This window comes from Anabaenopsis arnoldii (genome assembly GCF_028331025.1).
Lineage (GTDB): Bacteria > Cyanobacteriota > Cyanobacteriia > Cyanobacteriales > Nostocaceae > Anabaenopsis > Anabaenopsis arnoldii.
Genome location: NZ_JAQMUH010000196.1, coordinates 1 through 55,077, shown reverse-complemented (window position 1 = coordinate 55,077; position 55,077 = coordinate 1). Strand labels below are relative to the sequence as shown.

Annotated in this window: 50 protein-coding genes and 1 tRNA gene; 29 read left to right on the top strand and 22 right to left on the bottom strand. The window is 42.6% G+C overall.

The features are described from left to right. Nucleotides 1-523 precede the first annotated feature (523 nt). Nucleotides 524-1,699, top strand: a complete 1,176-nt coding sequence (locus PN457_RS18285) for an NAD(P)/FAD-dependent oxidoreductase (protein WP_271735031.1) — start codon at nucleotides 524-526, stop codon at nucleotides 1,697-1,699. A gap of 22 nt (nucleotides 1,700-1,721) precedes the next feature. Here the strand turns inward: PN457_RS18285 and PN457_RS18280 are convergent, their stop codons facing one another. The 4 genes from PN457_RS18280 to PN457_RS18265 form a co-directional block, all read right to left on the bottom strand. Continuing rightward, the gene (locus PN457_RS18280; protein WP_271735030.1) at nucleotides 1,722-3,038 is read right to left on the bottom strand and encodes a cytochrome P450; all 1,317 of its coding nucleotides are present in this window, start codon (nucleotides 3,036-3,038) and stop codon (nucleotides 1,722-1,724) included. Between the two features lie 97 nt (nucleotides 3,039-3,135). Beyond that, nucleotides 3,136-4,827 (bottom strand): dihydroxy-acid dehydratase, encoded by a 1,692-nt coding sequence (gene ilvD, locus PN457_RS18275; protein ID WP_271735029.1) that lies wholly within the window; start codon nucleotides 4,825-4,827, stop codon nucleotides 3,136-3,138. Between the two features lie 91 nt (nucleotides 4,828-4,918). Continuing rightward, the gene (locus PN457_RS18270) at nucleotides 4,919-5,539 is read right to left on the bottom strand and encodes a TenA family protein (RefSeq protein ID WP_271735028.1); all 621 of its coding nucleotides are present in this window, start codon (nucleotides 5,537-5,539) and stop codon (nucleotides 4,919-4,921) included. Between the two features lie 26 nt (nucleotides 5,540-5,565). After that, nucleotides 5,566-7,188: a cation:proton antiporter gene (locus tag PN457_RS18265; protein WP_271735036.1), complete on the bottom strand. Its 1,623-nt coding sequence runs from the start codon at nucleotides 7,186-7,188 to the stop codon at nucleotides 5,566-5,568. 449 nt (nucleotides 7,189-7,637) lie between these two features. On the opposite strand from PN457_RS18265, the gene PN457_RS18260 reads away from it, so the two are divergent. The 4 genes from PN457_RS18260 to PN457_RS18245 all read left to right on the top strand — a co-directional run bounded on the left by PN457_RS18260 (nucleotide 7,638) and on the right by PN457_RS18245 (nucleotide 12,958). Beyond that, a complete protein-coding gene (locus tag PN457_RS18260; protein WP_271735027.1) occupies nucleotides 7,638-8,504 on the top strand; it encodes a zinc metalloprotease HtpX in 867 nt (288 codons plus the stop codon). 228 nt (nucleotides 8,505-8,732) lie between these two features. After that, nucleotides 8,733-10,232 carry a polysaccharide biosynthesis/export family protein gene (locus PN457_RS18255; RefSeq protein ID WP_271735035.1) on the top strand — a complete coding sequence of 500 codons (1,500 nt, stop codon included), beginning with the start codon at nucleotides 8,733-8,735 and terminating at the stop codon, nucleotides 10,230-10,232. A gap of 102 nt (nucleotides 10,233-10,334) precedes the next feature. Then, a complete protein-coding gene (locus PN457_RS18250) occupies nucleotides 10,335-11,978 on the top strand; it encodes an alpha/beta hydrolase (protein ID WP_271735026.1) in 1,644 nt (547 codons plus the stop codon). A 143-nt stretch (nucleotides 11,979-12,121) separates the two neighbouring features. Beyond that, nucleotides 12,122-12,958, top strand: coding sequence for an SPFH domain-containing protein (locus PN457_RS18245; protein ID WP_271735025.1), 837 nt, complete (start codon nucleotides 12,122-12,124; stop codon nucleotides 12,956-12,958). Nucleotides 12,959-13,009: 51 nt separating this feature from the next. On the opposite strand, the gene folP is transcribed toward PN457_RS18245, so the two are convergent. Together folP and tpiA are read right to left on the bottom strand one after the other, a co-directional pair. Then, a complete protein-coding gene (gene folP, locus PN457_RS18240) occupies nucleotides 13,010-13,849 on the bottom strand; it encodes a dihydropteroate synthase (RefSeq protein ID WP_271735024.1) in 840 nt (279 codons plus the stop codon). Between the two features lie 91 nt (nucleotides 13,850-13,940). Next, nucleotides 13,941-14,666 carry a triose-phosphate isomerase gene (tpiA, locus tag PN457_RS18235; RefSeq protein WP_271735034.1) on the bottom strand — a complete coding sequence of 242 codons (726 nt, stop codon included), beginning with the start codon at nucleotides 14,664-14,666 and terminating at the stop codon, nucleotides 13,941-13,943. A gap of 197 nt (nucleotides 14,667-14,863) precedes the next feature. Between tpiA and PN457_RS18230 the strand changes: the two genes are divergently transcribed. Both PN457_RS18230 and PN457_RS18225 read left to right on the top strand, forming a co-directional pair. Next, nucleotides 14,864-16,324 (top strand): GTP-binding protein, encoded by a 1,461-nt coding sequence (locus PN457_RS18230; protein ID WP_271735023.1) that lies wholly within the window; start codon nucleotides 14,864-14,866, stop codon nucleotides 16,322-16,324. A gap of 58 nt (nucleotides 16,325-16,382) precedes the next feature. After that, nucleotides 16,383-16,832 (top strand): SRPBCC family protein, encoded by a 450-nt coding sequence (locus PN457_RS18225; RefSeq protein WP_271735022.1) that lies wholly within the window; start codon nucleotides 16,383-16,385, stop codon nucleotides 16,830-16,832. On the opposite strand, the gene PN457_RS18220 is transcribed toward PN457_RS18225, so the two are convergent. Next, nucleotides 16,829-17,650, bottom strand: a complete 822-nt coding sequence (locus tag PN457_RS18220) for a SirB1 family protein (protein WP_271735021.1) — start codon at nucleotides 17,648-17,650, stop codon at nucleotides 16,829-16,831. The genes PN457_RS18225 and PN457_RS18220 overlap by 4 nt on opposite strands. A 217-nt stretch (nucleotides 17,651-17,867) precedes the next feature. Here PN457_RS18220 and PN457_RS18215 point away from each other — a divergent pair, with 217 nt between their 5' ends. Both PN457_RS18215 and PN457_RS18210 read left to right on the top strand, forming a co-directional pair. Further along, on the top strand, nucleotides 17,868-19,340 hold the full coding sequence (locus PN457_RS18215; protein WP_271735020.1) for a TldD/PmbA family protein: 1,473 nt from the start codon (nucleotides 17,868-17,870) through the stop codon (nucleotides 19,338-19,340). Between the two features lie 119 nt (nucleotides 19,341-19,459). After that, nucleotides 19,460-20,800 (top strand): TldD/PmbA family protein, encoded by a 1,341-nt coding sequence (locus PN457_RS18210; protein ID WP_271735018.1) that lies wholly within the window; start codon nucleotides 19,460-19,462, stop codon nucleotides 20,798-20,800. A 93-nt stretch (nucleotides 20,801-20,893) separates the two neighbouring features. Here PN457_RS18210 and PN457_RS18205 read toward each other — a convergent pair whose 3' ends face one another. Genes PN457_RS18205 through PN457_RS18195 form a run of 3 tightly spaced genes read right to left on the bottom strand, consistent with a single transcriptional unit; the run spans nucleotide 20,894 to nucleotide 24,032 of the window. Continuing rightward, nucleotides 20,894-21,916, bottom strand: a complete 1,023-nt coding sequence (locus PN457_RS18205; protein ID WP_271735016.1) for an aspartate carbamoyltransferase catalytic subunit — start codon at nucleotides 21,914-21,916, stop codon at nucleotides 20,894-20,896. Between the two features lie 33 nt (nucleotides 21,917-21,949). Further along, on the bottom strand, nucleotides 21,950-22,996 hold the full coding sequence (locus PN457_RS18200) for a DUF1611 domain-containing protein (RefSeq protein ID WP_271735014.1): 1,047 nt from the start codon (nucleotides 22,994-22,996) through the stop codon (nucleotides 21,950-21,952). Continuing rightward, nucleotides 22,980-24,032, bottom strand: a complete 1,053-nt coding sequence (locus PN457_RS18195) for a dipeptide epimerase (protein ID WP_271735013.1) — start codon at nucleotides 24,030-24,032, stop codon at nucleotides 22,980-22,982. The genes PN457_RS18200 and PN457_RS18195 overlap by 17 nt, the downstream gene beginning before the upstream one ends. A gap of 206 nt (nucleotides 24,033-24,238) precedes the next feature. On the opposite strand from PN457_RS18195, the gene PN457_RS18190 reads away from it, so the two are divergent. The 5 genes from PN457_RS18190 to minE all read left to right on the top strand — a co-directional run bounded on the left by PN457_RS18190 (nucleotide 24,239) and on the right by minE (nucleotide 29,961). After that, nucleotides 24,239-25,459, top strand: coding sequence for an ISL3 family transposase (locus PN457_RS18190; protein WP_271735011.1), 1,221 nt, complete (start codon nucleotides 24,239-24,241; stop codon nucleotides 25,457-25,459). Between the two features lie 855 nt (nucleotides 25,460-26,314). Continuing rightward, nucleotides 26,315-27,640, top strand: coding sequence for a four-carbon acid sugar kinase family protein (locus PN457_RS18185; protein ID WP_271735010.1), 1,326 nt, complete (start codon nucleotides 26,315-26,317; stop codon nucleotides 27,638-27,640). Nucleotides 27,641-27,713: 73 nt separating this feature from the next. Further along, nucleotides 27,714-28,778: a septum site-determining protein MinC gene (gene minC / locus PN457_RS18180; protein WP_271735009.1), complete on the top strand. Its 1,065-nt coding sequence runs from the start codon at nucleotides 27,714-27,716 to the stop codon at nucleotides 28,776-28,778. 44 nt (nucleotides 28,779-28,822) lie between these two features. Further along, a complete protein-coding gene (gene minD, locus PN457_RS18175; RefSeq protein WP_271735008.1) occupies nucleotides 28,823-29,629 on the top strand; it encodes a septum site-determining protein MinD in 807 nt (268 codons plus the stop codon). Nucleotides 29,630-29,661: 32 nt separating this feature from the next. Next, nucleotides 29,662-29,961: a cell division topological specificity factor MinE gene (gene minE, locus PN457_RS18170; protein WP_271735033.1), complete on the top strand. Its 300-nt coding sequence runs from the start codon at nucleotides 29,662-29,664 to the stop codon at nucleotides 29,959-29,961. A gap of 112 nt (nucleotides 29,962-30,073) precedes the next feature. Here minE and PN457_RS18165 read toward each other — a convergent pair whose 3' ends face one another. Beyond that, on the bottom strand, nucleotides 30,074-31,348 hold the full coding sequence (locus PN457_RS18165) for a hypothetical protein (protein ID WP_271735007.1): 1,275 nt from the start codon (nucleotides 31,346-31,348) through the stop codon (nucleotides 30,074-30,076). 939 nt (nucleotides 31,349-32,287) lie between these two features. Between PN457_RS18165 and fmt the strand changes: the two genes are divergently transcribed. Continuing rightward, the gene (fmt, locus tag PN457_RS18160; RefSeq protein WP_271735006.1) at nucleotides 32,288-33,289 is read left to right on the top strand and encodes a methionyl-tRNA formyltransferase; all 1,002 of its coding nucleotides are present in this window, start codon (nucleotides 32,288-32,290) and stop codon (nucleotides 33,287-33,289) included. A gap of 3 nt (nucleotides 33,290-33,292) precedes the next feature. Here the strand turns inward: fmt and PN457_RS18155 are convergent, their stop codons facing one another. Further along, a complete protein-coding gene (locus PN457_RS18155) occupies nucleotides 33,293-33,658 on the bottom strand; it encodes a DUF6464 family protein (RefSeq protein WP_271735005.1) in 366 nt (121 codons plus the stop codon). Between the two features lie 411 nt (nucleotides 33,659-34,069). On the opposite strand from PN457_RS18155, the gene psaC reads away from it, so the two are divergent. The 4 genes from psaC (at nucleotide 34,070) to PN457_RS18135 (ending at nucleotide 37,739) form a co-directional block, all read left to right on the top strand. Further along, a complete protein-coding gene (gene psaC / locus PN457_RS18150; protein WP_271735004.1) occupies nucleotides 34,070-34,315 on the top strand; it encodes a photosystem I iron-sulfur center protein PsaC in 246 nt (81 codons plus the stop codon). Between the two features lie 220 nt (nucleotides 34,316-34,535). Then, entirely contained in the window at nucleotides 34,536-36,434 is a 1,899-nt protein-coding gene (gene glmS / locus PN457_RS18145) for a glutamine--fructose-6-phosphate transaminase (isomerizing) (RefSeq protein WP_271735003.1), read from the top strand. Between the two features lie 435 nt (nucleotides 36,435-36,869). Further along, the gene (locus PN457_RS18140; RefSeq protein ID WP_271735002.1) at nucleotides 36,870-37,127 is read left to right on the top strand and encodes a hypothetical protein; all 258 of its coding nucleotides are present in this window, start codon (nucleotides 36,870-36,872) and stop codon (nucleotides 37,125-37,127) included. A gap of 279 nt (nucleotides 37,128-37,406) precedes the next feature. Beyond that, nucleotides 37,407-37,739 (top strand): helix-turn-helix transcriptional regulator, encoded by a 333-nt coding sequence (locus tag PN457_RS18135; RefSeq protein ID WP_271735001.1) that lies wholly within the window; start codon nucleotides 37,407-37,409, stop codon nucleotides 37,737-37,739. A 253-nt stretch (nucleotides 37,740-37,992) separates the two neighbouring features. Here the strand turns inward: PN457_RS18135 and PN457_RS18130 are convergent, their stop codons facing one another. Continuing rightward, the gene (locus PN457_RS18130) at nucleotides 37,993-38,694 is read right to left on the bottom strand and encodes a polysaccharide deacetylase family protein (protein ID WP_271735000.1); all 702 of its coding nucleotides are present in this window, start codon (nucleotides 38,692-38,694) and stop codon (nucleotides 37,993-37,995) included. Between the two features lie 70 nt (nucleotides 38,695-38,764). On the opposite strand from PN457_RS18130, the gene PN457_RS18125 reads away from it, so the two are divergent. After that, entirely contained in the window at nucleotides 38,765-39,874 is a 1,110-nt protein-coding gene (locus PN457_RS18125; protein ID WP_271734999.1) for an acyltransferase family protein, read from the top strand. A 135-nt stretch (nucleotides 39,875-40,009) separates the two neighbouring features. Here PN457_RS18125 and PN457_RS18120 read toward each other — a convergent pair whose 3' ends face one another. Further along, nucleotides 40,010-41,401, bottom strand: a complete 1,392-nt coding sequence (locus tag PN457_RS18120) for a malic enzyme-like NAD(P)-binding protein (protein ID WP_271734998.1) — start codon at nucleotides 41,399-41,401, stop codon at nucleotides 40,010-40,012. Between the two features lie 148 nt (nucleotides 41,402-41,549). Next, complete coding sequence (locus PN457_RS18115; RefSeq protein WP_271734997.1) at nucleotides 41,550-41,924, bottom strand: c-type cytochrome; 375 nt, start codon at nucleotides 41,922-41,924, stop codon at nucleotides 41,550-41,552. 208 nt (nucleotides 41,925-42,132) lie between these two features. Here PN457_RS18115 and petG point away from each other — a divergent pair, with 208 nt between their 5' ends. Beyond that, nucleotides 42,133-42,246 (top strand): cytochrome b6-f complex subunit V, encoded by a 114-nt coding sequence (gene petG / locus PN457_RS18110; protein ID WP_200320785.1) that lies wholly within the window; start codon nucleotides 42,133-42,135, stop codon nucleotides 42,244-42,246. Nucleotides 42,247-42,339: 93 nt separating this feature from the next. Here the strand turns inward: petG and rsmD are convergent, their stop codons facing one another. After that, entirely contained in the window at nucleotides 42,340-42,900 is a 561-nt protein-coding gene (gene rsmD, locus PN457_RS18105) for a 16S rRNA (guanine(966)-N(2))-methyltransferase RsmD (protein ID WP_271734994.1), read from the bottom strand. Nucleotides 42,901-43,008: 108 nt separating this feature from the next. Continuing rightward, nucleotides 43,009-43,644: an imidazole glycerol phosphate synthase subunit HisH gene (gene hisH, locus PN457_RS18100; protein ID WP_271734992.1), complete on the bottom strand. Its 636-nt coding sequence runs from the start codon at nucleotides 43,642-43,644 to the stop codon at nucleotides 43,009-43,011. 58 nt (nucleotides 43,645-43,702) lie between these two features. Here hisH and PN457_RS18095 point away from each other — a divergent pair, with 58 nt between their 5' ends. From PN457_RS18095 to PN457_RS18080, 4 genes are all read left to right on the top strand, one after another. Further along, on the top strand, nucleotides 43,703-44,224 hold the full coding sequence (locus tag PN457_RS18095; RefSeq protein ID WP_271734991.1) for a C15 family peptidase: 522 nt from the start codon (nucleotides 43,703-43,705) through the stop codon (nucleotides 44,222-44,224). 31 nt (nucleotides 44,225-44,255) lie between these two features. Beyond that, a complete protein-coding gene (locus PN457_RS18090) occupies nucleotides 44,256-45,611 on the top strand; it encodes a DUF3370 domain-containing protein (protein WP_271734990.1) in 1,356 nt (451 codons plus the stop codon). A 137-nt stretch (nucleotides 45,612-45,748) separates the two neighbouring features. Continuing rightward, nucleotides 45,749-46,627 (top strand): bile acid:sodium symporter family protein, encoded by an 879-nt coding sequence (locus PN457_RS18085; RefSeq protein ID WP_271734988.1) that lies wholly within the window; start codon nucleotides 45,749-45,751, stop codon nucleotides 46,625-46,627. Next, nucleotides 46,627-47,574 (top strand): 50S ribosomal protein L11 methyltransferase, encoded by a 948-nt coding sequence (locus PN457_RS18080; protein ID WP_271734987.1) that lies wholly within the window; start codon nucleotides 46,627-46,629, stop codon nucleotides 47,572-47,574. The genes PN457_RS18085 and PN457_RS18080 overlap by 1 nt, the downstream gene beginning before the upstream one ends. 94 nt (nucleotides 47,575-47,668) lie before the next feature. Here PN457_RS18080 and PN457_RS18075 read toward each other — a convergent pair whose 3' ends face one another. From PN457_RS18075 to PN457_RS18065, 3 genes are all read right to left on the bottom strand, one after another. Further along, entirely contained in the window at nucleotides 47,669-48,664 is a 996-nt protein-coding gene (locus PN457_RS18075; protein WP_271734986.1) for a DnaJ C-terminal domain-containing protein, read from the bottom strand. Nucleotides 48,665-48,839: 175 nt separating this feature from the next. After that, a complete protein-coding gene (locus PN457_RS18070) occupies nucleotides 48,840-49,298 on the bottom strand; it encodes an AAA family ATPase (protein ID WP_271734985.1) in 459 nt (152 codons plus the stop codon). 80 nt (nucleotides 49,299-49,378) lie between these two features. Continuing rightward, complete coding sequence (locus tag PN457_RS18065; RefSeq protein ID WP_271734984.1) at nucleotides 49,379-50,668, bottom strand: glucose-1-phosphate adenylyltransferase; 1,290 nt, start codon at nucleotides 50,666-50,668, stop codon at nucleotides 49,379-49,381. A gap of 509 nt (nucleotides 50,669-51,177) precedes the next feature. On the opposite strand from PN457_RS18065, the gene PN457_RS18060 reads away from it, so the two are divergent. From PN457_RS18060 to PN457_RS18045, 4 genes are all read left to right on the top strand, one after another. Beyond that, nucleotides 51,178-52,623, top strand: a complete 1,446-nt coding sequence (locus PN457_RS18060) for a glycoside hydrolase family 13 protein (RefSeq protein WP_271734983.1) — start codon at nucleotides 51,178-51,180, stop codon at nucleotides 52,621-52,623. A 103-nt stretch (nucleotides 52,624-52,726) separates the two neighbouring features. After that, on the top strand, nucleotides 52,727-52,978 hold the full coding sequence (locus tag PN457_RS18055; RefSeq protein ID WP_271734981.1) for a DNA-directed RNA polymerase subunit omega: 252 nt from the start codon (nucleotides 52,727-52,729) through the stop codon (nucleotides 52,976-52,978). A gap of 77 nt (nucleotides 52,979-53,055) precedes the next feature. Then, nucleotides 53,056-53,421, top strand: coding sequence for a DUF1818 family protein (locus tag PN457_RS18050; protein WP_271734980.1), 366 nt, complete (start codon nucleotides 53,056-53,058; stop codon nucleotides 53,419-53,421). Nucleotides 53,422-53,472: 51 nt separating this feature from the next. Next, nucleotides 53,473-53,546: transfer RNA gene (locus tag PN457_RS18045), tRNA-Pro, on the top strand. A 67-nt stretch (nucleotides 53,547-53,613) separates the two neighbouring features. Here PN457_RS18045 and csaB read toward each other — a convergent pair. Then, the gene (csaB, locus tag PN457_RS18040; protein ID WP_271735032.1) at nucleotides 53,614-54,645 is read right to left on the bottom strand and encodes a polysaccharide pyruvyl transferase CsaB; all 1,032 of its coding nucleotides are present in this window, start codon (nucleotides 54,643-54,645) and stop codon (nucleotides 53,614-53,616) included. A gap of 59 nt (nucleotides 54,646-54,704) precedes the next feature. After that, a partial coding sequence (locus PN457_RS18035) for a hypothetical protein (protein WP_271734979.1) occupies nucleotides 54,705-55,077 on the bottom strand: 373 nt, incomplete at its 5' end.

Below are 55,077 nucleotides of genomic sequence, written 5' to 3'. Positions count from 1 at the left end.
TGGTCTCCGAATAACTTCTTATTGCGGATTCCTGTTATAATTTTTGATTAACCTTGGGTTTCTCTACCCAAACTAAATCTTCTTGACGAGGATTGGTTATTCTTTAACTTTCAAAGTATTTTGTTTTCTCGGTTCAGGTGTTTTCGGCTCTCGCCTTGGCACTTATTTAATATATCTATTCTATCTGGTTTCGTCAAGGGGTTTGACAAACTTTTTTTTTAGGTCACATACTCCGGCTTCTTTCCCTTGCTCCGAGCGCTTTTTGCCCCTTCTGTGTGAATCTCAAATCTCAACACCTGGTTTTTTCTTGGGTCTTCCCCTGGGGCTTTACCTGAGTTATTCCTATTTTCAGTCCTCAATGCCAGATATTGTATATATAGCAATCCTAAATGATTCATGAACAATTTCTGTTCCGGTGTTCCGGTGTTCCGGTGTTCCGGTGTTCCCTTTCCTCACTGATAATTTCTCAAGTCAAATAGGATGACTATATATATGACTGACAATCAAAATCAGGTTTAAATCCATGAATAACTATGACTGGATTGTGGTCGGGGGGGGAATTACGGGGGCGGCGATCGCCTACGAACTGCGTAAAATAGGCTGGAGCGTGCTTTTGTTAGAGCAACACCAAACAGCCCAGAATGCCACTCGCTATAGTTATGGTGGGTTGGCTTATTGGTCTGGGACTACACCCCTAACGCGCCAACTATGTCAAGAGTCCATCGCCGTCTACCAGAATTTGAACCAGGAATTAGAAGCTCAAACCGAGTTGCGGGAAATAGATTTATTACTAACCATCGCCGCCGATCAAGACCCAAAAGCAACCGCTGCATCCTATAGTCATGTTGGTATTCCCCCTCAGTTACTCGATATCAAACAGGCTTGCGAGTTGGAACCAGTACTTAACCCACACTCCATCGCTGGTGCTCTAACTGTGAAACATGGTCACATTAACCCCCACAAAACAACCCAAGCTTATATCCAAGCCTTCCTCCGTGCTGGGGGTGAAATGGAAATTGCGCAGGTGATTGATTTCCAGACCGTCTCATCTGCTGACACCGGAATTAAGTTGACAGGTGTTCGCACAACCATTGAAACTTACCACTGTGACAACGTGGTAATTTGTGCCGGGGGCTTCAGCCGACAACTGCTAAAATTAGCAGGTATCCCCATCAAGCTGTATTTTACCCATGCAGAAGTAATTCAAACACCACCTGTTGACTTGAAATTAAACACCTTAGTAATGCCCGCAAATTTACAAAGGTTTGACTTAGAAGCGGAATCTAGTAAAATAGAAGCCTTGTGGCAAGACACAACCAAAGAACCAGTGCCGCCGATTTTAGATGTAGGTGCGATTCAATTTCAAGATGGTAGTTTGCGCCTGGGTCAAATTAGCCGAGTCCTCACAGACCCTTTTGCCCAAATAAATGCACAGGAAAGCGAAAAATGGCTAAGAACCAGTATTCAGCAAGTACTACCTCCATTAGCCAACTTACCAGGAACTTGGCATCATTGCTTAGTGGCTTTTAGTGGCGATCGCCTACCCTTAGTTGGTGCTATTCCAGGATTTGAGGGTATTCATGTTTTTTCCGGTTTTAGTAACCCATTGGTAATTATACCGCCTTTAGCGCGGCGCTTTGCCGATTTTGTCGCTGGTAAAAAAGATCAAATTATTACTCAGTTGTCCCCTGGGCGTTAGGAATGCTGGGTTGGTGGCTATTCTACAAGGGACAGAACCGAACCCGTAATCCATCTTGGGGACGATTGGTAGGAATTCTCACCACATCCAAACTTTGATTAGGTAATATTTCCCAATAATAGCTACGCAGAAGATGAGAAGCAACTATTTTCATTTCCATTTTGGCAAAGGCGATGCCAATACAAACCCGTGGACCACCACCGAAACCAATTAAACTATAAGGATATTGTTTGTGTTCTTGGCGTTGGGGACTAAAGCGGTCTGGGTCAAACCGTTCTGGGTTGGGGTAAATTGCTTCGAGGTGATGAGTTGCAAATATAGAATATAAAGCTTGCCAACCTGCAGGAACATGAAATCCATTAAACTCATAATCCTTGACAACACGACGAAAGCCACCACCAACTGGCGGATGAACTCTTTCAACCTCCGATAAAATCTGATCTAAATATGGCATTTTCCCAAGTTCTTCTAAATTCAAAGCACCTTTACTTAAAAGTTGGAATTGTTCTTCTCTGGCGCGTTGTAATATTTCTGGATGACGAGCTAATTCTACACATAACCAAGTTAGCATTGAGGTGGTAGTTTCATGTCCGGCAAACAGTAGCAGTACTGCTTGGGCAATAAGTTCTGTTTCACTTAAACTATTACCATCCTCATCTTTTGAGTGAACTAACAAACTAATAGCGTCTTGGCCAGGATGTTGCTGACGTGCTTTAACAACTTGCGCCAAATGCTGTAGAATTTGATCGCGGGCTGCTACAGCTTTTCCCAATTTAGTAAATGGTAAAATGAGTGGATTAATGGCAAATAAACCATTGGTTAGTTCTGTAAATAAATGACTGAATCGACTATTTTGGGAAACAGAATCAGTACCTAATAATAGCTGGCTAGCAATATCAAAGGTCAGCTTTTTAAATTCTGTAAACCAGGTAAATTCCCCTTGATTTTCCCATTTTTTCAAATAATTATATGTTATACTCTCCATAGTACTCACATAATTAGTGAGGGCTACACCATGTAGCGCTGGCATCATGAGGCGACGATTTCTTTGGTGTTCTTCTCCATCTTGGAGAAAAAGTGATTCACCTAACAAGGTCTTGAAATTATCAGGCCAGCCTTCACGCCAGGAAAAATATTCCCTGTGACTCGATAAGAGAAACTCAATTGCTTCTGGCCCTACCATCACCACAGTCGGTTTACCCAAAAGATGAGTTTTAAATATAGACCCATGTTTGCGGTAGCGCTGGGTGACAAAATTGGCGGGGTCAAGAATGAAGGAAAATGTCTCGCCTATGACCGGTAAACCAAAACTTCCGGGAGGATTTACAGTGTCTTTCATTATCTAGTTTAGTCAACAAATATGGGCAGAATGCACAGAACATTTATTAGATGAGAAAACAATCTGAATTGTTTTCTCATCTGACTGTAACTAATCACTAATCATGAAACAAATCTAAATCCGTCACTGCGCCTACACTGCTAGAAGATACCAACTTGGCATATTTAGCCAGTACACCTTTAGTATAACGGGGGGGTAAGGGTTGCCAGTTAGCACGTCGCCGGGCTAGTTCTTCATCTGGTACGTTTAACTGCAATAGGCGTTGGGAAGCATCAATAGTGATACTATCACCTTCTTCCACAAGAGCGATCGCACCACCAACCGCAGCCTCTGGCGCTACATGGCCAACTACCATCCCGTAAGTACCACCAGAAAAACGCCCATCAGTAATTAAACCCACAGAATCACCCAATCCAGCACCAATAATCGCGGATGTAGGAGCCAACATTTCTCGCATACCAGGGCCACCCTTAGGACCTTCGTAACGAATCACCAGAACATCACCAGCCTGAATCTTTCCGGCGAGGATGGCATCTAAACAGGATTCCTCTGACTCAAATACCCGTGCTGGACCGGTAATGATGGGCTTTTTGACTCCGGTAATTTTAGCTACAGACCCTTCTGTAGCCAGATTACCTTTGAGGATGGCTAAATGTCCTTGAGCATACATAGGATTATCCCAAGGACGGATCACATCCTGGTCACTGCGTGGTTCTGCTGGAATATCTGCCAATAATTCGGCGACGGTTTTACCTGTGATAGTTAAGCAGTCACCGTGGAGTAAGTCATGCACTAGTAACATTTTCATGACTTGAGGAATTCCACCGGCTTTGTGTAGGTCTGTGGCTACATATCTACCACTAGGTTTTAAATCACAGATAACAGGGACACGTCCACGGATAGTTTCAAAGTCATCTAGAGTTAGTTCTACACCAGCTGCGCGAGCGATCGCTAAAAAGTGCAAAACCGCATTTGTGGAACCACCCACCGCCATAATTACTGAAATGGCGTTTTCTATAGATTTACGGGTGATAATTTGCCGGGGTAATATTTGCTTACGTATAGCCTCCACGAGAGCAAAAGCTGATCTTTCGGTACTGTCGGCTTTTTCGGCGTCTTCGGCTGCCATTGTGGAAGAATAAGGTAAGCTCATACCCATAGCTTCAAAGGCCGAGGACATAGTATTAGCTGTAAACATCCCACCGCAGGAACCAGCACCGGGACAGGCCTGACGTTCTACTGCTAACAGTTCATCATCATCAATTTTACCGGCGCTGTATTCCCCTACTGCTTCAAAGGAACTGACAACGGTTAAATCTTTACCATTGTAGTGACCAGGTTTAATTGTGCCACCGTAAACAAAAATAGCAGGAATATTCATGCGGGCCATGGCTAGCATAGCCCCAGGCATATTTTTATCACAACCACCAATAGCTAAGACACCATCCATACTTTGCCCAGTACAGGCGGTTTCAATGGAGTCAGCGATAACTTCCCGGGATACCAGAGAATATTTCATCCCCTCAGTTCCCATAGAGATACCATCGCTAATGGTAATTGTACCGAAGATTTGGGGCATAGCGCCGGCGTTTTTTACGCCAATTTCTGCCCTTTGCGCCAGTTTATTAATTCCCATATTGCAGGGAGTGATGGTACTGTAGCCATTAGCGATCCCCACAATGGCTTTATTAAAATCTTCATCTTGAAAACCAACCGCACGTAGCATAGCGCGATTAGGCGATCGCTGCACCCCTTGGGTGACAACTTGGCTTCTTAAATTATCTGACATATTTTTCCTTCCGTGCCATTATCGCTGGTATTGCGATTGTATTACCTAATTTTCCCATGTATACATAGCATATTTGATAAATGTTTAGCAGTTATTTTGCCCAAACGGCTTCAAAAAAGTCTAACTCGCAAAACATGGCGTAACGGTAAGTCGGATAGAGTGAGGTATTACCAGCAGCATATTTTTCTACCAAACTTTCTAATTGTTGTGTCAGTGCTTCAAATTCAGCATTACTATAAGTTGAAATCCAATCAGCGTATTGATGATCAGGAATACCATTAGCTCCTAACTGTTGTCCCAAAAAACTATAAAGACGCATACAAGGTGACATAGCTGCAGCTATCACACCTATATCAGTACTCCAGGCTGTAGCTAGTAAAAAATCAGTATAGCGACGAGTAGCATTTCCAGGTTGTGTCGTACTTAAATCTACTCCCCAGTTAGTAGCATAGCTCTTATGTAGCTTGAGTTCTGCCAAAACTCCATCAGCTAAAGCGTGAAATGTGGTAAAGTCTTCCCATTCCTTGGCTCTGACTGCGGCTATACTGTAGGCACGGGCAAAAGCTTTTAAGAAAAAAGCATCTTGTCCAACATAATGAGCAAATTTGGCTTTTTCCAGAGTACCATTGGCGATACCTTCGATAAAAGGATGATTTAGACAAGCTTGTGCTAAATCTTGATTTGCTTCCCATAATTGAGCAGATACATTCATTGGTGATTGATACGTTGTCTATATTACTAAGTTTTCATATTTTCTACCAAAATTACAGGTATGTGACTGGTTTCTAATACTGTTTGTGATACTGAGCCAATAATAACTTTTTCCCATGGTTGATGTCCTCGTTTTCCCATGATAATTGCAGTAGTATTATACTCTTGAGCGATGCGAATAATTTCCTCGGGAACTGTTCCCGTCACATTTATAAACTTATGTCTGATATCCAATAATAATTGTTTAGTTTTTAACTCTAGTTCTATGATTTCTTGCTGATTGGGGAGATTAACTATATGCAGAACGATGACTTCACCGTTAGTCCTTCGTGCTAAATCTGCTACTTTTGTTAAAACTGCTGTAGCTAAACTTGATGTATCAACTGCTGCTAGTAGTAAGGTTGGTGTTGCAATTGTCACTTTTGTGGGATCAACTTCTCCCCTTTGTAATAATTTAGGTGCAAAGGTCATGGTTGCCCAAGCGCCTAAAGGTGCTGTCACTAAAATTGATAAGGCTGCGATCGCTAAAATAATCTCACCTCCGGTAACCCCTTGAGTTAGGGGAATTGCTCCAATGGCTGCTTGTACTGTGGCTTTGGGTGAGTTTGCAGGTAATAAAAACAGTCGTTCCCGCCAATTCCAATTACTACCCAGTGTGGAAAGATACCAGCCTAACGACCGACCGAGAAGTAAACCAATCATTAAAATTAATATCCCAGGGAGAAGAATTTTTTCTAATACTTGGAGTTGAATAGTTGCACCCAATAAAACAAACAAAAAAATCTCAGCTACTATCCATAAGCTGTCAAAACCACCGCGTAACTTTCTGGCTAGGGGTGCATCCAGTTCTATTAAAAAGAAACCCATACTCATGGCTGCTAAATAACCAGAGAAGTAAGGTAATACCTCAGCAGCAATTACTAGAAATAAGGCAATACTGGCAGTAATCATCGTATCTTGAACGGCGTTTTGAGTCCAATTCTGCTTGACTAACACCACAACTAATAACCGCGCTGCTAAATAACCCAATAGTATTCCCAGTAATATTTGCATGATCATTTGCAGTGGAAGCAGTTGCAGGGGAGTGAGGGTAAAGCCCCCAGGAAGAACCTCGATTACGCCCCCCTCGCCCAAGAAACTCAGCAATAGACTAAAAACTAGCAATAACAGCACATCAGATAAAGCACTACCAGTTAAAATCGCATCGGGTATGCCTTTAGTAACGCCCCGTCCTAAACTTTTTAGCCTCAGCATTCCCGGAACGATGACAGCTGGAGATTCCGCACCAATGATACAACCCAAGAGTAAACCAGTGAGAAAGTCGAAGTTAAAGATTACCATAGCAGCAAGAGCAATGGCGATCGCCTCAGTTGTAGCTGGTAGAAAACCTAACCGCAGCGCCACTGTTCCCTGTTGAGCTAATTTGTCGCGGTCTAACCCCAGTCCTGCTTTCATCAAGATAATCATCACTGCTAAAGTTCTGAAAACAGGAGCAGCATTCAGCATCTCTGGACTAATAACATTTAGCACTTGGCGGCTGAGAATTATCCCCACTAACATCATCCCAATTAAAGGGGGCGCACCCAAACGCCGGGCCAGTTGACCGACAAAAAAGCCCATGATCAAAATCCACAATACATTGGCTAAAATTGCCATGACTTCTTAAGGTGCAAGTAGACATTAAGTTAAAATCAAGCCATCGCTTCCGGCAAAAAGTCGGAATAGTAGGAGGTCTAGGCCTTATAAAACGCAGTTTAAGCTAGACCTATCGCCATAATTACTTAAGTTTATCATTTATATTTATTAGCTATTTTATATTTTAAAACCAATGAACAGAATCACGTGATTTTTAACCACATAGAACCCAAACAATATGTATTCTTAACAAGATGGTGGTGAATATTATTCTGCACTTATGCACTTATTAAATTAAGTAAGGATAAGCAAAGGATATCTTACCCCTGTGTTCGGTAAAACCTTACTTACTTGAGGGGTTTTCAGCATCAAAATCTCATTTGAGCTAGATACAATTAAAGTGCGACCTAAGTCATGCTGTGGTCCAAAAGAAACTCATGTACCATGAGCGGGAGAGCAGAATTATGAACAATCAATTAAAAACCGTTGCTTTGCTGGCTGTTCTGAGTGGTTTATTGATTGCCATTAGCTACTGGATAATTGGCGGTACTGGCGGCTTAATGATCGGAATTGGGTTAGCAGCAGCAACAAACCTGTTTTCCTGGTATCAATCAGACCAGATTGCTCTGCGAGTCTACCGCGCCCAGCCCGTAACTGAGGCTCAAGCACCGGGACTTTATGGTATGGTACGGAAATTGAGCGATCGCGCCAACATTCCCATGCCGGGAATTTACGTTGTTCCTAGCCCAACTCCCAACGCTTTCGCCACCGGAAGAGATCCAGAACACGCCGCCGTGGCTGTGACCGAAGGTATTTTGAATATGTTACCAGATGACGAACTTGAAGGTGTGATTGCTCACGAATTGACTCATATTGTTAACCGTGATACCCTCACACAAGCTGTTGCAGCCACAATTGCCGGGGCTATATCGTTTCTGGCACAAATGTTGAGTTATAGTTTATGGTTTGGTGGTGGTTCACGAGACAATAACAGGGGTGGAAATCCTTTAGGTATTTTGTTAACGGTATTACTTGCCCCCATAGCGGCTACAATCATACAGCTAGCAATTTCGCGTACACGAGAGTTTTCCGCCGATGCAGGTGCAGCCAGATTGACTCGTAATCCCCGCGCTTTAGCTCGGGCGCTACAAAGGTTAGAATCTATAGCCAGACAGTTACCTTTAAATGCTAACCCCTCTTTTGAGCCGTTATTAATTATTAATCCAATTTCCGGTCAGTTTCTGGGTAACTTATTCTCTAGTCACCCTGCTACAGAAGCACGAGTTGAAGAATTGCTCAGATTAGAGCAGCAACTACTCAAAACACCTTAAACTCAAGATATTCTAGACTATTTGGAGAGTTGCCTCTCCAAATAATTTATGTTAACTTAACCGAAAATTTAACGATAAAAAATAATCTGCCTCCGGAAAAGTACACTCTTCTAGGAAAATGAGAATGTTAAGGCAATTAAATTGAGGAAATTCAATAATTAACTATAGTCAAGATAGAAATATTTAGACAGTACTATGGCAATTATAGTCTCAGAGTCTCAGGTGAATATGATGAACAAAGGTTTGCTGAAATTCCTCACCCAGCCATTGTTAGGTGTGGCTTTATTAACCACTGTCAATGTTGCTGCGCCGAGTGCGAGCCTAGCTCAGGGACAAATAGTATCACAAACAACACAACCAATCTTTCCTTCGGTACAATCAGGAACAGCGGATAAAGAACGAATAATTCCCACAGCACAGCAAGTATCACCATCTATCCCAATAGACACCAATTATACTCTAGGCGGCGGCGATCTAATTCGCGTCAACGTATTTGAAGTACCAGAATATACTGGCGAATATCAAGTACCACCCGGAGGGTCAATCAACCTACCTTTAATTGGCAGTGTACCTGTTCTCGGTCTAACAACCGAACAGGCTGCTGATGAAATAGCACGGAGGTATTCTCGGTTTCTCAAGCGTCCCCTCATTTCAGTTAATCTGTTATCACCTCGTCCAATCAACATTTTGGTCGCCGGAGAAGTGACAAGGCCAGGAGCTTATACCCTGAATTTACAAGGAGGCGCTGGCAATAATCCCGGTGTACAATACCCCACTGTCTTAGCTGCACTGACCACAGCTCAGGGTGTAACCTTGGCAGCAGATGTTACTCAAGTGCAATTAATACGTAAAAGAGGACGTTCTTCTGAGCAAGTTGTCAACCTGAATTTACAGCAACTAATCCAGACAGGTCGGATAGATCAGGACATTACTCTCAGGGATGGCGATACTATTGTTGTGCCAACTGCAACCAATTTTAACATCGCAGAAGCACGTAATCTGTTTGCAGCGAACTTTGCCGCCAGCCCTACTACACCAAGGACTGTAGCCATCATTGGTGCTGTCAATCGTCCCGGTTCATATGTAGTTGGATCAGGTGGCGAAGGAGCCGGTGCAGTACCTACTGTGATGAGAGCCCTGCAATTGGCCGGGGGAATTACATCAGAAGCTGATGTTCGTAATCTTAAGCTGCGCCGACCGACAAGGACAGGCTCAGAACAAAATATAGATATCGACCTCTGGAAATTATTGCGGAGTGGTGATGTTAATCAGGACATTATTGTCCAGGACGGAGATACAATTTTTATTCCTACTGCCACTGAGATAAACGCTGCAGAAGCTACTCAATTGGCTACCAGTACTTTATCTCCCGCAACAATTCAAGTTGGTGTGGTCGGGGAAGTGAAAAGACCCGGAGCAGTAGAGATTCAGCCTAATAGCTCCTTGAATCAGGCCTTGTTGGCTGCAGGTGGATTTAATGATGCTAGAGCTAGAACCAATACGGTGGATTTAGTTCGCCTTAACCCTAATGGTTCTGTAACTAAGCGGGAAGTCAAGGTTGATTTGTCTGCGGGAATTAATGAGGAGAGTAATCCCATACTCCGCAATAATGATGTTGTCATAGTCAACCGTTCCGGTTTGGCTCGAACTGGTGACAGTGTTGGTGCGGTAATCAATCCTTTAGGTGGTTTGTTGGGAATCTTCAGGGCTATATTCGGTTTCTTTTAAGCCAATTGGGTGGTGTTCCCCAGGGCTTTATTTCCTGGGGCGCAACTTTAACCCGATATTAGTAGTCAACTAGTTGAACTACTTTTTGAATGGGATTATCTTATGTCCTCGTGGTTCAGGAAACACCCACCTCCAATATCCTTGCTTAATGGGTTACTATGCAGTTTCACTCTCGCTCTGGGTTGGGGTGTGAGTATTCCCTTGGCCACAGCAGCAGAAACCGTTACTATCCGTTTAGGTGTCTTTCAACAGTCACTAGCGATCGCTGACTTAGAGAAATTTGCTAAATCTGGGAAACTACCAGAACACTTACAGCTATATAGCTTTGTGTTAACGCCAGAAGTAGGTAAATTACTGGAGAGAAGGTTGGAATTAGATCCAGCTTTTGCAGATAAATTTGTGGAGGAGCTATTGCGATCGCCACAAGGTAGACAGTTAATTACTTCTTTGAGAACAGCAATACCAGATAGCACCATAGAAACAATTCAATCGGCCCTCTATCTGTCTGTACGTCAAGTCAACGGTTTGAGTGTAATTGGTTTTTTGCGCGCCTATCCCCAAAAAAATATTACTGTTGATGCAACTTCAGCACTGCAAATTGCATTAGAACTAAACGCTAACAAATTACAAAGTCAAGTCCTCGGGCTTTTCTTAGAACGACAATTATTAGTAAAAAATCATCCGCTTTTTCAACCAACCTTTGACCCTGCTAGTAAAGGAAAAAATGCAGTTGAGCAGCAAACCCTGATCCTACAAGACAGAGAACGAAATCGCAGCATTCCTGTAGACATTTATTCGAGTCAAAGTTACACCCCAGCGCCACTGGTTGTCATTTCCCACGGATTTGGAGCCAACCGTCAATTCTTGAGCTATTTAGCACATCATCTAGCTTCTCATGGAATTACCGTTGCTGCAATTGAGCATCCTGGTAGTAACTCTGTAGCCATCAGTCGGGCTGAAAATTACATGAATTTGGCTCAACTACTACCAGCTACTGAATTTATTGAGCGCCCCAAAGATGTCAGCTTTTTGCTCAACGAATTAGAAAAACTTAATACTCAATCGGGACAACTTCAAGGAAAACTGAATACAAACCAAGTAACTGTCATTGGTCACTCTTTAGGAGGGTACACTGCTTTAGCCTTAGTTGGTGGAGAAGTCAACCTCAAAGAATTACAACAGTTCTGCAGAACTTCTCTTTCCTTTGGCGAATCACCGGGTGATTGGTTACAGTGTGCAGCAGCTAGTTTAAAAGAGAATAAACTAGATTTACAAGATCGGCGAGTTCAAAGCGCGATCGCACTCAATCCCCTGGTTGGTAAACTCTTCGGTACAAACGGTCTGACTAAAATTGCCAAACCTGTATTAATCTTAGCGGGAACTGAAGATGTACTTACTCCAGCCTTAACCCATCAAATCATACCCTTTAACCAACTCCAGGGTTCTAAGTACCTGTTAACAGCCATTGGTGGTACTCACTTGAGTATTCATGACCCCGCATATCCCATGAGTGGGGCCACTGCGATCGTGAGAGAAAAGCGAGGGGAAGAAACCCACTCATTACGTCAGTTAATTCGCGGTGTCACCTTAGCATTTATCAAACAACACACACCACAAGCCCAAATTTACCAACCATTTCTCACACCAGCTTACGCCCAATCTCTTTCCACAGTAGCACTCCCCCTCCGTTTGAATTCTGATTTACCAGAAAATATCAAACCTTGGCTAAGTTCGCTGATCAAATAATCACCCTCCCCCTATTAATGTCAATTAAATCACATAATTCCTGTTAATAAAATTACATACCCAACATGAAAACTCAAATCTCAGGCTAAGGTAGTACCATATGATTTACACTAAATTTACCCAAAGGCTGAATAGGAGAACATATGGAGCCAATTATTGCCATAGTCTTAGCGCTCATAGCCTATGCTTTAGGATCTGCAAAATTGATTAATCAAGGTAACGAAGCCCTAGTAGAACGCTTGGGGCGATATCACCGCAAGCTTGGGTCTGGACTCAATTTTATTGTTCCTTTGGTAGATCAGATTGTGATGGAGGATACCATACGGGAGCAGTTTATAGACATCAAACCTCAAAATGTGATCACCAGAGATAACATTTACCTAGAAGTTGATGCTGTTCTGTTTTGGCGCATTAGAGATATAGTGAAAAGTTTCTACGAAATTGATGATCTCCAAGGGTCTCTCAGACAACTAGCCACAACTACACTCCGGGAAATCATCGCCCAAAACACTGTGGAAGAAACCAATGTCTCCCGTGCGGAAATGGACACAGCCATTTTAAATCAGTTAAATCAAACAACACAAAATTGGGGAGTGGAGATTCTGCGCTTGGATCTTCAAAGCATTACACCGCCTGAAAGTGTGCGAAAGTCCATGGAAGAAGAGCGAGCAGCAGAAATTAAAAAACGGGCCCTGGCTTTTGAAGCCGAAGGGGAACGGGACGCTGCTATTAAGAGAGCCCAGGGAACTCAAACCTCAATGCAGATAATTTCTGAAGCTTTACGTTCTCATCCTGAAAGCCGGGAAATTCTTAGATATCTTGTTGCTCAAGATTATGTCGTGGCTAGCCAAAAACTTGGTGAGAGTAATAATGCTAAAATTGTCTTCATAGACCCCAGTAAAACTAATGAAGTCTATAACCAGTTGATTGCCGACTCCATAGCTCAAGAAGGTAGTAGCAATAACTCACCAACAAAGTAACAGCTAGGCGATGACAGCAGTTTGCACAAGGAGAAACCACAATTACCATTTTTATCGCCATAGTAAATCAGCTACCAGTGACACATCTCGCATTTCCTGAACATCGTGAACTCGCAAGATATCAGCACCATGAGAAATAGCTGCACAACAAGCTGCTGCTGTTCCCCAGACCCGTGCTTTGGGGTCTGGTTGGTTTAAGATGTGTCCAATAAAACTTTTCCGGGATGCTCCTACTAAAATAGGGCAATTTAGAGCTTTGAATGCACTCAATCGGCGCAAAATTTCTAAGTTCTGCTCATGATTTTTAGCAAAACCAATCCCGGGATCAATGATAATTTTTTCGATGTCAACCCCTGCTCTAGTTGCTGCTAGAATTTGTTTTGCTAAGAAACTAGAAATTTCTCCCATCAAATCCTCATAATCAGTCATTTGTTGCATTGTCTGGGGCGTTCCCCGGATGTGCATCAAGACAATCGGCACATCTAAACTAGCAACTGTAGGTAGCATCTCTAAATCAAATGTACCACCGGAAATATCATTAATTATATCCGCTCCAGCTTCTATAGATGCCCTGGCTACATCTGCTCTAGTTGTATCTACAGAGATAGGCACACTAATTTCTGGTCGGATAGCCTCCAAGATGGGTAGTACCCGATCTAGTTCCTCTACAAGACTGACTTGCTCCGCTCCCGGTCGAGTTGACTGACCACCCACATCGATGATGTCAGCGCCAGCAGCTACCATGGCTCGTGCTTGTGCTAAAGCCCCAACCCTATGATTAAACAGACCACCATCGCTAAAGCTATCAGGGGTAACATTTAAAACACCCATCAAATAAGTTCGCTGTCCCCACACAAAACAGCGATCGCGAATTATTAACTGGCTGGACATATAGACATTTTCAGTTAAAAAACAAACATTAAGAATAAAATCAATACACGCATTCCCCGGACCCGCCAGGGAAAAAGCGTTATAGATAAAATTACTTGTAATTGACAATGCGAGCAAAACTTGCGGGTTCCAAACTGGCTCCCCCCACAAGAGCGCCATCAATTTCCGGTTGAGCCATAATCTCATCAATATTATTCGGCTTCACTGAACCACCGTATTGAATCGAAACATGAGGATTACTCAACTGACTACGAATTAAACCAATGACCCGATTAGCTTCAGTGGATTCACAAGTATCACCAGTACCAATTGCCCAAATAGGCTCGTAAGCAATCACCAAATTATCCTGATCGACATCTATCAGGTCTTTATCTAGCTGGGCGGTAATTATTGATTCAGTTTCCCCAGCATCTCGTTGTTCTTTAGTTTCGCCTACACATAAAATCGGTGTCAGACCGTGCTTTTGAGCCGCTTTGAGGCGTAAATTGACCGTTGCATCTGTTTCTCCAAAGTATTGTCGTCTTTCGCTATGACCGACAATTACAAAACGTACACCAAGTTCCGTCAACATAGGTCCAGAAATTTCGCCCGTATAGGCTCCATTTTCTTCCCAGTGAACATTTTGCGCCCCCAACTGGATGACGCTACCATGCAAACTCTTGGACAACAGGTTTAGGTTAGTGAAAGGAGGACACAATACCACTTCCCGCCCTTGGGGTATTTCCTCCAAGTGAGGTAGAAATCCCTGTAAAAAATCTTGGGTTTCTGCCTGGGTTTTGAACATTTTCCAGTTACCGGCTATAACTATTTTCCGCACAGGTGATTTAGTCAAGATTCTAACGCTAATAGATGCATTTTTCAGTTTAGGACGTTTTGTTAGTCATTGCTCATTGCTCATTAGTAATTGCGAAAAACTTCCCCTGCGCACCCCTACTGATTCACCCAATCTCCTGCTAAAAATAACTAGGATAAGAATATCGGGATAAAATCCCAAATCGCCAATTTAAAATTGATATGACTTCTACATTGCCTTTGCCTGAACCTCATCACAGCGACTCGCCTAACTGGGAGGCAGAACTTGATAGTGCCATTTTCAGTTTTGAGGATATTCAAAGGTCACTCAACTATAAACAAGCACAAACAGCACTGCGAAACTTAGTTACCAATGTTGACCTGACCCCCCAGGAAAAACGCGGTTTGGAAGTTGAACTGGCTGATTTGGAAACTATGCTGGGTAAGTTGGACAGTGTGGTAGTACAAATTGCTGCTTTTGGCATGGTGGGACGCGGTAAGTCCTCCCTACTCAATGCCTTAGTGGGACAAACCGTGTTTGAAACTGGACCTCTCCATGGAGTCACCCGTAATTCCCAAAGAGTTGACTGGACTATTAGTGAAGAAAAAATCGGGGACAATGAACCTACCTTACGGGTAACTTTATCTGGGGAGGGTCAATGTCAGGTGGAACTAATTGATACTCCTGGGTTAGATGAAGTAGATGGTGATACTCGTGCTGCATTAGCTGAACAGGTAGCAAAGCAAGCAGATTTAATTTTGTTTGTGATTGCCGGGGACATGACAAAAATAGAACATCAAGCCCTTTCTCAGTTGCGGGAAGCCGGTAAACCTATAATTCTGGTATTTAACAAGGTAGACCAATATCCCGAATCCGACCGCATGGCAATTTATCGCAAAATCCGAGATGAACGGGTCAGGGAGTTACTCACTCCCCTGGAAATTGTCATGACAGCAGCATCACCACTGGTGAGGACCGCGATTATTCGCCCTGATGGTAGTAGGGGGGTGCAGTTACGTACCAGTACAGCCCGGGTTGAAGAACTGAAACTAAAAATTCTGGAGATTTTACAGCGTGAGGGTAAGGCTTTGGTGGCTCTCAATACTATGCTTTATGCGGATAATGTCAATGAGCAGTTGGTAGAGCGAAAACTAATGATTAGGGAGCAAAATGCTAATCAGTTGATTTGGAAGGCTGTGATGACTAAGGCAATAGCGATCGCTCTCAATCCGGTTACTGTTGTGGATATACTTAGTAGTATAGTAATTGATATTTCTTTGATTTTGGGTTTGTCTAAACTCTATGGCATCCCTATGAGCGAAAGTGGTGCTGTACAATTGCTCCAAAAAATTGCCCTGAGTATGGGCGGTATCGGTTTGAGTGAGTTACTCGCAAATTTAGGCTTAAGTGGCTTAAAAACTCTGCTGGGTATTTCTGCATCAGCTACCGCTGGCGCCACCTTTGCGCCTTACATTTCAGTAGCACTTACCCAAGCTGGGGTGGCCGGGGTTTCTTCCTATGGTATTGGACAAGTTACTAAGGTTTATTTAGCCAATGGCGCTACTTGGGGGGATGAAGCACCCAAAGCAGTTATTAGTCGGATTTTGGCCAACTTAGACCAGCAATCTATCCTCAACCGCATTAAGGAGGAATTACAACAAAAGGTGAAACTAAAACCTTAAATCATCTATGTCTAGTTTTGCGATATTCTAAGTACAGCTACAGGATGAGAAATGTAGAATGTCCCGAGCTTTTGAACAATCTATTCAAATTAATGCCACAGCTTCAGTGGTGGAACGCTGCATTACTGATTTAACACTCATGCACCGTTGGCTCAATCCTGCTCTGTGTTGTGAACCTGTGGGGGCAGTTTGGAGTACTGATGTGGGTAGTGAAAGTCGCTTTATTATTCAAGTTCCCCTACTTAAGCCCAGCTTATACAGCGTTGTTGTGGAACGAGAACCAGGTTTAGTGGTTTGGGAATTTCAGGGATTCTTTCAAGGACGCGATCGCTGGGAATGTCAACAAATACCACAAGGAACACTTCTTGTCAATCGCTTTGAGTTCAATATTCCTAATCCTGTGGTCAGTTGGGGGTTCAATAACTTTGCCGCATCTTGGACTCAAAAAGATATGCAAGCCCAACTAAGTCGCCTCAAACAAGTAGCAGAGTCATTAGTGATTAGCTAATCCTTGTCCAACTCAGCCAGTAAGCTGCGAATTACCACCGCATCCTGAGCATGAGGAACCTTATCCAAATAAGTTTGCAAATCATCAGCAGCTTGGGCATATTCACCAAGTTGATAATAGAGCAAACCGCGATCGCGCACTTCTAAAATCATCCCAGGAAACAAGAACAAAATTCGTTCTATAGCCGCCAAGCTTTTTGCTAAATTTTGTTGTTTGAGGTAAATATATTTCAAATTAGTCAGCATCCGCATCAAAAATTGCCGATTACTTACCGGTTCTAAAAACTCAGGCTGTAAACTCACAGGTTGCTGAAACACTTGAGATAATCGTTTTTCACAATCTTCTACAAACATCACCTCACCCCCATTAAACGCATCCACAAAAATTTCCATATCTGGAATATTCGGGCGAATCAGAAAATGTCCTGGCATTCCCACACCTACCATAGGAAAATCAATCCTACGAGCAATTTCTAGATAAACCAACGCCAAAGTAATGGGGATCCCCAAACGACGGTCAATGACATCATTGAAAAAGCTGTTGCGGGGGTCATAGTACTCCTTTTGATTACCAGCAAATCCTAAATCAACGTAGAGATACTGATTAATAGTTTGGATAATTCGCAGAGGATATTGTGAAGCGGGTAAGCGTTCTTGAACTTCGCCAGCCATTATATCCAGGGTATTGAGGTATTCCGCAATATCCAGGTGAGGATATTCTTCCTGAGCTATATACAAAGCTGCCTTGGCTAAGTCAATAGCCTCCTCATGCTCCTGAATTTCCTGGTAAAAATATAATCTAGCTGACGAGAAATTCATAAGTAAATCCTGAGTATAATTAAATATTTACCCCTGAGTAACTCCAGTTTACACTCAGAGCAATAACCGCCCACAGAAAATCCGAATTTTGTCTAGGTGTTCACAGCAGTTTAACAACCCCGCAGCATCATCTCCCCAATCCCAGAATTTTGCTAGAGTTAAGGCACCAGAGGTTTTTCAGTCAAATCTCTGATAACGCCAGCAGACGAGGCTATCTATGCTTACAAGTACACTACTTCTGTCCAACCAAATTCCCACACTACAATACTCCTCAACTCCAGAGCGATTCGATGACACCTGGGAAGCCCCTCTGGCGACCCTCCTAGGATTAGGACGCGCCGCCGGTGCTGACCTGATCGAATTCTTTTTAGAACGTCGTAACTACATTAGTTGTCTAGCAGAAGACGACGCTATTACCAGCATTTCACCCAGTTTAGTCACTGGTGCAGGGGTGAGGGTATTTCGCGGTGCAGCCGACTGCTACGTTAGCACCAATGACCTATCCTTTGGGGGTTTAAAAGCAGCCTTAGAAAAAGGTCTTTCCATTCTGGGACTACAACTACCTATTCATAATGCTTTTATCCCAGAAATTAACCTAGAGTTACTCAGAGACTACGCCACCAAAAGAGGCAAAGATGGTTGGTTACCCCTGTGTAGTTCCATCCGAGAAATGGGAGAAGTGCTTTTAGATGGTACTGCTCAACTGCAGCGAAAAGCTAGTCACGTACAATCTCGCCGGGCTTCCTATTTCCGAGATTGGCAAGAAGTCTTAGTTGCTGCTAGTGATGGCACATTTGCTCGTGACATTCGCCTCACGCAATCGGTGGGGTTTAACCTATTGTGCGCTGACGGTGCTAATCGCGCCTCCATTGGGGAACGCGCTGGTAACACCAGTGATGCTAATTTCTTGAGAACTTGGGATTATCAACAAGCAGCCGAACAAATAGCAGAATCTGCCGGGAAAATGCTCTATGCAGACTATGTAGATTCAGGTACTTACCCCATTATCATGGCGAATCACTTCGGTGGGGTAATTTTCCACGAAGCCTGTGGACATCTGCTAGAAACTACCCAAATTGAACGCAAAACAACCCCATTCGCCGACAAAAAAGGTGAAAAAATTGCCCACGAAAGTCTCACAGCTTGGGACGAGGGACGGGCAGAAAATGCCTTTGGTACCATTGACATGGATGATGAAGGTATGCCAGCTCAAAGAACCCTATTAATTGAAAAAGGTGTCCTGAAAAACTTCTTAGCAGACAGAACAGGCTCCTCTCGCACTGGACACCCTAGAACCGGAAGCGGTCGCCGCCAAGGTTATACTTTTGCTGCTGCTAGTCGGATGCGTAATACTTATATTGCTCCTGGGGACTACACCACTGAAGATTTATTTAACTCTGTTGATAAAGGTATTTACTGTAAAAAGATGGGGGGCGGTAGCGTTGGCGCTACAGGTCAATTTAACTTTAGTGTAGATGAAGCTTATTTAATCGAAAATGGCAAAATCACTAAACCACTAAAAGGAGCCATTCTCATTGGTGAAGCCAAGGAAATTATGAATAAGATTTCCATGTGTTCTCAAGATTTGGAACTAGCTCCCGGCTTCTGCGGTTCTGTTAGTGGCAGTATCTACACCACGGTTGGACAACCCCACATTAAGGTTGATTCTATCACTGTTGGCGGCAGATAGAAATTCCTGCGTGTCTTGGTGTTTTCGTGTTTAATACAACATGGAATACACCACCAAGGCACAAAATCACAAACCAAACTTTTGGCGCAACACAATCTCAAATACGAAATCCTTTGACTATGCCGAATATTACAGAAATTGCCAATAACGCCAAGGAAAAAGCTAGTAAACTTGGTATTAAAAAATTTGACATTTACGGCTCAACAATAGATGAAACTAGCGTCCAAGTAGACCAAGGTGAGCCGAAACAAGTAAAAGCCTCAAATCGTTCTGGGGTAACTGTTCGCGTCTGGAATGATGAGAATACAATGGGTGTTACCAGCACCACAGATGTAGATCCCAAAGGCCTAGAATTAGCTTTAAAAACTGCCTACGAGGCGAGTTTTTTTGGTGTGAAGGAAAATGTCCCGGATTTTAGTCCAGAGTCCACTGTTCCTATTGCCTATACACCTCATGATAAAGCGCCCCAAGCACCTGTGGCTGAGTTGATTAACAGTCTACTGGCGGCTGAAAAGGAACTTTTAGCGGCTCATGGGGCAATTAAGGGTGTGCCTTATAATGGTTTAGCTCAAAGAGATATTGATAGGTTCTATGTCAATAGTGACGGTGCTACTAGAACTGAATCTCATTCTTTAGCATCGATTTATCTTTACAGCAAAACTGAGGAAGATGGCAAAAAACCACGCAGTGGTAGCGCTTTTAGAGTTGAGCGGAGTTTAAATAGTCTCGACATTAATGGTTGTGTCCAGGAAACAGCCCAGAAAACTATTAGTCACCTGAACTATGAAAAAATCCAGTCTGGTAAATATCTAGTTGTTTTCTCTCCTGATGCTTTTTTAAGTTTATTGGGTGCTTTTTCTAACCTGTTCAATGCTCAAAGTATTCTGGATAATCAAAGCTTGTCTAATGCCGATGATTTAGGTAAGCAAATTGCTTCACCTTTGCTTTCAGTTTATGATGATGCACTACACCCTGCTAACGTGGGTGCGGAAAGTTTTGATGGTGAAGGAACTCCGACTCGCCAGGTGTCCCTGATTGAAAATGGCGTTTTAAAAAGTTTTCTTCACAGTGCGGGTACTGCGAAAAGAATGAATACCCAGCCGACTGGTAATGCTAGTATTGGGGCAAAAGTCAGCGTTAGTCCTAACTTCTATCATGTTTTTGCAGCTACATCACCCGCACAGGAGTTGAGCTTAGAAACTGCGGAAAATGTGGTTTTGATTGATGATTTACAAGCTCTCCATGCAGGGGTTAAATCTTTACAAGGTTCGTTTTCTCTGCCTTTTGATGGCTGGTTAGTTAATAATGGTGTGAGAACTAGTATTGAATCAGCCACTGTTGCGGGTGATTTCTTGGAACTCCTGAAGTCGATAGTTTATGTAGAAAAAGAAGTCGAGCTTACCCCTGGTGGAGTTTGTCCCAAAATTTGGGTTGACGGACTTTCTATTACTGGAGAGTAACAGTTAAGGGAAGTTATGGGTTGTTGATCAGCCTCTTCTCTTCGGTTGTAGTATATTGCTTTGCGGTCAGTGGGGGACTTAAGTCCCCCACTACTAAGCTGAATCTTTACCACTACCTAATAAATACAACAGTGCCATACGAATAGCGATACCACTGGTAACTTGGGACTGAATTAGGCTAAATTCTGGATCATCCATCAAATCTGAGCTAATTTCTACACCACGGTTGACTGGCCCTGGATGTAAGACTTTAACATGAGGCTGGCACAGTTGTAGTTTTTTGCGTGTAATGCCAAAGGTCTGATGATATTCTCGTAAACTTGGGAGTAGGTGAGCTGTCATGCGTTCCTTTTGCAGGCGCAAGGTCATGACTAAATCTGCATCTTTTAAGGCTGGTTCTAATTCCCAATGTAAAAATAGTTGACGGTTAAGTTTTGGGGATGAGTCAGTTTGACCGCTCTCTAAAACAAAGTCTTGGAATAACTGAGGTAGAAGGGTGGGCGGTGATGCTAGATGGACTTGAGCGCCACTGGCTGTTAAACTCCAGATATTGGATCGGGCTACGCGGGAATGTAAAATGTCTCCGACGATGGCAATTTTTTTATCTTTTAAGAGTTCTAGTCGGGGATGACTGGGGTCAATCAATGTACAGATCGTAAATAAATCTAGCAGTGCTTGGGAAGGATGCTCATGTTGACCATCACCAGCATTGAGCACGCTAACTCTTACTCCCAGACGATCCATTTCTTGCGCGATCGCATTGGGTACTCCTGCTTCTCGATGACGGATGACCATAATATCAGTTCCCATAGCCAAATAGGTTTTGGCTGTGTCAAGAATTGTTTCTCCCTTAGTCATGGAAGAACTGGCGGCGGTGAAGTTAAGGGTATCTGCACTCAGGCGTTTAGCGGCCAGTTCAAAACTGCTGCGGGTGCGTGTGGAGGGTTCAAAAAATAAATTCGCCACCACCTGTCCTTGTAGACTTGGTACTTTTTTTGTCCGCCGTGACAGCACCTCTTGAAAACTAGCAGCAGTTTGTAAAACTGTATCGTATTCATTGGTTGTGAAGTCAGCCAGGGAAAGAACGTGATGACGATTCCAGGTGCTACTAGGCATAAAATTGTTTTTAATATTTAAATTTCGAGTTCCTTAATTATTCATAATCGCATCTAACAAAATCCCAGCCCCAAAACGCACAGGGTCACTGCAAGGTAAACCAGTTTCGGCTGTGGTTTGCGCGATCGCATCTTGAGCTGTCAAGTCGTCTAAATGAGCCGTATTCAAAGCTATACCCACCACAGGAACATCCCCAAAAGCACCTGCTGCACTAGCGACACTTTCATACAAGCGAATTACCTTGGATAAAGAGGGAATCACAACATGGGGATGATTACGCACTTGAGCCTGTCCCGCCCGATGTGCCAAAATTAATTGTGTTGGTTGGGAGCCACGAATTAAAGGCAAAGTAGCAGTAGAACCAGGATGCAGCAATGAACCTTGTCCCTCAATATAGAGAATGTCGTAGTCGTTACCACAACCCATCACCATTTGTTCCACAGCACCGGCCGCAAAATCTACCCGCACAGCATCTAAGGGTATCCCCTCCCCTGCTAACATCACCCCGGCTTGACCTGTAGCTAAAAATTTAGAACGCCACCCCCGTCGCTGTGACTCCCAATGTAATTCTAGGCTAGTGGACATTTTACCAATTGCCATATCAGTTCCCACAGTCAGCACCCGCCGACAGGGAAGAGTACTAGCCAAACCGCTACCAACGCCTAAATTAGCCGGTTCTTGACGTACATCCCAAATTAATTGTCCCGGTTTGAGCAGAGCATTTAACTCTGGTATATTTGCCAATGGTGTGTGTAAACCATTTACCAAAGACATCCCGGCTTGTAAGGCATTTTTAATGTCTTCCCAGTAATCATCCGGTAAGGCCCCACCTTTAGGAGCAATACCAATTACTAGTACTTCCGGTTTGTACTTGAGTGCTGCGGTTAATGATGATACAATTGGCACATTGTTCTTGATCCCAGTTAATTCTAACAAAGATTTGCCCGCACATTGGCGATCAATTAAGGCAACGATGGGGGCTTGACAGTAGCGTAAAAGTGATAGCCCGGTTTTACCCTGAGTTCCCGTAATTCCTTCATGTAGCAGAATTGCTATTTTTTGATTAAGCAGCAAACGCACTGTATTGTACCCCCAAGCCAGGTAAATCGTTTGGTAAAACTCTCCCCTCTTGCAGCAATGCACCGGTAAAGGGGTCATCAATTAAGTTAAGGTGACTGTCTAAATCTAAATAATCAGCTAATGGTGCTAACTGTGCTGCGGCTGTATTTGCTAGTGTACTGTCAGAATAGCAACCGAACATCACTTGTAACCCATAAGCTCGGGCTGTATGTACCATACGCATAGCCTCTGTGAGTCCCCCTGATTTCATGAGTTTGATATTTATACCATCCACATAGTTTGCTAAATCAGGAATATCGCTGTTGGTAAAGCAACTTTCATCCACAAATATTGGTAAAGGGGATTTTTCTTTGAGTGAGGCTAAACTTGTTTCTTGCCCTCGTGGTAATGGTTGTTCTACATATTTTATACCCAAATCAGCTAGCCAATTACACATATAAATGGCATCTTCTAAACTCCAACCCCCGTTTGCATCTACGAATAATTCTAAATTTAGTGCTTCTTGTTGCACTGCTAACAGCATTTTCCGATCAGCCTCGATACCATCAGGATTACCTAATTTTACTTTGAAAAGGCGAACATCCATAAATTCTAACCAGTTCCGCGTCCTCGCCCTGGCTGCGTCCGGTGAATTAATTCCAATTGTGACAGAAGTTGGAACTATAACATTAGGGTCAAATCCCCAAATTTGCCACAGAGGTAATTCCACAAGCTTACCTAGCCAGTCACATAGAGCCATATCCAGCGCTGCCCTCACCGATGAGGGAGCCTGCCGTTGTGTTAAAATTACCTCAATTTGCTGTCGTTGTAACGGGCTAAATGTTTTTAATATTGGTGCTAGTTCCTGCAAATGCTGTTTAATCAGAACAGTAGATTGGGCATGATTACCTACACCAAATGGCGATGCTTCCCCCCAACCCTCAATGCCATCGTGTAAAATCTTTACCCATAGGTTTGTTGTTTGGGATGTTGTTCCGCGACTAATAGTCAAGGGAAACCTTTTCTTGACAGTAAATGGTTTTATTTCTAGTTGCATGAGCAATATTGGCACAAAACAATTTAGGTTCTTCCGGCATTTTTATGGCTACTAGGGAAATCTAGTAACTTTTAATGACTATAATTGAGTGATATCAATGTCTGTAATATATACTCTACAAGCATTTAAGCAACATCTAACATACTTTAATTATCACACATATTATATTATATATTATAAATATCATATTTTTTTAGGCGATCGCCATGAAATTTACTGTAGAGAAAATCTTGAATCTTCCCGATATGAAAGTATTAGATTTTCAAGAAATTGAAGGGGGAGAAATAATTATAACACTAGAAAAAGGGGTGAATCATTCGACTTGTCCATCCTGTGGACAAATCACTCATAGTATACATCAGAATCACTGGCGGATGATCCATGATTTAGCTTGGAGTAAAAAACCAGTTCTATTAAAAATAAATCGTCGCCAATTTAAATGTCACAAGTGTAAGAAACTTTTTAGTGAAAACCTAGATTTTGTAGATAAAAGTAAAGGATATACGAAAAGATTAGCGATAGATATAGTGCAACAAGTATTAAATAGTAACATACGCAGTGTTGCCGAAAGAAATGATTTAAGTGACGAAGAAGTAGAATCAATGTTAAAAAATCAAGGAAAGCAAATATTAAATATAAATTTAAGTCAGGTAAAAAGGTTAGGTATAGATGAAATAGCTTTAGTTAAAGGACAAGGAGACTATTTAGCAGTAATAGTAGATTTAGATAGTCATAAACCAATTGAGATAGTGCAATCAAGACGAATAGACGATATCCGTGAAGTTATTGTCAGTTGGAGATTTGAGATACTTAATAAAATTGAAGAAGTTAGCATTGACCTCTGGTCTCCTTATAAAAGTTTAGTAGAAGAGTTAATGCCAAATGCTAATGTAACTGCTGATAGATTTCATGTAATGAAACAAGTAAATGATGAATTAGATAGTATGCGTAAAACGGAAAAGAAGGCAGCTATGGCGCTAGATAATAAATCGGAAAAATCACGAATGTTGGAGGCGTTAAACAAAAGCAAATATAGCTTGATTAAAAATGAAGACTCTCTCAATGAAAAGCCGAAAGAAAAATTAATGTCTGTGCAAGAAGTGTCACCAAAACTTGCCAAAATGCACTCACTAAAAGAAGAATTTAGAGATATATTTGAAACAACTAAATCATGGGGAGATAGTATAATAAAATTATTGGATTGGATGTATGAATCACTTTCATACTTTCCGAAAAGTATAGGTACAATAGTTAGATGGTTCGGTGAAATAGTCGTTTATTTTGACGGTAAAACTACAAGTGGTACTGTAGAAGGAATTAATAATAAACTCAAGTTAATTAAAAGACTTGGATATGGCTTCCGTAATTTCAGTAATTTTAGATTACGCAGTTTATTAAACTGGCATTTTACTATTGATTATCCATAAAAGTAACAGAAGAACCACAATTTATTAGCAATATCATATGATAATCGTGTTAAAAATACTAACGAAATACATTGATTTTTAGCTAAAATTATGACTAAAAAACCGAAACCAGAAATTACATAGCACAGAAGATATTCAAAATCTTTTAATTCATTAACAAACACTTATATAAGAAATCATTCAATCATAAAATTATGTATTAGCCTGAGTCGGATATGCAAATATTTTCAGAAGATTAAAAAAATCTTTCAGATCAAGGTATGTACAAACTACTAAGCTACGTAAACCATAAATGTGATAAAATTAATTTTTTATCCTTCATAAAACTGATAAATGCTGTATTATTATATGTGTGTCAAGAAATCTCGAATATCAAAAAAATACCAGCAAATAAAACAAGTTTAATAGTAAATATCCAAATTCCGTACTATCACAGCAACTTTTATTTAAGTCAGGTACAATAGTGCCGACAAAAGTTATAAGATTCTTAAAGGTTGTTTGATAAGTTTTAAACAGGTAATTTTTATCTTAGGGAACACAGGAAAACACCGAACACACCGAACAGGGAATGGGGAATGGGAAGGATTGCGGAACACACCGAACACACAAAAAACAATAAAATCCAGTCCCCTTCCCTTACAAGGGGAGGGTTAGGGAGGGGTAAAACAATATTTGATACACTAATCATAAATTGACAAACATCCTCTAAGAGTACCGCTCTATAATGTAATATGGGGTATCTGTGTTCATTTGTGTTGATGATCTGTGGTTAAATAAAAAATCTTCTATCAGTAAAAGTTACTGCCAACGCATTTTGCGGGATAATAAAAAAATACTTGTAAATAAAACACATTTATGAATAATAGACCCAAAATTATTGTTTTAGATGATGACCCCACAGGCTCGCAAACTGTCCACAGTTGCTTACTGTTGATGCAGTGGGATGTAGATACTTTACGCCTCGGCTTGCAAGATGATTCACCAATATTCTTTGTCCTGACAAATACGAGATCCTTACCGCCGGAGTCAGCAGCTGCCGTGACTAGAGAAGTCTGTCAAAAGTTAAAACAGGCGTTAAGAGAGGAAAATATAACTGACTTTTTAGTTGTTAGCCGTTCCGACTCAACACTGCGAGGACATTATCCCATAGAAACGGATGCGATCGCCCAAGAACTCGGACCGTTTGACGCTCATTTTCTTGTCCCGGCATTTTTTGAAGGTGGTCGCATCACCCGCGACAGCGTACACTACCTGATGATTGATGGTATACCGACCCCAGTACATGAAACAGAATTTGCCCGTGATTCCGTATTCAGCTACCATCACAGTTACTTACCCAAATATGTAGATGAAAAGACTCAGGGGCGTATTAGTGCGGAATCTGTAACCCGATTTTTACTGGAGGATATTCGCAGTGGTAGTTTAGAACGCTTATTGGGACTGAGTAATAATCAGTGCGCCGTGGTAGATGGTGAGACACAAGCGGATCTCAACTCCTTTGCGGTAGATGTGCTAACAGCAGCAAGTCAAGGAAAACGCTTTTTGTTTCGCAGTGCTGCCAGTATTCTAACAGCTTTGGCGGGCTTACCTCCTCAACCCATTGCCGCTGAAAACATGGCGGAATATGTGCGGGACGGAAAACCGGGTGCAGTAATTGTCGGTTCCCACGTGAAAAAGACCACTCAGCAGTTGCAGTCGTTATTGCAAGTGGAGGGGACGGTGGGAATTGAAGTAGATGTAGCACGATTACTGGATAATGGGGTGAATGAATCGGCTAAACTGCTAACCGAGATTGTGGAAACTACAAAAGCGGTACATAATGGTGGTAAAACACCAGTAGTTTATACCAGTCGTCAGGAACTAACTTTTCAGGATATCAACAGTAGGTTAGAATTTGGGCTGAAAGTTTCGGGTTTATTGATGGATATTGTCCGGGGTTTACCATCTGATATCGGATTTTTAATCAGCAAGGGTGGGATAACTTCCAACGATGTCTTAAGTACCGGACTGTGTTTAAATTCAGCCCGGTTACTGGGACAAATTTTAGCTGGTTGTTCAATGGTGATCACCACTGCGGAACACCCTCAGTTTCCCAATTTACCAGTGGTGCTGTTTCCTGGTAATGTCGGCGATGCTGATGCCTTGGCGAGAATTTACAGAAGATTAACTAGAAAGCCATAGGTAAAAAAATTTTTGGATTTTACAACTGACTTAATATTGATAATTACTCGGTGTATCTTTTGGTTGGTGCTGCATGACTTCTGATTCTCATATCCCCAATTTAGAGTCAAATTCTGCACTCCCTGATGCAGGATTAACGTCTCATATTCCGGATTTAGAGGTAAATCCTAGCTTTGCAGAGGGTGGGGCGTTGAAGTCCGGTAATATTGAGACTCCTTCTGATAATATTATCCCGGATGCAGAACTAAATTCTGTTATCCTTTACTTACAGTCAAATTCTGAATCGGATGATCTAGATTCAAACTCTATTCCTACTGATGTAGATTCTCTGTCTCAGTTGGATGATATAGATTTGGATAGTGACCCTCCTGAGTCATTAACAGCAGAGAATAGTTTAAAAAACCATATCCAAGTGCAGTTAAAAAGTGAGGGAGAAAGACTGTTGGTAGTTTTGCCAGATGAGTCTCAAATACCAGCTTCAGAACTCGCCTGGTCTGAGATTTGGCAACAATTAAAGTTGCGCTTAAATGCCAGCGAACGCTTTCGCAGATCTAGCAGACCAGTACATTTAATCGCTAAAGACCGGTTGTTAGATGGACGACAACTACAAGAATTCGCTGAGGCTTTGGGTGAGGCGCAACTGGATTTGAAATCTGTAGCCACCAGTCGTCGGCAAACGGCGATCGCCGCTGTCACCTCTGGTTATTCAGTCGAACAGATTGCACCAGAAAGTTCTCTCAATTCCCAGTCTAAAACTGCTATACCCACCTCAGCAGATGCCCTATATCTAGAAATGACAGTACGTTCCGGGACTGAAATTCGTCATCCTGGCACAGTAGTTATTTTAGGAGATTTAAATCCAGGTGGTATCGTAGTTGCACAAGGAGATATTGTAGTATGGGGAAGATTACGTGGAATTGCTCATGCGGGTGCCGGAGGCAATCGTCAGTGTCTGATTATGGCCTTGCAAATGGAACCAACCCAGTTGCGGATCGCGGATGCTGTAGCTAGGTCTCCAGAGAAATCACCAATGCCGACTTTTCCAGAAGTGGCTCACATTACCTCCGAAGGAATTCGCATCGCCAGGGCTAATGATTTTTCCAGAAACCAATTAAATAGGTTAAATCAGGTGCTATAAGTATTTACTATATTTCCTGAACCCTCATCGGGCGCAACTCTATCATGACTCGGATTATTGTCATTACCTCCGGTAAAGGAGGAGTGGGTAAAACCACAGTTTCAGCAAATTTAGGCATGACTTTAGCCAAAATGGGGCGTCAAGTAGCTTTAGTTGATGCGGATTTTGGTCTGAGAAATTTGGATTTGTTACTGGGACTAGAAAACCGCATAGTTTATACTGCGGTGGAAGTTCTGGCTAGGGAGTGTCGATTAGAACAGGCCTTGGTTAAAGATAAGCGACAGCCCAATCTTGTATTACTACCAGCAGCGCAAAATCGTTCTAAAGACGCAGTCACTCCGGAACAAATGAAATTGCTAGTGAATGCACTAGCCCAAAAGTTTCAGTACGTGATTATTGACAGTCCGGCTGGTATTGAAAATGGGTTTAAAAATGCCATCGCCCCGGCAAAAGAAGCCCTAATTGTCACTACTCCTGAAATTTCCGCAGTTCGCGATGCTGACAGAGTAGTGGGGTTATTAGAAGCACAAGGAATTAAGCGTGCTCATTTAATCATTAACCGCATCAGACCAGCAATGGTGCGAGCAAATGATATGATGTCTGTGCAAGACGTTCAGGAACTTCTGGCAATACCCCTCATCGGGGTGATACCGGATGATGACCGTGTTATTGTCTCTACCAATCGCGGCGAACCTTTAGTATTAGGGGAAACCCCCTCTTTAGCTGCCATAGCCTTTGATAATATTGCCCGTAGATTGGAAGGAGAAAAGGTCGATTTTCTTGATCTGGACTCACCCCACGACAGCCTCTTCGCCCGTCTGCGAAGGTTGTTATGGACAAAGATTGTTTAATTCATGTTCCAGTCTCCGCAAACCTATTGGCAATGATTCTCGAACTTATAGAACGATTATTTTTACGTAGTCCTGACAGCAGTCGCACACAAGTGAAACGTCGCTTGCAACTGGTGATTGCCCACGACCGCGTTGATTTAGACCCGCAAAAGTTAGAAAAAATGCGACAGGAAATTCTAGAGATAGTTTGTCGCTATGTGGAAATTGAGGCAGAGGGACTAGAGTTTTCTTTAGAAAGCAACCAACGCACCACAGCCTTGATTGCTAATTTACCTATCCGTCGCGTCAAACAAACCCTGAATCAATTAGAAAACAGTGAAAAGTTAGAATAGTAGTAGTTAGGTAAATCACTAAATAGAAAAATTTATTCTATAGCTTTAATTGTTGTAAAAAAAATCCCGTTGTGATTATATGACAACGGGAGTCAGGCTGACCATTTAGAAGCTATCGAGAAGCAAATTGTGGACCTGGCCAAACTTCTGTAATTTTTTGACCAAAAGTAATAGGCTGATCTGCATCTGTTGTATCTAAAGTCTGACCATCGGTAGTAACTTGCACCAAAGGCCAGTTTTCTTCTCCCATTTCTCCTGAACGGAAAAGTGCATGATCAGGTTTGTTTTTACTCCAACCCAATAATACGGCTATCTTCTCATGCTCATGTGCCTCACGAGCAGGAGCAACAGTATTAATGTAATTTTTTTGCATGTCCCAAATGACTGCATGGTCTGTAGAATCGCCTGTGTTGAACTTACCTTTAAATTTACGTGCTAAAAAGCGATCGCCTTTTTCTGACCAGCTAACAGGAACTAAAACCCCAATTTGACCACTCATACCAGTATCTGCTACCACTGATGAGTCCTTTGTGTTCAACAAAGGATCGCTTATCGGACCTGTTGAAAGCATCACCCGCAAGGTTTTAGCTTGCGTATCTTCCAGAAACATCACACTGGTAACTTTGCTGTTATACATTTCTGGTTTTACTTCTAGCTGCACCCTACTGTAAACAATATATCTACCATCTGGAGAACTCACAGGCACACTGCGGTAATAGCGAACCCCCGAACCACCGTTAGCACTAATCGCCTCATGGGTAGCGAGAATCCATTTCCAAGGAATGGGATGGGGGCTTCCTATGGGATCAATCTCTCCTACTTGCGCTTCATCCAGTTCTTCAATCACAGGTGTTTCTCGCCTGAAAATTTCTGGCAATTGTTGAGGAGTTTTTCTCAATGATTTAGCCATCAGCAATTCATTAGGGAACTGTGCATGAAGGCTATTCCCAGGCTGTGGGAATTGTTGCCCTAAATTAAATTTACTCACAGGAGTTTCTGGAATTACTACTAGTTCTCCTCCTGTGAATGGTGAAACATGATGGGACTCAATATCTGTTAGCAAAGAGTAAGCCCCGTTTTGTAATCTTGACTGTTCCCCAAGAGAAGCCATTAACAATGGCATAGTGCGAGATTTTGCCGTCAAAGAGATGATGGGAGATGTTGTTAATGCTTCAACTAAATAAGGTTCATTTATACTAGCCACTGTCAAAGGAGCAGAGTCAAACTCTGACCGTGCAGTGGCCATATTTGTGACTGCTTTTGATTGTTTTGCTGAGGTAGAGTGAACCGATACAGCAACTAAGGGGGTGATCAGCATCACCAGAACAAAATAATTGAGAAATGGTTGGAGGCGGAACCATCCTGATAGCAAGAAGGGTTTGAGCATATGTGGACTCTCTAGGGAGGAGGGCGTGCTGTGTGAAGAGCAATACCTAGGCAGCAAGGAAGCAGACGATAATTAGATAATTAAAGATATAACTACAAATTTCTACATTTAACGATTTAAACTGGATAATTTGTTGAAACTTTGCAGAACTTGACAAAAGTTTAGTATCATAATAATTTGCACCTGTTTACAGAGAGATTGTAATTGTGTTCCTGGAGGTTTGCCATCAAAAAGTCATGCAGAGTAACTCTATAGTTATTAGCTACATACAATATGGTACATTTCCTTACCCTATTGATTCCTGCTACAAGAAAGCAGAGCCTGATCAAGGTAAAATTCAGGCGTTAGTTCAAAAGTTGAGAAAGATGATGCACAACTCAATAAAACTAAGAAAACAGCTTGACCATCTACCCTAAGATAGAAACTAATATTTCTGGAAAAATTGAGGCATCGCCATCTCATGAGTTCGATAAACACAACTAAACTCTTAACCAAATAGGGGTTAAACCCATCACACAGATTGATTCAGTCAGCCTAAAATGACTGGTTGTGAAACATAGCCAAATAGGAAGACTAATACTGCCGAGAGTTCACACCAACTGATTAGCTGCTTAACCCACTATATATAGTCTATCAAGGAAACTTGATTTTCGCCAATATGAAACCACTTTAACATCAAAAAAATTCATTTTGCAGTGTTACTGCTAATAAGCTTGGTTCATGGACACCGTACCGTCGGGAACGGGGTGATTTATCAGGACATGTAACGCCAGATTATTTATCCGTGTTTTGATTTATTACGCAACTACTACTAAGTACATCAGTGGGCGAAAATCCTATAGAATTATCTAAATTGGTTTTGAGTCAGGACTTTATTTGTATTTTGTCCTGGGGGAAAGACAAATCATTTCAGATGACCTACGTAACAAGTAATAACTAATGAAAATAGTATTTTTTGGAACACCTCACTTCGCCGTTCCTACCCTAGAAAAATTATTAAATCAACCAGAGTTTGAGATTTTAGCAGTTGTCACCCAACCTGATAAACGCCGTGAACGGGGAAATAAATTAATCCCTTCCCCCATCAAAACCGTTGCTATTGACCATAACTTGCCTGTATGGCAACCACCACGGATTAAAAAGGATACTGAGACTTTAACCCAACTTCAACAGTCTGATGCAGATGTCTTTGTGGTCGTGGCCTATGGACAGATTTTGTCAGCAGAAATATTGGATATGCCCAGGTTAGGTTGTATTAACGTCCATGGCTCGATTTTACCTAAGTATCGTGGTGCAGCACCAATTCAGTGGTGTCTCTATAACGGTGAAAAGGAAACGGGAATCACCACAATGTTAATGGATGTAGGAATGGATACCGGAGCTATGTTATTGAAGGCAAGCACACCGATTGCATTGCTAGATAATTCCCAGGATTTAGCTCAGAGGCTATCTGTAATGGGTGGAGATTTATTAGTAGAAACTTTATTCCATTGGCAAAATCAAGAAATTGAACCTGTTCCTCAAGATGACTCAGAAGCGACTTACGCGCCTTTGATTACAAAGCACAACTACACATTAGACTGGTCAAAGACTGCTATTCAATTACACAACCAAATTAGAGGCTTTTACCCCAATTGTACAACCACCTTTCGTGATCAAGGAATAAAAATTATTGCCTCTATTCCCATTGGGGATGCTTACTGTGACGATTCGACAACTGAAATAAAAGAAATATACGAAAAATTACCTGATTTATCAACCAGATCAGGGAGTATAGGAGAAGTGGTAAGCATCGCCAAGGGAATTGGCCCTATTGCCCAAACTGGTCAGGGGTTGCTACTTTTACGAGAGGTTCAGTTAGCCGGTAAACGTCCCCAGTCGGGATGGGATTTTGTCAATGGTAACCGTTTAATTGTGGGCGAAGTATTAGGGAATTGTTGACACCTAACTTCTCACTTCTATTTTTTCGTAGAAACGACAAGACTCACACGGTCCGTCCGGGTTGACAGCACAGCGGATGATTTCTGACTGTGCATTATAGATACAGGTAGCATCACCTATTACCCAACGTCCCTTGACTAAGGTTTTCTCTGTTGGTCTTTTGGCTGACTGTACGTAAAGGGCTATATTCCGCAAGTGGTAACGTCCCGATTTAAATTGGTATCTGTGGCGGCGTTCTAATACCGCATAAGTTTTACCTTCAAAATCGACATAGTTTCCTGGTTGGGGTGTCCAATCAAGTTGGACTCTACCGAGTGACTGGTGACCATGTGTCAGAATCACCTCAGTTGCTAAAGACTCTGGCTCCATAAATAAATTTATGTGATGTGATTTACATTATACAAATCCTATCGCAGTAAACTACTCTAGCTGACCAAATCACCGCGATCGCTGGCGATCGCCGATCACTATTTGCTTTGCTGTAATAGTCTATAATTACTATGGAGAAATCCCAGATTGACTTGATTTGTGTTGACTTTCACTTCATATAAGTTTACAAATAGCAGGGCTTTGAGCCGGCATAAAAGTAAATACACCCATTGATTCTCATTGATATATAGGCAATAGAGAGATTTAGCAAATATAAAATTTCCCCAGTGGCTATTACATTGTTTAAAGTTATGTAGCCTTTTGATTACGGACGATAAGCTACTGCTGTAAACTATGCTTTGATATATGATTCTTTTGCAGAGAAGAACACTGGAAAGGAGCCTTTTTTCAATGTCTCATACCGTAAAAATCTACGATACCTGCATTGGCTGCACCCAGTGCGTCCGCGCTTGTCCTACAGACGTGTTGGAGATGGTGCCCTGGGAAGGCTGTAAAGCCGCTCAAATTGCCTCTTCACCGCGCACCGAAGACTGCGTGGGATGTAAGCGTTGTGAAACAGCCTGCCCTACTGACTTTTTAAGCATTCGAGTCTACTTAGGGGCTGAGACAACTCGCAGTATGGGTCTAGCTTATTAAGGAATTGACTTTAAATTCCTGATTTGGTTGACAATTTACGATTGTAGGGTGGATATGTTCACCCTACGACATTTTTATTTTTTTTTAGGAAAAGTAAAAAACCATTACCATAGCTGGTAGCATAGGGAGCTAATTGCTCCTTTTTTTTTGGGAGAGAATGCCGCTGTTCTGCTGGCAACTAGACTAGATTGCAGTATATTGAAACCAGGTGGTGTCAGTCATGTGTGGAATCGTTGGGTATATAGGCACTCAATCAGCAACAGATATCTTACTGGCAGGGCTAGAAAAACTAGAATATCGGGGATACGACTCCGCCGGTATAGCCACCGTATGGGAAGATGAGGTAAAATGTGTTCGCGCCAAAGGAAAACTACACAACCTGCGTTCTAAACTCGAACAAATAGCAACTCCTGCCCAAATTGGTATCGGTCACACCCGCTGGGCGACTCATGGTAAACCGGAAGAACACAACGCCCATCCCCATATGGACAATAACATGCGTGTGGCGGTGGTACAAAATGGCATTGTCGAAAACTACCGGGAATTGCGCGAAGAACTTAAACAAAAAGGACACCTGTTTGTTTCCGAAACTGACACCGAAGTAATTCCCCATCTCATAGCCGAATTTCTAAAGCATCCCCCAACGCCCCATCTCCCTACCTCCCCATCTCCTTTATTAGAAGCAATTCGCCAAGCCGTTAACCATCTTCAGGGTGCATTTGCCATCGCAGTTATTTCTGCTGACCACCCAGATGAGTTGATTGTAGTGCGTCAACAAGCCCCCTTAGTGATTGGCTTTGGTCAAGGTGAGTTCTTTTGCGCCTCTGACACTCCAGCCATTGTGGCTCATACCCGTGCTATTTTACCGCTAGAAAATGGCGAAATCGCTAGAATGACACCATTAGGCGTAGAAATTTATAACTTTGCCGGGTATAGGTTGAGAAAACAACCCCGGTTGCTGAATTTGAATCCCACGATGGTAGAAAAGCAGGGATTCAAACACTTTATGCTCAAAGAAATCCATGAGCAACCGGGGGTAGTTAGAGCTAGTTTAGCTGCTTACTTTCGTACTGGTACTAATTTGACTGAATCAAGGTCACCAATTAACCTCAACTTACCTGATGAATTTTACACAGACCTAGAACAAATTAATATTGTTGCCTGTGGTACAAGTTGGCACGCAGGATTAATCGGCAAATATTTAATTGAACAACTGGCAGGGATTTCTACTCAAGTACATTATGCTTCTGAGTATCGCTATGCACCTTCACCCTTAACAGCGAATACGTTAATTATTGGTGTTACCCAATCTGGTGAAACTGCGGATACACTGGCGGCTTTAAGTATGGAAAAAGACCGTCGTCAAGGGAAAGAAGACAAATATCAAGCCCGACTTTTAGGTATTACCAATCGTCCAGAAAGCAGTTTAGGTTTAATGGTTCCCCATATGATCAACACCTTAGCAGGAATTGAAATTGGGGTGGCAGCAACCAAAACTTTTACCGCCCAACTGATGGCATTTTACGCTTTAGCTCTAGATTTAGCAGCACGTCGCCAGACAGTTTCACCAGAGAGGCTAGCAGAAATTATTCACGGGTTGCAGCAAATTCCTCAACAAATTGAGGGCACTTTGACAAGTCAGGAAACTTTAACCGAACACTTAGCACATGACTTTGCTGAAACCAAGGATTTTATCTTTTTGGGGAGGGGGATCAACTTTCCCGTTGCTTTAGAAGGAGCTTTAAAATTAAAGGAAATCAGCTATATTCATGCTGAAGGTTACCCAGCGGGGGAAATGAAACATGGCCCCATTGCTTTATTAGAGGCGAAAGTTCCTGTAGTGGCGATCGCTGTTCCTGGTAGTGTTTATGAAAAGGTGCTTTCTAATGCCCAAGAAGCCAAAGCCAGAGATTCCCGCTTAATTGGTGTAACTCCCATCCATGATGGGGAAGCTGGGGAGATTTTTAACCATCTGCTCCCCGTTTCTGAGGTAGATGAGTTATTATCGCCTATTCTGACAGTGATTCCTTTGCAATTGTTAGCCTATCATATTGCCGCCCGTCGTGGTTTGGATGTCGATCAACCTCGTAATCTCGCTAAGAGCGTGACGGTGGAATAATTTTCAATCGGGTTCAGTTAATGCTGTGGAAACATCAGCCTTTGGTGTTGTCTCTAAGTCAACCGCATCCGGTAACCTCAATCAGCAAGTGATTTCTAGCCGACAGATATCAGCAGATGGTTGAATTTATCAGTTCATTAATGCTAAAATGCATTTTTTGGGTAAGGCTTTGTCCAGTGGGTGAGGCAATGTAGCAGGATTACTGCCTGTGATTATTGATTTAACCCATAATCTCCCGTGATTAATGCGCGGGAGAGTGGTTTTAACTGCAATTGCTTAGATCAGTAATTGTCAAGTAAATTTTTTACCCCAAAGTTAATAATATCTTTTTGCGGATATCTCTGACGATGCTTGAAGGACTACAAAGGTCTCTTTCAAAATCGATATCAAGATTTTCGTTTTTTATTGTCCAGGTTTGCAATTCTTGAACTTAATATGAAACTAATCAAAAAATCTGAAAAGCTTCTCCTCGATAAAATCAAGTTGATGGAGGAAGCAGAAGAACAAGGTTTTCCAGCAGACACTGTTAATGTCTCAGAAGCTGTGGTTGAGGAATATCCGGAATATATAGAGAATGGACAGATTAACTACATTCCTGTACGTACTCATCCCATAGTCCAATCTCTTGGTAACTCAGGTTGGCAAGTTTCCGATATTTGGAAGGATGTCAGGGTAGATAACTTTTCCAGTTGAGAGAAGCAGTAATTAAATCTGTGCATTTGTCCCACGCCTATAAGGAGTGGGTTTCCGGCTCTTATAGGCGCAAAAGTGTTGATTTTACTTATCCATTACCGCTGAAATTTCTGGGGAAATATGGTTGTGTATATTTTATTAAAGCTTTTATAGATAGTCTCAGCAAAAACAATTAAGTATATATAGTGTAAAGAAAAAAAATTAGTAATTTTCTAGGCTTTATTTTCTTTTGGTGATAGAATATACGACTGATATAGATAAAATAAAAGTGCTGTAGCTGTGAAAAAGAAGCCAAAACCAAGGATAGCTTCGCTCCGTGAAAAAGCAGGGCTAACTCAACTTGAACTCTCTCGTCTTGTAGGCGTAACTGAAAGCACGATTCAGAACTGGGAAAGCGGTAGAACTGGGATAGAGCATATTGAAAGAATTATTAGGTTTTGCAAAGCTTTGAATTGCCAAGTTGAAGACCTGATTGAACGTGGGAGTGATTCACCTCACAATTTTACAGATCAACCAAATTCATTACGTGAAATCCATAATCTGCTGGGTACTGAAGATTCAGCATACCCTTCTTATCCTCTTAGTGAAGAGGAAGCAGCCAATTGGAAATAGTTGGCTTTGTATCCTAAGTTCATAAAAATATCGCGGTAAGCGGGAAACTCAGCGGCTTTAGCCCTGAGAGGGAAGCGACTTGGTGGTTAAAACCACCGTGGTCTTTTCTGGTCAAAACTAGCGAGTAAGCTAGGCTTAGACTTTAGCCGACTGGGTAGACGGTGTTTGACCATCGTAGCGAGAGTAAGACTGTGGGGTTAGACCTAAAGTTACTCTGTCAGCAGAATCTCAGTGTCTTTAGACCATCAGAGTGTCAAACTGAATTCTTGGCTGTGAAGTCATGGTTGTTTTTTTGCTCCCAAAGAGTATCAATAGTCACAAATTCATAGCCTTGATGTATTAATTGCGGAATTAGTGCTTGGATAGTGACAGCAACATCTTGTCCACCACAAGCACCATCATGCAAAACAATTAGTGAACCGTTCCGCACTTGTTTAAGAACTCGTTGGACTACAGTAGCTCCTCCCGGCCTTACCCAGTCTTCTGGTACAACACTCCACATAACTGGGCGGTAATTCCATTTAAAGAATAATTGTAAAGTTTGGGGTGTAAACAAACCGTTGGGGGGTCGAACATCACACACTTGTTCGGGTGTCAATTCACAAGCATTGTAGATCGCAGCTTGAGTTCTTTTTAAACTTTCTTGCAGTTGATTTGGGGAGAGGGTGGGAAAAGAACGATGATCATAACCATGTAATCCGATCCAGTGTCCGCGATCGCATATGGCTTTGACAATAGCTGGGGAACGATTAACACAAGCACCCAAGCAAAAAAAGCTGGACTTGACATTGTAGCGGTCTAATACTGCCAATACCTGGGGTGTGTATTCCGGGTGAGGTCCATCATCAAAAGTCAGAGCGATCGCTTTATAATCACGATTACCACTCCAAAGACAGTTAGGAAAACTGGGTTGGAGAATGCGATAAAACAACGGGAATAGCGGAGCTAACTGCATCTTAACTTACTTGTAGCTTCTGCTAATCTAGCGTGTAAAAAATCAAATATTCATATATAAAATCTACCCTATGCGCCTGTTCTCACTGGATGTGTTTCGCGGTATTACCATTGCTGCGATGATTTTAGTCAACATGGCAGGAGTAGCGGGTAAAGTATATCCTCCCCTAGCTCATGCTGATTGGCACGGATGCACACCGACAGACCTAGTATTTCCCTTTTTCTTGTTTATTGTCGGTGTAGCAATGTCATTTTCCTTGTCAAAGTACACCGCAGGGGTTTACCGGCGCATCTGGCGTCGTACTGCCATACTATTTCTCCTAGGCTTACTACTAAACGGCTTTTGGAATCAGGGGATTTGGACTTTTGATTTAAGTAATATCCGCATCATGGGAGTATTACAGCGCATTAGTTTAACATACCTGCTCGCTGCCCTTGCTGTCCTCAAACTACCAGCCAAAGGACAGTGGATACTAGCATTTGTGTTACTCATCGGCTATTGGCTAATCATGATGTATGTCCCAGTTCCCGATTATGGGAGGGGTATACTGACTCGCACCGGTAACTTTGGCGCTTATATTGACCGCTTAATTATTCCCCCAGATCACCTATATGCAGGTGACGGGTATGATAACTTGGGAGATCCAGAGGGACTATTTAGCACCATTCCCGCAGCCGTTAGTCTTCTGGGCGGCTACTTTGCCGGTAGATGGATACGCAATCAACCAATAAAAACACGTACAAGCGTAGGATTGGGATTATTTGGGCTTGGTTGCTTAATTATTGGTGGGGTGTGGGGGTTGACCTTTCCCATTAATAAAAAACTATGGACAAGTTCCTATGTGATGTTTAGCACTGGATGGGCTTTACTATTCCTAGCAGGTTGTTATGAATTGATAGAAGTAAGGCTAATTCGACGCTGGAGTAAACCCTTTGAAATAATGGGCTTAAATGCGATCGCCCTGTTCACAGCATCGATTTTACTAATTAAAATCTTAGTGAGAACCAAAATCGGCACAGATGAAACCACCATCAGCACCTACAACTGGATTTACCAAAACATTTTCGCATCTTGGGCGGGTGCGCTCAACGGTTCATTGCTATTCGCCCTAGCCACACTCTTATTTTGGTTAGCAGTGAGTTATCTCATGTATCGCCAACAGTGGTTTATTAAAGTCTAAGCCTCCCATAGTGGGGGTGGCGTAGCCATAGCAATAGCTCAATTGGATGAGAAGCATACACTGAATTTCTCAAAGAAATTCAGTTACGGGAGTATGTCAGATTACCTATCTACCTGCAATGTGCTGTAAGTCCTGTTAACTGTGAGCAATTCCTTCTTGACGGGCTGCTTGTTGGACAGCAGCAGCAACAGCAGGAGCAACGCGTTTATCAAAGACTGAGGGGATAATATGTTCCCGATGCAAGTCTGAGGGTTTAACTAAAGATGCGATCGCACTAGCTGCTTCTAAATACATACTGGTAGTAATAGACCGGGCGCGACAATCTAAAGCACCACGAAATACCCCCGGAAAAGCCAAAACATTATTAATTTGATTCGGGTAGTCACTCCGACCGGTGGCCATCACAGCGACCAATTTACTTACTAGTTCTGGCTGAATTTCGGGAATGGGATTAGCCATAGCAAAAACAATGGGGTCTTTAGCCATTGCTTGCACCATTTCCACTGTCAATACACCCGGGGCGCTCACACCGATAAACACGTCTGCGCCCTGCACTGCACCTGCTAAAGTTCCCTGAGCCTTAACGGCAAATTCCTGCTTCTCTGGGGTCAAATCAGTGCGGTTAGTCGAGAGAATTCCTTTAGAGTCGCACATCCAAATTTTTTCGGCTCCAGCTTTGCGAAGTAACCGAGCGATGGCTACCCCAGCAGCTCCCGCACCATTAATCACAATGCGGATTTGTGCAATGGACTTGTTTACCAGTTTTAAAGCGTTAAACAAGGCTGCTAAGGTGACAATGGCTGTACCGTGTTGGTCATCATGAAACACCGGGATATCTAATTCTGCTCGTAATCTCTGTTCAATTTCAAAGCAACGAGGAGCAGCAATGTCCTCTAAATTAACACCACCAAAAACCGGCGCGAGGTTTTTCACCGTCCGCACAATTTCATCTGTATCTTGGGTATCAAGACAGATAGGAAAAGCATCAAGACCAGCGAATTCTTTAAACAGCATCGCTTTACCTTCCATCACTGGTAAAGCCGCAGATGGTCCGAGATTTCCCAAACCCAAAACTGCACTACCATCAGTCACAATAGCTACAGTATTTTGTTTGATAGTTAAATTGTAAACTTCTTCGGGAGCTTCGGCGATCGCAGTACAAATGCGACCTACTCCTGGGGTGTAGGCCATAGCTAAATCCGAAACACTCGTCAGGGGAATGCGACTGGTAATGCTAATTTTGCCCCCACGGTGCAGGTTAAATGTGCGATCGTAAACACTTAGCACCTGAATATCTGGTAATCCTTTCACGGCTTGCACAATAGTCTCAGCGTGTTCGGTACTAGCCGCATCTACAGTAATATCACGTATAGACTCATGGCGTGTTTGTTGGATTAAATCAATTTGTCCCAGATTACCACCGCTGATGGCGATGGCCTGGGTAATTGATGCTAACATTCCCACACGATTGGGAATTTGCAACCGGAGGGTAACACTAAAACTAGAATTAGGAGTTAGCTTTGTCATTGTGATTTTGGATTTTAAGTTTGATATTTTATATCGAATTGTCCGGAAATCGTAGCTAATTTTACCTCATTTAACCAATAATCCCACAGCTTCAAGCAGTGGGAGCACGAAGACAGCCGCCAAGTCTAGGATTATCCGCGCAATCTGACTATAGACTCTCCAAATAATTCAATAGGTCTGCCATTTCGTGAGCGCTAGGTTGAAATTTTGGCATTGGAGGTGTTTCGCCACTAATTACTTGGTGAATTAGCTGGGATGGTGATTTGCGCTTTGAAACCCCTTGTAAACTAGGTCCTACTAGTCCGTCCGCTTCTATTCCATGACAACCAGCACAGTTGATCTGAAAGATAGCATTTCCTTGAACTGGGTTTCCTTTGAGGGAAAGGACATTCTTCACATAAGGATCGGAAGCTCGAACCATTTGCACACCAAAAATGCCCAAAGGAGCTGCTAGTAGTATCGCCAGAGCTAACAAGGCGATCCACTGTATTTGAGTTTCGGGTTTGGTAATCTGGTTATCCAAAAAGTTTGCCGTAGAAGTCGAGGTTACTAAAAGTTTTGCATTTCCTACACATAGCTTAAAATTTCTTGATGGTGTCTGCAAGCACTAAATATAATTTTTTCCTGATGATTTATGGACTAAAAACATTGTCGAGGGCGGGATTCATCCTCAATTTGATAGAATGAACAGCAGCATCCTATATCTAACATTTGCTAACAGGAGATTTAAAGTGGTTGAACCCCTGCTCTCAGGTATTGTCCTTGGTCTGATTTTTGTCACCCTTTCCGGGCTATTTTACGCTGCCTATAGGCAATACAAGCGCCCCACCGAGTTGGGCGGTTAATATTTCTCAGTAGAGATGCGAGTAATCGCATCTCTATTTTTGTATTAATTTACTTATATTTTATAGTGGAACATATTTAAATAGCATATAATTTTAAAGGATTGCATTAAATTTAACATTTGTATAAAAAGTTAGCGCTGTATTACCGTAAACCTTTTGGCGGCAAATTTTCCAATTGCTAATGATTGGAGGCTTCCAACCTTGGGGATTGTGTTCTACAGCTATTTCACCATTCACAGCTAATAAATTGTCATCAGCGATCGCTGCTAAAACAGGCTCATATAATCCACTAGCATAAGGCGGATCAAAGTAAATCTTCTCAAATTGTTTCCCTGATAACTTTTTTAACTGGTGAATGACATCACCTCGCAAAACTTGCCATTTTTGTTCACTACGGCTCACCTGCTGCCAGTTTTGCTGAATGATGGCACAGGCTCGGCTAGATTTTTCGATTCCTACTACTAAACTGGCTCCTCTACACAAAGCTTCAGCACCCATGGAACCACTACCAGTACACACATCTAGCCAGCGACAATCTACAATTTCCCCTTGCCAAATGTTGAATACTGCCTCCCTGACCCGCGCACTCGTGGGTCTGGTAGCTTGCCCTGGTAAAGTTTTAATTTGGCGATTCCCGTAAATTCTCAGTGTCATTGTTCATAAGTCATAAGTCATAAGTCATAAGTCATAAGTCAACAGTCAAGGGAAAAATCATGACAAAGGACAAACAACAAACGACAAAATCTCAAAGTTACAGTTGGATTATGCAGCAATTTTTTCGCGGACTTGTGCAACAAAATTAGACAGGATTTGCAACCCGATATTAGAAGATTTTTCCGGGTGGAATTGCACTGCTGTCAGGTTTTCATGGGCGATGGCGGCTGTGATGGTCTGAGAACCGTGAGTCACAGTGGCTGCACGGACTTGGGGGTCACTGGGGTCAACATAGTAAGAATGAACGAAATATACCCAGGGACTGGCTGGTAAATGCTCCCACAAAAGGCTGTTTGGTTGGGTGAACTCTAGTTGGTTCCATCCCATATGAGGAATAGTAATCCCTGGTTCGGGTTGAAATCGGCGCACCTTTCCGGGGATAATTCCTAGCCCTGGTTGGGTTCCTTCCGCACTGGATTCAAATAAAATTTGCAATCCCAAACAGATACCTAAGAAGGGTTTACCAGACGAGATCGTATCTTTAATGGGTTGTTCTAAGCCGAGCGATCGCAGGTGTTGTACTGCGGGGTCAAATGCTCCCACCCCCGGTAATACAACTGCATCCGCCAGTTCCAAATCTTTAGCAGCATGAGTAATCTGAGGAGTTGCTCCTACTTTTTCTAAACCTTTGCAGACTGAGTGCAAATTTCCCATATCGTAATCTACGACTGCAATGACTGGCATTGACCTGCTCCTTGTAAGTTTATTATGGAGGGTGTTTCTATTCTAAATAATATTTCTTATGCGGAAAAGAATACTATTAACTTCTTTTGAGATTTGGTTGAGTGAGCAACAGTCAAATTCTTCTGATGATTTATTAATGGAAGTGATCAAAGTTCACGCCCTTCCTCATGATTTAAAATTTTTACGGCGTTTACCTGTGGATGCAGATCTGGCCAGTTCCCAAGTCAGGCAAAAAATTTCTCAACTCCAACCCAATTACATTATTTGTTGTGGTATGGCTGCTAGCCGGACAAAACTAAGTCTGGAAGCGGTTGCTAGCTGTGGGGAAAGTCTTTTGCAGACAACTGTTAATTTAGAGAAAATAGTAGCAGGTACAACAGTAGTTGAGATTAGCCACGACTGCGGTAAATTTGTTTGTGAGAGTCTTTACTATTCAGTTTTACATTACTTGTACCAAAATCAACTGGCAACACCATGTATTTTTGTCCATGTTCCAGCGTTAAATCCAGATAATTTGCCGGTCATATTGGCTGATTTCTTATTAATTATTCACAATTTGGCACTTTTATCAAGTCGTTAGCGTCTCTAAGGTCAATATTTCTCTGGTTTTTATGTTTGATTTTTTACTCAGTTCTATAATTGCCCAATCAACACCTAGTACCGCACCCGCGCCAGAAGCAATACAGCTTCAAGAAGTGCGTCCTTTACCAGGAAAACTGGATACTGTGCCTGTATTTAACAGCAATAGTCCAGAATTGGTATTAAACGAAGGAATTTTACTTTCTACTTTTCCCGCAGATGACAATAAAACGCCAGCAGCACATTTAAATTATCCGTTTCAAGGGCGATTTGATGTTTTTGCCCACCATGTTGCTAAGGCTGAACCACCAGAGGATTTACGATCGCTCTATCTGGGGATCATGTTGCATAACCCCGGAACTGAACCAGTAACAGTCAATATTTTGCAAGCAGCAAGTTATTTGAGTCAACCGGATGCACCATTTATTCAGTTACCATCTGTCAGTCAGAATATATTGGGTGATATTTTTGCCGGACCTGGCGATCGCGCTGTATCTGATATCTTAAGAGGAAGGCGGCAAGAAATTTTCCCACCCCAAATTGTCATTCCCCCAGGGGAAAATCAGATGTTATTAAATCTCCCTATTCCCGTCAAGGAACTGACACCACCTTTAAATGGCCGCTCTACCTTAATGCGGTTACACAGTACTGGCCAAGTTTATGCCGCTAGTATGGCTTTATTTGCGCGTCAAAATGAGGATGGTACTGAGGGTGAGCCTACTTTACAGGATTGGGAAAATTTACTCAAAAATGGAGAATTATCAACCCCACGCGATCGAGTCCCCACACCCCTAGAAGCAACTAAACAACCCCAAATTTATGGGCGTGTCGCCGGAGTGGCTCAAGGTTCTCAGTGGAAATCTTTAGTTTTAGATCATGCAGAAGCTAGATATTTGACAATTCCCAAAAGTGGGCAAGCATTTTCCTATCCTATAAGTAGTTTGCACGGCGGTACTTTAGGAACTACTCAAATTCAAGCAGCCCCCATGTTGGTGCGTTATCCTGATACCGCCTATCGCGCTCATGGCAACTATGGTATTCAATATAGTTTACATTTTCCCCTGCATAATAATACTGAAACTCATCAAACAGTTACTGTATCTCTACAAACGCCAATCAAAGAAGAGAATTTGCTAAAACAGGGCTTACGCTTCTTCACAACCACAGCACCCCAAGTATTCTTCCGGGGGTCAGTACGTTTACGTTATACAGATGACCGAGGTCACGCCAAAACTCAGTTTACCCATTTAGTCCAAAGGCGGGGTCAACCTGGAGAACCCTTGATATTATTGAATATGCCACCAGGCGATCGCAGATTGGTAGAAGTAGACTTGATCTATCCCCCAGATGCTACACCGCCCCAGGTATTAACGATATCAACTCAATAGACATCTCTTGACACTCCCACGGATAGAAGCACGTGGGATTCTTGCTTCACCCAGCCAACTGATCGAGAAAAGTTTCCTCATCTAAGCACCTGTGGGCAATGTATAATCTGGACGTAGTTTGCTCCTTACCAATACAGATGCAAGAAAATTTTCTCACTGCTGTTTTTCTGCCCCTAGCTTTATTTATTATTATGTTGGGCATGGGATTATCTTTGACCATAGAGGACTTCCGGCGAGTTGTTATCTATCCTAAATCAGTGCTAATTGGCTTAGTTGCACAGTTAATTATTTTACCAATTGTCGGTTTTGGCATCGCGTCACTGTTTCCCCTGGAGCCAGCATTAGCCGTAGGTATAATGATTTTAGTAGCTTGCCCCGGTGGACCTACTTCTAACATGATTACACTCTTGGCCGGGGGAGATGTTGCTTTGTCCGTTACTCTCACAGCCATGAGTAGTTTAATTACGGTTTTTACTATTCCTCTGGTAGTGAATTTTTCAATGCAAGCATTTTTGGGAACGGGGACAACGCTACAGTTACCTTTTATCAATACTGTTTTGCAAATTGCAGTCATTACCCTTTTACCTATATCAATGGGAATGTTAATCAATCGCTATGCACCCGGAATAGCTACAAAAGCAGATAAACGGGTAAAGTGGCTGTCTTTATTTTTCCTGGCCCTGGTGATTACTGGGGTGCTGTTGCGGGAAAGAAATAATTTTATTTCCTATGTGATTGACGTGGGTTGGGTGACTCTGGTTTTAAATGTGCTAACAATGGCTTTGGGTTTTACCATCGCTACTTTAACCCAATTAGGTGAAAAAAGCGCTATAGCAATTACAGTGGAAGTAGGGATTCAAAGCGGAACTCTAGCGATCGCGATCGCCTCTTCCCCCACATTACTGAATAACCCCAGAATGGCTATTCCCGCGGCTATTTATAGTCTGCTGATGTTTGTCACTGGTATTGGGTTTGCGTCCTGGGTCAGTCGAAAACAAAAAATCATCTCAAAATAATGTCTTGGATAGAATTAAAAGTGAATACAACCCATGAGGGCGTAGATTGGTTTTGTACTCTCATAAGTGAAAGTATTGATATTAATAATATTTACATTAGTGAATATACCGAAGCAACTGCGGCTAATTCCCATTGGAGATTGACAATTCGCTTATATTTACCCTACGATTTCAGCGGGCGAGTAGGTTTAGAAAATATTGAGAATCTGCTTTACCCTTTGTATCGCACTGGAATGACCACAGCCATTGAGACTACTTTGGTTGAAAAAAAAATCACAGATGGGCCACAAGCACCTCTACATCAAATAGGCGATAAATTTATCATAGTTACTTCCAACACACCCCCTCAGTCTGAGATACCAGAGAAAATTCCCCTGAAAATACAGAAAACCCTCGCCTTCGGTAGCGGTTTGCATCCCACAACCATTCTCAGTCTCCGACTGCTAGAACGATACACAACCCCTCAAATGCAGGTGCTAGACTTTGGGTCAGGTTCAGGGATTTTGAGCGTAGCTATGGCGAAACTGGGAGCTAATGTCTTAGCTTTAGACAATGACAGCATAGCTGTACAAGCAACTCAGGAAACAGTAATTCTCAATGAAGTAGAGCAACAAGTCAAGGTAGTGTCCGGTAGTCTAGGGTGTGGCTGTCAACTAGGCCATTGGATGGGTGGAAACACTGTACATGATGGGTCACCAATTGCAGTAAAACAGACATTTGACCTAATAGTTGCCAATATTTTCGCACGGGTACATATTGCCCTTGCAGATGATTTTAGGCGATCGCTACGTCAGACTGAAACCCCAGCTGGGCTACTAATTACATCGGGGTTCACCACAGATCATGAAGAAAACGTTACCAAAGCCTTAAATACAGCCGGCTTTGAAGTGATAGACTGTGAACGATTAAACGAATGGGTCGCCCTTACCCACCAATATAATGCCTAATTCGTCCACTAGTTGCTCCAGTCTTGTTTCGGTAATTCAGACGGGTCTATCTATCTTGGAGAAGTTCCGCCCGAACGCCCCTACCTATCAAAGCTCAAAACTTAAACTGCTGTAGATGACTCCGGGGATTATAGGTACGTATAGCCCGAATTTTCTCATAGTATTCTCGTTCTTGTGAACTGAGATCCTTGGGAGGAACAATCGCCACTTTTACCAACTGATCACCACGTCCCCCCTTAGCTAAAGGCCAACCTTTCCCCCGCAACCGCAGGGATTGACCAGAACGGACTCCCGCAGGTAACTTGACATTTACAGAACCATCGGGAGTGGGGACATCTATTGAGGCTCCCAAGGTGGCTTCATCAGGGGTGATGGGAACTTCACACAGGAGATTATCACCTTCAAATTGGAAGAAAGAATGTGGTTGAAGTTCAACCTTTAAATATAAATCGCCCCGTTGTTGAGTCATGGGGTTCAATTGACCTTTACCCCGCACCCGTAGGCGAGTCCCAGTTTTAGCACCCGATGGGATGCGAACTTCAATAGTTTCGTTACCTAAACTAAAGCGTTTCTGCACACCAGTGAAGGCCTCGGCAAAAGTTAAAGTAATTGCAGCTTCTGAATCTTGACCTCCACCCCTACCAACATCTTGAAAACCAAAATCATTAAAGCCACCATAACCGCTGGGTCTGCCCGTGGAAGTACGATAAGAGTAGCCAGGCCTTCCACCACGGGGGCTAGGTCCACCAAAACGCCCTAATAAGTCGTTGACAAATTCATCAAAACTCCCGTACTGACTGAAGTCAACACCACCCATATCCACACCAGCACCGCCGCTAGGGAAACCTTCCCCCACTTGTTTCCAGTATTGACCAAATTGGTCGTACTTCTTGCGCTTATCAACATCTGACAAAACTTCGTAGGCTTCATTGACTTCTTTAAACTTGGCCTCTGCTTGCTTGTTACCTGGGTTGACATCAGGGTGATATTTACGAGCTAATTTCCGAAAAGCTTGTTTAATTTCTTCTGGACTGGCGGTTTTACTGATTCCCAAAATTGCGTAATAGTCTTTGAAATCGGTTGCAGCCATCTACCAGCCTCCTATAAAGTATTTTTTTTATGTTTTTTTCGTAAAGTGTGAAATTGGTTTTTTGCTGGGGAAAATCCCCAAGATAAAAAACTCTGATTTTAAATTAACAGACATTAAGGCAATTCAAGTGTGGTTCCCGCTCACTCCAGCGGCGCAATTTCCGTACTCTCTGCTTTTAGACAAAATAAATCAGCCGGTCTATTCCTTCTTCTAGACTAGGGGGCGCATCCCGGATTTGACGATACATTCTGAAAATGATTTCTTCGGGAACTTGACGCTGACGCTTTTGATTGCGTGCTAAACACAGCCAAACAGGGGTTCTCACCCATAATCCTGTAATGTGGGTAAAACCGACCCCCCGGGCTAAAGCGATGATTTCACCGCGCTGGCGTCTTCGAGCGTTGGTAGCATCGAAGATAGTTGTCTGATTGGCGGTTACTGCTTGTTGGAATTGCCGTTCTATTTCTCCCCAAATCAGCGGCCACGGACCCTGAGTTGCTTCCGAACCAAAAAGTTGCCCCCGAATCGCATCCGTTGAAATCAGCTGCATCTGGGGGCTTTGTGCCATTAATTGTTGCGCTAAAGTTGACTTTCCACTACCAGGAAGACCAATTAGTACAAATATTTGTGTCACTTTTTCTGCATCCGTTGTCAGTGGTCAATTAGTATTGAGTAATTATTTATGACCCATGACTAATGACCAATGACCAATCACTAAATTATTGTTCCGTCGGGAATTACAGCATTTTTCATCACTACAATAATGCCACTGCGGATGTAAAAGCCTTGATTTTCCCGTTCTGCTTCTTGCACGTTATCTTTATTGATGATTTTTACATCATGACCGATACGGGCATTCTTATCAACGATAGCACGGCGAATAATCGTGTCTGTGCCAATACCTACGGGAATGTTTCCTTTATCTAAGTTACATTGACGTTCTACAAAAGGTTGATAAAAGTCTGCCCCCATGAGGAGAGATTCTTCGATTACACAGCCAGATTCAATGCGCGATCGCACTCCTAAAACTGAATGCTGAATCCGACAATCTTTGAGAATACAACCCTCGCCAATAATCGACTCTGTGACTGTGCAATTTAACAGTTTACTTGGGGGTAAATAACGAGCGCGAGTGTAAATTGGTGCTTCTTCATCGTAGAAGCTAAACGGTGGTAAAGGTTGTTTAGTTAATGCTAAATTGGCATGATAAAAAGCATCAATTGTACCAATATCTTCCCAGTAATCATCAAATAAGTACGCTTGAACATTGTAATCTTTACTGGCATCAGGAATAATTTCTTTGCCGAAATCAGTCCTTTCCAAAGATTCTTTCAACAACTTGATCAGAACATCTTTTTTAAAGACATAAATCCCCATGGAGGCGATGTAGGGTTGTAATTGGGCTTGGTCTGGTGATAATCCCAGCACTGTAGTATCGACCTGCATCTTATCTAATGCTTCGCCCTTGGGCTTTTCGCTAAAGTCAATCACCCTACCGGACTGGTCGATTTTCATTAAACCAAAGTCCGAAGCCCGGCTTTTATCTATGGGGATAACTGAAAGGGTAATATCAGCATTGGTTTCTTTATGGCGCTGGATAAACTGGCGGTAATCCATGCGGTATAGATGGTCTCCGGAGAGAATCAAATAATCTTCCGCATCCCATTCTTCCAATTGCCATAGGTACTGACGCACAGCATCAGCGGTACCTTGGAACCAGTTGGGGTTTTCTGGGGTTTGCTGTGCCGCTAGTACTTCCACAAACCCCTCGTTGAAGCCAGTAAAATTATAGGTACGGGCTATATGGCGATTCAAGGAGGTTGAGTTAAATTGTGTCAGCACATAGATTTTGTAGATTTCTGAGTTTATACAATTACTGACAGGAATATCTATTAAACGATACTTTCCTGCCACGGGTACTGCTGGTTTGGCACGTAGTTTCGTTAGGGGATAAAGACGAGTCCCCGCACCACCACCGAGAATGATTGCTAATACTTTTTTCACAGAGTTTCTCCCGACTGCCTTTTTAATATCACCTTAAGTTTAGGACTGTGTGAGACTGCTGGTAAGGGGGGATCACAGATTCATAATTAGTTAAGTTGACACAATTCTCTTGGTAATGAATGAATTACTTAGTATATATGTATGCAATATTACTATTATTACTTAATCCTGGTAATATTGCTGTGATTGATTGCATACTCAAAAACTCTTAAAAACAAGGTTTTATTTTCTCTCAGCGTAGATAAATATTGATAAATTATGACACATTCAATTGACACTCAATTCAGTGTTATAAGTTATTCAAATTCTTTATGCTGAGGCGATACAAGTATCTTACATTACAGAATAAAGCCAGTAACTATAGTTGCTCCCACAACAGTTTCATGGTATTTGGTCAAAGTTTTAAAAGGGCTGGCAATTTTTGATCCAACCTACAATCAAACTATCAAATTTTTGCCTGGTCATTACCTATCATTGGAGAGAAAGCGTCAAGTATAAAAAAATAATTCATGGAAATTCAAACACCAGACTGGGTTAAGCACGCTGTTTTTTACCAAATCTTTCCAGACCGCTTCGCCAGAAGCAAACAGTCTCACAAAGGACTGTTGCATAATCCCCGTTGGGAAGCTTGGGAAGCTATCCCCACACTCCAGGGTTACAAAGGTGGTGACCTATGGGGGATTATTGAGCAGTTAGACTATATCCAGGATTTAGGAATTAACGCTATTTATTTTACTCCCATTTTTCAATCAGCCAGTAATCACCGCTATCATACCCACGATTATTATCAGGTTGATCCATTGTTGGGGGGTAATCAAGCATTTAAGGAACTACTAGAGGCGGCTCATCAACGGAATATTAAAGTTGTGCTGGATGGGGTGTTTAACCATGCTAGTCGGGGGTTTTTCTTTTTCCACGATATTTTAGAAAATGGTCCTCATTCCCCTTGGGTGGATTGGTTCAAAATTACAGATTGGCCCCTGGCGGCTTATACAGGAGATTTACCGGCAAATTACGAGAGTTGGGCTGGTAATCGGGCTTTGCCCCAGTTTAATCATGATAATCCTGAAGTACGGGAATACATCATGGAAATTGGCGAATACTGGCTGAGATTCGGGATTGATGGTTGGCGTTTAGATGTACCATTTGAAATCAAAACACCAGGGTTTTGGCAAGAATTCCGCCATCGCATCAAAGCCATTAATCCCCAAGCTTATATTGTCGGGGAAGTTTGGGGAGATTCCCGTCAATGGCTCGATGGTACCCAATTTGATGGCGTGATGAATTACCTATTCGCCGCCCCGACCATTGCCTTTACCGCGGGCGATCGCGTAGTTTTAGAACAGGTACAAAGCCGCGACTATCAACCCTACCCACCCTTATTTGCTGCTGAATACGGGAGCAAAATCCAGGAATTACTCCAACTTTACCCTTGGGAAATTCAACTCACCCAACTTAATTTATTAGGTAGTCATGATACAGCCAGATTAATTACCATTGCAGGCGGCGACCAAGCTACTCTGGAATTAGCAACTTTACTATTACTCACCTTTCCTGGTGCGCCTAGTATCTATTATGGTGACGAAGTGGGTTTACCCGGAGGTATTGACCCTGACTCAAGACGTGGTTTTCCCTTAGAAGCTGATTGGAATCAACAAATCCTCAACATTCACCGCCAATTAATTACTTTACGCCACAAACACCCAGCCTTACGCACGGGGGACTACCAAGTTATCTTCGCCCAGGGAGAACTGTACATTTTTGCCCGGACTTTAGACACAGACAAACTCATGATTGCTGTTAACGCAGGGACTGCAAAGACAACGGCAAAATTAGATATTACCAGGTTACCGACTCAACCCAACCAGGTTGTATATGGTGCGGCGGCATTTGAGTGGTGTGGTGAGCAGTTTTCCTTAACTGTTCCTGGACGCACTGGCTGCATTCTGGGTTAAGTTCCCGCAACCATTGAGGTTACTGGTAATTCAACTCTTAAAATCCCAACCAGTGAACTGTTAGTACTGCTAAACTGGGTAATGACCTCATGAACCACTGACTATGCTAAAGCGTTCCAAGTTCGAGACTACCCAGTCTCAAATCATGTACCGTGCTGAAGATTTGATTAGTGCGGCTTCCAATCGCTACCGCATTACAGTTCAGGTGGCAAACCGTGCCAAGCGTCGGCGTTATGAAGATTTTGACAGCCCATCGGATGATATCATGATGAAGCCAGTACTGAGGGCAATTATTGAAATGTCCGATGAACTGACCCAGGAAGATATCATTGGCGATGAGAAATCAGGATATTAATCTTATCTTGACATTCCCCGGTCTGATAGCTGACATGGCGTGGCCATAGACCCGGGGATTTTCAAAACACTTAATCTATGGAACATCTGATTAAAAGCGGTGCTGGTTGGCGAATTGGCTGGAAGCCCAACGCAGCCACATTCAAAGGATTAGTAGGTACAGATGATTGGGCAATAGAATTAACCGAAGCCGAGTTAAATGATTTTTACCGACTATTGGCACAGCTAGCGGACACAATGAAACAACTGGCGGCGGAATTAATGGATGAAGAGAAAATTGCCTGTGAAGCCGAAAGTGATTTATTATGGATGGAGGTAGAAGGCTATCCCCATAGCTATAGTTTACGCCTCATCCTGAATACAGGACGGGGTGTAGAAGGTAAATGGGATAGTGTCGCCGTGCCGGAGTTATTGCAAGCAGCTGGGATGCTAAAAGTTTTTTAAATTCACCCCTTGATTATTCCAGAGATTTGCAGTAGAATGATAATTCTGAATCGGGGCGTAGCGCAGCTTGGTAGCGCGCCACTTTGGGGTAGTGGAGGTCGTGGGTTCGAATCCCGCCGCTCCGATAAACACAAGACCTAACCTGCTAGTTTTTGATTAAAGATTGGCAGGTTTTTTAATAGGTAGCTGGGCTCATACATTAGTCAAGATGTGGCGGTGGATGAGGGCGCGATCTACTAAAGACTGAATTTGCTCAGATGATAGGCGAATGCCATTGTGATAATGTTGTAGCCAAGTTGTAGTAATGACCTTGGGGTCATCTGGTAAAGTGGCTAAATCCCACCCTGGGATGTCTAATTCTTCCATGAGACGATTGACTTTTGGGTCATAACTCAGAGCAAAACAACGACAACCTTCAGCCGCAGCCATGATTAAGCTGTGTAGACGCATCCCAATAGCCATGTCCACACCTTGATAAACACCTTTTAATAATTGCGGATCTTCTAAAAGCAGAATTTGGCTCACATCTGGTAATTGGGGTTGAATGGCTCTTGCAATTGGTAAATCTTCACTCTTGTGAAATGGCAACAGTAAAATAAAGGCTTGGGTAGCTTTTTGAAACTCGACTAAAGCGCGAGTCAAGTTAGCCAAACGTTTTTCTGTGAGTTGGGGGTGGTTTCTTAAAGTTACAGCCACTCTCGGCCCTGGTAAATCCTCAAGCCCTGGTACTGGCTTACTTTGCAAAGCCCACACCGGGTCAGGGGCGACTAAACAGGGAATTTGCCAATCTCCTAATAACGCACCACTAGCGCGATCGCGCACAGTAACTGTGTTACAATGTCCGAAGGAGTATTCTGCTAACCAGCGAGTTTGTGGACGTAGTAACGGTCCTATACCTTGCGCCCAAGCAACAGTTTTTAAACCCATTTTCTGAGCCAATACCATTAAGCCCCCATAATAAAATGGACTCATGGTACTGGTGACATCTTGAATTAAACTCCCCCCGCCCCAAATGAAAATATCACTGGAACGGAGGGCTTGCAATACAGGCGCAACAGCCATGCGATTGTGAGATTCTACGTGATAACGATGGCGGGTTTCCTCTGGATTGCCAGAAAGCACCACGGGTGTAACATGAGGTGGTAACATTTGCACAAGGGTAGCCAATAAAGCCTCGTCACCACCATTACCTTTACCATAATACCCAGACAACAACGCCCGCATCTTTGCCATTGGAAATTGATAACTTTCACCTCTTCTTAAGTTAGCATTAGCAGCGGCTCTTACCCCAGTAGCAAGTCCGAGATGAAAGCGTTGATTTCGGCTCCCGTGTTTCTCTGTCCTGTGAGTTCACTGGTAAATAGATTAAAGGTAGTTTGCAGAATCGCATTGACGTTAGGATTATTCCTGAGTAACAATCCTTGACGAATCAAGAAAATATCCCCTCCTGTAACTTGACCATTACTATCAACGTCAAAATCTAAGTTGTTGACCCCATCGGCGATCGCACTCCTCAAAGCTGCACCTGTGGTGTTTGTGGCTCCCACGGTTTCAGTGCTAAAGAGATTAAAGGAAGTTTGGAGAATCGCATCGACGTTAGGATTATTCCGTAACAGCAGATATTGGTCAATGAACAATAAATCAGCACCGGTCACC

Excerpts from the sequence above, each read along its gene's own strand:
- PN457_RS18190 (WP_271735011.1), top strand. The coding sequence starts at position 24,239 with ATGAAATTTACTGTAGAGAAAATCTTGAATCTTCCCGATATGAAAGTA.
- PN457_RS18155 (WP_271735005.1), bottom strand. The coding sequence starts at position 33,658 with ATGGAGCCAGAGTCTTTAGCAACTGAGGTGATTCTGACACATGGTCAC.
- glmS (WP_271735003.1), top strand. The coding sequence starts at position 34,536 with ATGTGTGGAATCGTTGGGTATATAGGCACTCAATCAGCAACAGATATC.
- PN457_RS18060 (WP_271734983.1), top strand. The coding sequence starts at position 51,178 with ATGGAAATTCAAACACCAGACTGGGTTAAGCACGCTGTTTTTTACCAA.
- PN457_RS18230 (WP_271735023.1), top strand. The coding sequence starts at position 14,864 with ATGACTTCTACATTGCCTTTGCCTGAACCTCATCACAGCGACTCGCCT.
- PN457_RS18050 (WP_271734980.1), top strand. The coding sequence starts at position 53,056 with ATGGAACATCTGATTAAAAGCGGTGCTGGTTGGCGAATTGGCTGGAAG.
- minE (WP_271735033.1), top strand. The coding sequence starts at position 29,662 with ATGATTCTCGAACTTATAGAACGATTATTTTTACGTAGTCCTGACAGC.
- PN457_RS18095 (WP_271734991.1), top strand. The coding sequence starts at position 43,703 with ATGCGGAAAAGAATACTATTAACTTCTTTTGAGATTTGGTTGAGTGAG.
- PN457_RS18165 (WP_271735007.1), bottom strand. The coding sequence starts at position 31,348 with ATGCTCAAACCCTTCTTGCTATCAGGATGGTTCCGCCTCCAACCATTT.
- hisH (WP_271734992.1), bottom strand. The coding sequence starts at position 43,644 with ATGCCAGTCATTGCAGTCGTAGATTACGATATGGGAAATTTGCACTCA.
- PN457_RS18255 (WP_271735035.1), top strand. The coding sequence starts at position 8,733 with ATGATGAACAAAGGTTTGCTGAAATTCCTCACCCAGCCATTGTTAGGT.
- PN457_RS18085 (WP_271734988.1), top strand. The coding sequence starts at position 45,749 with ATGCAAGAAAATTTTCTCACTGCTGTTTTTCTGCCCCTAGCTTTATTT.
- PN457_RS18285 (WP_271735031.1), top strand. The coding sequence starts at position 524 with ATGAATAACTATGACTGGATTGTGGTCGGGGGGGGAATTACGGGGGCG.
- PN457_RS18245 (WP_271735025.1), top strand. The coding sequence starts at position 12,122 with ATGGAGCCAATTATTGCCATAGTCTTAGCGCTCATAGCCTATGCTTTA.
- PN457_RS18210 (WP_271735018.1), top strand. The coding sequence starts at position 19,460 with ATGCCGAATATTACAGAAATTGCCAATAACGCCAAGGAAAAAGCTAGT.
- PN457_RS18130 (WP_271735000.1), bottom strand. The coding sequence starts at position 38,694 with ATGCAGTTAGCTCCGCTATTCCCGTTGTTTTATCGCATTCTCCAACCC.
- PN457_RS18120 (WP_271734998.1), bottom strand. The coding sequence starts at position 41,401 with ATGACAAAGCTAACTCCTAATTCTAGTTTTAGTGTTACCCTCCGGTTG.
- PN457_RS18260 (WP_271735027.1), top strand. The coding sequence starts at position 7,638 with ATGAACAATCAATTAAAAACCGTTGCTTTGCTGGCTGTTCTGAGTGGT.
- minC (WP_271735009.1), top strand. The coding sequence starts at position 27,714 with ATGACTTCTGATTCTCATATCCCCAATTTAGAGTCAAATTCTGCACTC.
- PN457_RS18195 (WP_271735013.1), bottom strand. The coding sequence starts at position 24,032 with ATGCAACTAGAAATAAAACCATTTACTGTCAAGAAAAGGTTTCCCTTG.
- PN457_RS18205 (WP_271735016.1), bottom strand. The coding sequence starts at position 21,916 with ATGCCTAGTAGCACCTGGAATCGTCATCACGTTCTTTCCCTGGCTGAC.
- PN457_RS18140 (WP_271735002.1), top strand. The coding sequence starts at position 36,870 with ATGAAACTAATCAAAAAATCTGAAAAGCTTCTCCTCGATAAAATCAAG.
- PN457_RS18125 (WP_271734999.1), top strand. The coding sequence starts at position 38,765 with ATGCGCCTGTTCTCACTGGATGTGTTTCGCGGTATTACCATTGCTGCG.
- PN457_RS18250 (WP_271735026.1), top strand. The coding sequence starts at position 10,335 with ATGTCCTCGTGGTTCAGGAAACACCCACCTCCAATATCCTTGCTTAAT.
- PN457_RS18090 (WP_271734990.1), top strand. The coding sequence starts at position 44,256 with ATGTTTGATTTTTTACTCAGTTCTATAATTGCCCAATCAACACCTAGT.
- PN457_RS18055 (WP_271734981.1), top strand. The coding sequence starts at position 52,727 with ATGCTAAAGCGTTCCAAGTTCGAGACTACCCAGTCTCAAATCATGTAC.
- csaB (WP_271735032.1), bottom strand. The coding sequence starts at position 54,645 with ATGCGGGCGTTGTTGTCTGGGTATTATGGTAAAGGTAATGGTGGTGAC.
- PN457_RS18185 (WP_271735010.1), top strand. The coding sequence starts at position 26,315 with ATGAATAATAGACCCAAAATTATTGTTTTAGATGATGACCCCACAGGC.
- PN457_RS18075 (WP_271734986.1), bottom strand. The coding sequence starts at position 48,664 with ATGGCTGCAACCGATTTCAAAGACTATTACGCAATTTTGGGAATCAGT.
- ilvD (WP_271735029.1), bottom strand. The coding sequence starts at position 4,827 with ATGTCAGATAATTTAAGAAGCCAAGTTGTCACCCAAGGGGTGCAGCGA.
- minD (WP_271735008.1), top strand. The coding sequence starts at position 28,823 with ATGACTCGGATTATTGTCATTACCTCCGGTAAAGGAGGAGTGGGTAAA.
- psaC (WP_271735004.1), top strand. The coding sequence starts at position 34,070 with ATGTCTCATACCGTAAAAATCTACGATACCTGCATTGGCTGCACCCAG.
- rsmD (WP_271734994.1), bottom strand. The coding sequence starts at position 42,900 with ATGACACTGAGAATTTACGGGAATCGCCAAATTAAAACTTTACCAGGG.
- PN457_RS18280 (WP_271735030.1), bottom strand. The coding sequence starts at position 3,038 with ATGAAAGACACTGTAAATCCTCCCGGAAGTTTTGGTTTACCGGTCATA.
- PN457_RS18225 (WP_271735022.1), top strand. The coding sequence starts at position 16,383 with ATGTCCCGAGCTTTTGAACAATCTATTCAAATTAATGCCACAGCTTCA.
- PN457_RS18220 (WP_271735021.1), bottom strand. The coding sequence starts at position 17,650 with ATGAATTTCTCGTCAGCTAGATTATATTTTTACCAGGAAATTCAGGAG.
- folP (WP_271735024.1), bottom strand. The coding sequence starts at position 13,849 with ATGTCCAGCCAGTTAATAATTCGCGATCGCTGTTTTGTGTGGGGACAG.
- PN457_RS18270 (WP_271735028.1), bottom strand. The coding sequence starts at position 5,539 with ATGAATGTATCTGCTCAATTATGGGAAGCAAATCAAGATTTAGCACAA.
- fmt (WP_271735006.1), top strand. The coding sequence starts at position 32,288 with ATGAAAATAGTATTTTTTGGAACACCTCACTTCGCCGTTCCTACCCTA.
- PN457_RS18215 (WP_271735020.1), top strand. The coding sequence starts at position 17,868 with ATGCTTACAAGTACACTACTTCTGTCCAACCAAATTCCCACACTACAA.
- PN457_RS18080 (WP_271734987.1), top strand. The coding sequence starts at position 46,627 with ATGTCTTGGATAGAATTAAAAGTGAATACAACCCATGAGGGCGTAGAT.